The sequence below is a fragment of the Paenibacillus flagellatus genome (assembly GCF_003217775.1).
Taxonomy (GTDB): Bacteria; Bacillota; Bacilli; order Paenibacillales; family NBRC-103111; genus Paenibacillus_AB; species Paenibacillus_AB flagellatus.
The window spans coordinates 115,344-173,014 of sequence record NZ_QJVJ01000008.1 but is presented as its reverse complement, the minus strand read 5'-3'; the positions used below and the strand labels follow the sequence as shown (position 1 = coordinate 173,014).

General features: G+C 52.4%; 47 protein-coding genes and 5 tRNA genes (2 of these 52 cut by a window edge). 15 read left to right on the top strand and 37 right to left on the bottom strand.

Annotated elements, in window-relative coordinates; translation table 11 throughout:
• On the bottom strand, positions 1-704 hold the 5' portion of the coding sequence (gene purU, locus DLM86_RS18385; protein ID WP_110841517.1) for a formyltetrahydrofolate deformylase. It extends 196 nt beyond the left edge of the window; only the first 704 of its 900 coding nucleotides appear in the window; the start codon lies at positions 702-704; its stop codon lies beyond the left edge, outside the window.
• 98 nt (positions 705-802) lie between these two features.
• The gene (locus DLM86_RS18380; RefSeq protein WP_110841516.1) at positions 803-1,930 is read right to left on the bottom strand and encodes a deoxyribonuclease IV; all 1,128 of its coding nucleotides are present in this window, start codon (positions 1,928-1,930) and stop codon (positions 803-805) included.
• 113 nt (positions 1,931-2,043) lie between these two features.
• On the opposite strand from DLM86_RS18380, the gene DLM86_RS18375 reads away from it, so the two are divergent.
• The 3 genes from DLM86_RS18375 to DLM86_RS18365 all read left to right on the top strand — a co-directional run bounded on the left by DLM86_RS18375 (position 2,044) and on the right by DLM86_RS18365 (position 5,742).
• A complete protein-coding gene (locus tag DLM86_RS18375; protein WP_110841515.1) occupies positions 2,044-2,472 on the top strand; it encodes a DUF2621 domain-containing protein in 429 nt (142 codons plus the stop codon).
• A 108-nt stretch (positions 2,473-2,580) separates the two neighbouring features.
• Complete coding sequence (locus DLM86_RS18370; protein ID WP_110841514.1) at positions 2,581-3,243, top strand: YdcF family protein; 663 nt, start codon at positions 2,581-2,583, stop codon at positions 3,241-3,243.
• A 537-nt stretch (positions 3,244-3,780) separates the two neighbouring features.
• Positions 3,781-5,742, top strand: a complete 1,962-nt coding sequence (locus DLM86_RS18365; protein WP_110841513.1) for an FAD-dependent oxidoreductase — start codon at positions 3,781-3,783, stop codon at positions 5,740-5,742.
• A 63-nt stretch (positions 5,743-5,805) separates the two neighbouring features.
• Here DLM86_RS18365 and DLM86_RS18360 read toward each other — a convergent pair whose 3' ends face one another.
• Positions 5,806-8,076 (bottom strand): FAD-dependent oxidoreductase, encoded by a 2,271-nt coding sequence (locus DLM86_RS18360; protein WP_110841512.1) that lies wholly within the window; start codon positions 8,074-8,076, stop codon positions 5,806-5,808.
• 125 nt (positions 8,077-8,201) lie between these two features.
• On the opposite strand from DLM86_RS18360, the gene DLM86_RS18355 reads away from it, so the two are divergent.
• Positions 8,202-9,071 carry a helix-turn-helix domain-containing protein gene (locus tag DLM86_RS18355; RefSeq protein ID WP_158289547.1) on the top strand — a complete coding sequence of 290 codons (870 nt, stop codon included), beginning with the start codon at positions 8,202-8,204 and terminating at the stop codon, positions 9,069-9,071.
• Positions 9,072-9,232: 161 nt separating this feature from the next.
• Entirely contained in the window at positions 9,233-10,885 is a 1,653-nt protein-coding gene (locus DLM86_RS18350) for a right-handed parallel beta-helix repeat-containing protein (RefSeq protein ID WP_158289546.1), read from the top strand.
• A 100-nt stretch (positions 10,886-10,985) separates the two neighbouring features.
• Here the strand turns inward: DLM86_RS18350 and DLM86_RS33100 are convergent, their stop codons facing one another.
• From DLM86_RS33100 to DLM86_RS18325, 5 genes are all read right to left on the bottom strand, one after another.
• Entirely contained in the window at positions 10,986-11,753 is a 768-nt protein-coding gene (locus tag DLM86_RS33100) for a response regulator (protein WP_110841509.1), read from the bottom strand.
• Positions 11,754-11,790: 37 nt separating this feature from the next.
• Positions 11,791-14,826, bottom strand: coding sequence for an ATP-binding protein (locus DLM86_RS18340; RefSeq protein WP_110841508.1), 3,036 nt, complete (start codon positions 14,824-14,826; stop codon positions 11,791-11,793).
• Positions 14,823-16,133 (bottom strand): adenylate/guanylate cyclase domain-containing protein, encoded by a 1,311-nt coding sequence (locus DLM86_RS18335; protein WP_110841507.1) that lies wholly within the window; start codon positions 16,131-16,133, stop codon positions 14,823-14,825. The genes DLM86_RS18340 and DLM86_RS18335 overlap by 4 nt, the downstream gene beginning before the upstream one ends.
• Positions 16,134-16,137: 4 nt before the next feature.
• Positions 16,138-16,911, bottom strand: coding sequence for a response regulator (locus tag DLM86_RS33010; RefSeq protein ID WP_110841506.1), 774 nt, complete (start codon positions 16,909-16,911; stop codon positions 16,138-16,140).
• Positions 16,912-17,044: 133 nt separating this feature from the next.
• The gene (locus tag DLM86_RS18325) at positions 17,045-17,257 is read right to left on the bottom strand and encodes a hypothetical protein (RefSeq protein WP_146250245.1); all 213 of its coding nucleotides are present in this window, start codon (positions 17,255-17,257) and stop codon (positions 17,045-17,047) included.
• A gap of 274 nt (positions 17,258-17,531) precedes the next feature.
• Here DLM86_RS18325 and DLM86_RS18320 point away from each other — a divergent pair, with 274 nt between their 5' ends.
• From DLM86_RS18320 to DLM86_RS18310, 3 genes are all read left to right on the top strand, one after another.
• Complete coding sequence (locus DLM86_RS18320) at positions 17,532-18,479, top strand: helix-turn-helix transcriptional regulator (protein WP_110841504.1); 948 nt, start codon at positions 17,532-17,534, stop codon at positions 18,477-18,479.
• A gap of 130 nt (positions 18,480-18,609) precedes the next feature.
• Positions 18,610-19,149 (top strand): DinB family protein, encoded by a 540-nt coding sequence (locus DLM86_RS18315; RefSeq protein WP_110841503.1) that lies wholly within the window; start codon positions 18,610-18,612, stop codon positions 19,147-19,149.
• 113 nt (positions 19,150-19,262) lie between these two features.
• Positions 19,263-20,183, top strand: coding sequence for a hypothetical protein (locus DLM86_RS18310; RefSeq protein WP_110841502.1), 921 nt, complete (start codon positions 19,263-19,265; stop codon positions 20,181-20,183).
• Between the two features lie 3 nt (positions 20,184-20,186).
• Here DLM86_RS18310 and DLM86_RS18305 read toward each other — a convergent pair whose 3' ends face one another.
• The 6 genes from DLM86_RS18305 to DLM86_RS18275 form a co-directional block, all read right to left on the bottom strand.
• Positions 20,187-20,807: a thiol-disulfide oxidoreductase DCC family protein gene (locus DLM86_RS18305; RefSeq protein ID WP_245954701.1), complete on the bottom strand. Its 621-nt coding sequence runs from the start codon at positions 20,805-20,807 to the stop codon at positions 20,187-20,189.
• 177 nt (positions 20,808-20,984) lie between these two features.
• Positions 20,985-21,752, bottom strand: coding sequence for a hydroxypyruvate isomerase family protein (locus DLM86_RS18295; RefSeq protein ID WP_110841501.1), 768 nt, complete (start codon positions 21,750-21,752; stop codon positions 20,985-20,987).
• Between the two features lie 196 nt (positions 21,753-21,948).
• Positions 21,949-23,034 carry a lactonase family protein gene (locus DLM86_RS18290; protein ID WP_110841727.1) on the bottom strand — a complete coding sequence of 362 codons (1,086 nt, stop codon included), beginning with the start codon at positions 23,032-23,034 and terminating at the stop codon, positions 21,949-21,951.
• A gap of 123 nt (positions 23,035-23,157) precedes the next feature.
• Positions 23,158-23,239: transfer RNA gene (locus tag DLM86_RS18285), tRNA-Leu, on the bottom strand.
• A gap of 16 nt (positions 23,240-23,255) precedes the next feature.
• Positions 23,256-23,331, bottom strand: a tRNA-Lys gene (locus DLM86_RS18280).
• Between the two features lie 40 nt (positions 23,332-23,371).
• A tRNA-Glu gene (locus tag DLM86_RS18275) sits at positions 23,372-23,443 on the bottom strand.
• Positions 23,444-23,908: 465 nt separating this feature from the next.
• Here DLM86_RS18275 and corA point away from each other — a divergent pair.
• Complete coding sequence (gene corA, locus DLM86_RS18270; RefSeq protein WP_110841500.1) at positions 23,909-24,838, top strand: magnesium/cobalt transporter CorA; 930 nt, start codon at positions 23,909-23,911, stop codon at positions 24,836-24,838.
• A 369-nt stretch (positions 24,839-25,207) separates the two neighbouring features.
• Here corA and DLM86_RS18265 read toward each other — a convergent pair.
• From DLM86_RS18265 to DLM86_RS18255, 3 genes are all read right to left on the bottom strand, one after another.
• Positions 25,208-25,293 (bottom strand) — tRNA-Ser (locus DLM86_RS18265).
• 50 nt (positions 25,294-25,343) lie between these two features.
• Positions 25,344-25,416, bottom strand: a tRNA-Asn gene (locus tag DLM86_RS18260).
• 16 nt (positions 25,417-25,432) lie between these two features.
• Entirely contained in the window at positions 25,433-25,906 is a 474-nt protein-coding gene (locus DLM86_RS18255; protein ID WP_110841499.1) for a SprT family protein, read from the bottom strand.
• A gap of 146 nt (positions 25,907-26,052) precedes the next feature.
• Between DLM86_RS18255 and DLM86_RS18250 the strand changes: the two genes are divergently transcribed.
• Complete coding sequence (locus tag DLM86_RS18250) at positions 26,053-26,406, top strand: hydrolase/acyltransferase (RefSeq protein WP_110841498.1); 354 nt, start codon at positions 26,053-26,055, stop codon at positions 26,404-26,406.
• Between the two features lie 117 nt (positions 26,407-26,523).
• Positions 26,524-26,667 carry a cortex morphogenetic protein CmpA gene (cmpA, locus tag DLM86_RS18245; RefSeq protein WP_110841497.1) on the top strand — a complete coding sequence of 48 codons (144 nt, stop codon included), beginning with the start codon at positions 26,524-26,526 and terminating at the stop codon, positions 26,665-26,667.
• Between the two features lie 78 nt (positions 26,668-26,745).
• Here cmpA and DLM86_RS18240 read toward each other — a convergent pair whose 3' ends face one another.
• The 18 genes from DLM86_RS18240 to DLM86_RS18155 all read right to left on the bottom strand — a co-directional run bounded on the left by DLM86_RS18240 (position 26,746) and on the right by DLM86_RS18155 (position 47,712).
• Positions 26,746-28,992 (bottom strand): Tex family protein, encoded by a 2,247-nt coding sequence (locus tag DLM86_RS18240; RefSeq protein ID WP_110841496.1) that lies wholly within the window; start codon positions 28,990-28,992, stop codon positions 26,746-26,748.
• 393 nt (positions 28,993-29,385) lie between these two features.
• Complete coding sequence (locus tag DLM86_RS18235) at positions 29,386-29,736, bottom strand: type II toxin-antitoxin system PemK/MazF family toxin (protein WP_110841495.1); 351 nt, start codon at positions 29,734-29,736, stop codon at positions 29,386-29,388.
• 3 nt (positions 29,737-29,739) lie between these two features.
• Positions 29,740-30,021, bottom strand: coding sequence for a CopG family ribbon-helix-helix protein (locus tag DLM86_RS18230; RefSeq protein WP_110841494.1), 282 nt, complete (start codon positions 30,019-30,021; stop codon positions 29,740-29,742).
• Positions 30,022-30,457: 436 nt separating this feature from the next.
• Positions 30,458-31,621 carry an alanine racemase gene (alr, locus tag DLM86_RS18225; protein WP_110841493.1) on the bottom strand — a complete coding sequence of 388 codons (1,164 nt, stop codon included), beginning with the start codon at positions 31,619-31,621 and terminating at the stop codon, positions 30,458-30,460.
• A gap of 193 nt (positions 31,622-31,814) precedes the next feature.
• Positions 31,815-32,936: a DUF4367 domain-containing protein gene (locus DLM86_RS18220; protein WP_110841492.1), complete on the bottom strand. Its 1,122-nt coding sequence runs from the start codon at positions 32,934-32,936 to the stop codon at positions 31,815-31,817.
• 120 nt (positions 32,937-33,056) lie between these two features.
• Positions 33,057-33,932 (bottom strand): class I SAM-dependent methyltransferase, encoded by an 876-nt coding sequence (locus DLM86_RS18215; RefSeq protein ID WP_110841491.1) that lies wholly within the window; start codon positions 33,930-33,932, stop codon positions 33,057-33,059.
• A 20-nt stretch (positions 33,933-33,952) separates the two neighbouring features.
• On the bottom strand, positions 33,953-35,446 hold the full coding sequence (locus DLM86_RS18210) for a lipopolysaccharide biosynthesis protein (protein ID WP_110841490.1): 1,494 nt from the start codon (positions 35,444-35,446) through the stop codon (positions 33,953-33,955).
• Positions 35,443-36,696, bottom strand: a complete 1,254-nt coding sequence (locus DLM86_RS18205; RefSeq protein ID WP_110841489.1) for a glycosyltransferase — start codon at positions 36,694-36,696, stop codon at positions 35,443-35,445. Before DLM86_RS18205 ends, DLM86_RS18210 begins: the two co-directional genes overlap by 4 nt.
• Positions 36,697-36,726: 30 nt before the next feature.
• Positions 36,727-37,857, bottom strand: a complete 1,131-nt coding sequence (locus DLM86_RS18200; protein WP_110841488.1) for an EpsG family protein — start codon at positions 37,855-37,857, stop codon at positions 36,727-36,729.
• Positions 37,858-37,869: 12 nt separating this feature from the next.
• Positions 37,870-38,949, bottom strand: a complete 1,080-nt coding sequence (locus tag DLM86_RS18195) for a glycosyltransferase (protein WP_110841487.1) — start codon at positions 38,947-38,949, stop codon at positions 37,870-37,872.
• A gap of 2 nt (positions 38,950-38,951) precedes the next feature.
• Positions 38,952-40,079: a non-hydrolyzing UDP-N-acetylglucosamine 2-epimerase gene (gene wecB, locus DLM86_RS18190; protein WP_110841486.1), complete on the bottom strand. Its 1,128-nt coding sequence runs from the start codon at positions 40,077-40,079 to the stop codon at positions 38,952-38,954.
• An 18-nt stretch (positions 40,080-40,097) separates the two neighbouring features.
• A complete protein-coding gene (locus DLM86_RS18185; protein ID WP_110841485.1) occupies positions 40,098-40,952 on the bottom strand; it encodes an SDR family oxidoreductase in 855 nt (284 codons plus the stop codon).
• A gap of 1 nt (position 40,953) precedes the next feature.
• Positions 40,954-41,973, bottom strand: a complete 1,020-nt coding sequence (locus DLM86_RS18180; protein WP_110841484.1) for a nucleoside-diphosphate sugar epimerase/dehydratase — start codon at positions 41,971-41,973, stop codon at positions 40,954-40,956.
• A 2-nt stretch (positions 41,974-41,975) separates the two neighbouring features.
• Complete coding sequence (locus DLM86_RS18175; RefSeq protein ID WP_110841483.1) at positions 41,976-43,175, bottom strand: glycosyltransferase family 4 protein; 1,200 nt, start codon at positions 43,173-43,175, stop codon at positions 41,976-41,978.
• Positions 43,172-44,080: an NAD-dependent epimerase/dehydratase family protein gene (locus DLM86_RS18170; protein WP_146250244.1), complete on the bottom strand. Its 909-nt coding sequence runs from the start codon at positions 44,078-44,080 to the stop codon at positions 43,172-43,174. Before DLM86_RS18170 ends, DLM86_RS18175 begins: the two co-directional genes overlap by 4 nt.
• 25 nt (positions 44,081-44,105) lie before the next feature.
• Positions 44,106-44,720, bottom strand: coding sequence for a sugar transferase (locus tag DLM86_RS18165; RefSeq protein WP_110841481.1), 615 nt, complete (start codon positions 44,718-44,720; stop codon positions 44,106-44,108).
• A gap of 22 nt (positions 44,721-44,742) precedes the next feature.
• Entirely contained in the window at positions 44,743-46,665 is a 1,923-nt protein-coding gene (locus DLM86_RS18160; protein WP_110841480.1) for a polysaccharide biosynthesis protein, read from the bottom strand.
• Positions 46,666-46,680: 15 nt separating this feature from the next.
• On the bottom strand, positions 46,681-47,712 hold the full coding sequence (locus DLM86_RS18155) for a Wzz/FepE/Etk N-terminal domain-containing protein (RefSeq protein ID WP_110841479.1): 1,032 nt from the start codon (positions 47,710-47,712) through the stop codon (positions 46,681-46,683).
• Positions 47,713-47,924: 212 nt separating this feature from the next.
• Between DLM86_RS18155 and DLM86_RS18150 the strand changes: the two genes are divergently transcribed.
• The 4 genes from DLM86_RS18150 (at position 47,925) to DLM86_RS18135 (ending at position 55,709) form a co-directional block, all read left to right on the top strand.
• Positions 47,925-50,399, top strand: a complete 2,475-nt coding sequence (locus tag DLM86_RS18150; RefSeq protein ID WP_158289545.1) for an O-antigen ligase family protein — start codon at positions 47,925-47,927, stop codon at positions 50,397-50,399.
• 161 nt (positions 50,400-50,560) lie between these two features.
• Positions 50,561-51,868 (top strand): S-layer homology domain-containing protein, encoded by a 1,308-nt coding sequence (locus DLM86_RS18145; RefSeq protein ID WP_245954724.1) that lies wholly within the window; start codon positions 50,561-50,563, stop codon positions 51,866-51,868.
• Between the two features lie 330 nt (positions 51,869-52,198).
• Positions 52,199-53,812 (top strand): S-layer homology domain-containing protein, encoded by a 1,614-nt coding sequence (locus tag DLM86_RS18140; RefSeq protein WP_158289543.1) that lies wholly within the window; start codon positions 52,199-52,201, stop codon positions 53,810-53,812.
• 379 nt (positions 53,813-54,191) lie between these two features.
• Positions 54,192-55,709 carry an S-layer homology domain-containing protein gene (locus tag DLM86_RS18135; RefSeq protein WP_158289542.1) on the top strand — a complete coding sequence of 506 codons (1,518 nt, stop codon included), beginning with the start codon at positions 54,192-54,194 and terminating at the stop codon, positions 55,707-55,709.
• Between the two features lie 79 nt (positions 55,710-55,788).
• Here DLM86_RS18135 and groL read toward each other — a convergent pair whose 3' ends face one another.
• Both groL and groES read right to left on the bottom strand, forming a co-directional pair.
• The gene (gene groL / locus DLM86_RS18130) at positions 55,789-57,420 is read right to left on the bottom strand and encodes a chaperonin GroEL (RefSeq protein WP_110841474.1); all 1,632 of its coding nucleotides are present in this window, start codon (positions 57,418-57,420) and stop codon (positions 55,789-55,791) included.
• A gap of 109 nt (positions 57,421-57,529) precedes the next feature.
• A protein-coding gene (gene groES / locus DLM86_RS18125) for a co-chaperone GroES (protein WP_110841473.1) crosses the window boundary here: on the bottom strand, positions 57,530-57,671 show its 3' portion. The gene runs 140 nt beyond the window's last position; 142 of the gene's 282 nt are visible here — the last part of the coding sequence; its start codon lies beyond the right edge, outside the window; its stop codon occupies positions 57,530-57,532.

Below are 57,671 nucleotides of genomic sequence, written 5' to 3'. Positions count from 1 at the left end.
GCCGTCGCCCCGATAATTTTCACGCCGCGGTCGTACGCTTGCGCGTAAGGCTTGCCGCCGACGAAGGCCGGCAGGAACGAATGGTGGATGTTGATGATCCGGTTCGGAAACTGCGCGATGAACGTCGGCGAAATGATCTGCATGTATCTCGCCAGAACGACCGTATCGACGTCGCGGACCAGCTCCAGCTGCTTCGCCTCCGCTTCCTTCTTCGTCTCCGGCGTAACCGGCACATGGTGATACGGAATGCCGAACGACTCGACCGTATCGCGCATATCCGGATGGTTGCTGACGACCATCGCGATGTCGGCGTACAAGTCGCCGGACTTCCACTGCCACAGCAGCTCGAGCAGGCAGTGGTCCTCCTTGGAGACGAAGACGGCCAGCCGCTGCTTGCGGCTCGCTTGCGTCACCCGCCACTCCATGGCGAATTCGCGCGCCGTCGTCTCGGCGAAATCCCGCTTCAGCGAGGCGAGCTGTTGCTCCAGCTCCGGCAGGTCGAATTCGAGCCGGATGAAGAACAGCCCGCCCTCGGGATCCATCGTGTACTGATCCGACTGGACGATGTTCGCGCCGTGCTTGGACAAAAACTGCGATACCGCCGCCACGATGCCCGGACGGTCGGGACAAGAGATCAGCATCCGCGCCCGGTTCTGATGCCGGTCGGAACGCTGGACATTCGAAGGGGTGACCAAAGGACTCATCTGTATGTTCTCGTTCCTCTCATATCCGCTGATGATACCGGCGTCGAGCCGGATTGCGTTGTCGTCTGTTTGCGTCCAGCCTTCTCCCGCCTTGCGGGTTAGACGGCGGCCAATACTTCCTTGCCCGCCAGCCAGACGGTGATGCGATGGTTGATCTGCTCCTCGGTCAAGTCCGGGAACAGCCGGCTTTCCAACACCATGTCGTACAGCTGCTCCATCGGCTCGCGCGGGTCGGCCTTCTTCGCCTTGGCGTCGGACTTGAGCGTGTCCCACGTCCGGACGACGAATTCGCGGTGGTCGATCTCCTGCTTGCCGAAGTAATGGTGCAGCCGGTCGAGATGGTCGAGGAATTCGTCGCCGAACCGTCCCGCCAAGTCGCCGCGCAGCATCGCGATTTCGGCTTCGTACATCGGGCGCACCGTCTTCTCGTCCTTGCCGATCCACGGCGTCTCGAGAATCATCGGCAAATGCTGCAGGCTCTCGTGGTGCACGATGTAATTCATCGCCTTGTAGCCGATCAAGCCGGCGCCGACGGGGGCATGGCGGTCTTTGCCCGCTCCGCGGACGTTTTTGCTGTCGTTCAGGTGAATGACGGCGAGCCGGTCCAGACCGACGATCTTGTCGAACCGCTCCAATACTCCGTCGAAGTCGTCGACGATGTCGTACCCCGCGTCGTGCACGTGGCACGTGTCCATGCAGACGGTCAGCCGTTCGTTGTCGTCGACCTTGTCGATGATCTGCGCGAGCTCCTCGAACGATCGGCCGATCTCCGAGCCTTTGCCCGCCATCGTCTCGAGCGCGATGTTGACGTTCGTATCCTTCGTGCCGCTCAGCACCTCGTTCAGCCCTTCGGCGATGCGGGCGATCCCGTATTCGGCGTCCTTGTCCGTGTACGCGCCCGGATGAAGCACGATGTTGCGCACGCCCAAGTAGTCGGTGCGGCGGATTTCGTCCTGCAGGAATCGGACCGCCAGCTCGAACGTATCCTCCTTGTACGAGCCCAGGTTGATGATGTACGGCGCATGGACGACGATTTCGCCGATGCCGTTCTTCTCCATGAGCGCCTTGCCTTCTTCGATATATTGCTCCTCGATCGGTTTGCGTCTAGTATTTTGCGGAGCCCCGGTATAAATCATGAACGTGCTGGAGCCGTACGATTCGGCTTCCTTCGCCGCATTGAGCAGCCCTTTGTCGGAAAATGAAACGTGCGATCCGATCTTTAACATCGTTTTCGACTCCTTTGCATATACTTCTCCTATTGTACTAATAAACTTCAAATAAATCTAGGAATGCGGTATAATTCTAGTGACTCTGACATGCCCGAGAAGGAGAATGAACGATGCCTTCGCAAAATTTCATGCTGTTCCTCATGTTCTGGGGATTCGTGCTGCTGTTCTTCATGTCGGTCGGCGGGTATTTCATGTTCCGCAAGTTCATGAAGGTGCTCCCGAAAGCCGACGGCAAATCGAAGCTCGACTGGCAAAACCATTACGTCGAATCGTCCCGCCATCTGTGGACCGACGCTTCCAAATCGTTTCTCGAAAAGCTCGTGTCCCCCGTACCGGGACCGTTCCGCGATATCGCCCGCCACTCCATCGCCGCCAAAATCGGACAAGTCGCTTTGGAGAAAGGGGCCACCGAAGTGACGGAGGCGCACTGCATCGAAGGGTACATCCTCGCCACGCCGAAGCGCGATTACAAAAGCCTGATCTCCTTCCTGGAGAAAAACGGCATCGATTACAGCCCGTACCGGCATTTGCTGCAATGACGCCGCGGGCGCCAGCTTGAGCGGTTGAACGGAAACCGATCCGCGCCATGAACCGGCACGGGGCGGCGAAGGTTCGCCGCTTTTTTCATTGGTGAAGGAGGAATTCCGATGAACGGCCGGCTTACGATTCCGAAACAACCGGATCCGCCCGACTTGACACTCGAACAGATGGAAAGGATGACGGAAATCGTCTTCCATCCGGCGTGCGAGCCGGCGCCCTGCGACGCCATCTTCGTACTCGGCGGCACCCATCCGGGTCATTGGGAAAAGACGATTCAAGCGTACCGGCTCGGGCTCGCCGACACCGTCCTCGTCACCGGAGGCGTCAGCCCGACCGCCGTGCGCCATCCCGATTGGCCGGACGCCGGCAAGCCCGAGTCCCGCCTGATCGCGGAGAAGCTGATCGAAGCCGGCGTTCCGGAACGCGCGATCGCGATCGAGGACCGCTCCCGCCATTCGCTCGAGAACGCCCTGTACGCCCGCGACACGTTCGACTTTGGCCGGATCGCTTCCCTGCTCGTCGTCTGCAAAAGCCATGCGGCCGGACGCCAAATCCGTACGCTGATGCGGCATTTGCCGCCCGGCATCCGTTATGTGCCGTACGGCTTCGACGCCGTGTACGGGGATGCGCGGGTCGGCCGGGACAATTGGATGAATACCGATACGGGGCGCGCGCGAGTGTACGGGGAATACTTGCGCATATGCCGCTACGGAGACCGGGGCCATTTGGAACGGCTGGAGGCGAAGATCGACGGCTTGCCCGAGGGATAGGTGCGGCCAAAAGCCGGGACGGAAGCGAAAAAAGCCGTCGACGGGGAGCGCAGCGCTCCGCCAACGGCTTTTGGATGAACGTTTATTCCTCCATGCTGCGCCGTCCGCAGCGACATCCTGTAGATGCCCGCAAACCGTGCGCCGATGACGGCGATACGCGGGAAGCTGAGCAAGCGAAAAAACCACCGGAAATAGGTTGAAAGCCTCCCGGCGGTTTCTCGCTTGCTGAGTGATCGACAAGCGCGCCCCAGGTGTCCGCGGCTTCGTTTGCCTGACGGACCGCGAAGTGTTCCCGCACTTCGCGGTCCGTTCGTTAGTATATATGCGTTGCGCCTTCTCCCTCTAGTCTTGTTGCAGCCGCTCCGTTGACAACAGCAAACGTATCTATTGACTTTTGCACACGTTCTCACCATAGCGAGATGAAACCTCCTCTCCCGTTTTCTCGTCCATACTAGTGACAGAAAGGCAACGCACCCGGCCCTGCCCCTGCGGCAGAAGCCCCCCATCTTTCGTTCGGCAAGGAGGCACTCCGTTTTCATGAGCAAACGTTTTGAACCATCCCGGCTTGACGGCCGTTCCGTCTTGCGCAAGCGGCGTTTTCGCAAAGGAACCGTCTCCGCCGTCGCCATACTCGTGCTGCTGCTCGCCGTCGCGTGGGCGCTCTGGCTGCGCGAGCCGGGCGGTACGCGAGCGCCCGCGCCGCTGGCCGACGTCCCGTCCGTCGGCCAGCCGAAGGACCGGTACGACGTCATCGTCGCCGGCACCGACCCCGAAGGCGTAGCCGCCGCCGTATCGGCCGCGCGCAACGGCCTCCGCACGCTGCTCGTCGACGGCGGCAGCCGGGAGATCCTCGGCGGCTTGATGACGCTCGGCTGGCTGAACAGCCTCGATCCGAGCTATTCGCCGGACAAGCCGCTCATTCCCGGAAAACATCGCTTTTTGAACAAGGGGATTTTCCAAGAATGGTACGATAAGGTGGAAGGAACGTCGTTCGACGTGACGACCGCGGCCAACGCGTTTCGCGATCTGGTGGCGGCCGAGCCGAACATCGACGTGCTGTGGAAGGCCGCCAAGCTGGAGCCGATCGTCTCCGCCGGACCGGCCGGCGGCCGGACGGTTCAGGGCTTGAACGTGACGCTCGCGGACGGCTCCACGCACGCCGTCAAGGCGAATGCGGTCATCGACGCGACGCAAAATGCGGACATCGCCGCCGCCGCGGGGGTGCCGTTTACGTACGGGCGGGAAGATTTGGGCGACAAAAACTCGAAGATGGCCGTCACGATCGTCTTCCGCCTGTCCGGCGTCACCCCCGACGTGTGGAAGAAGATGATCGCCCGCGAAGGGGTCGGCCACGACGGCTACAGCGCTTGGGGCTATACCGATATGTGGGACTACCCGACGACGGACAAGGAGAAAGTCCGCATGCGCGGGCTCAATATCGGCCGGCAAAACGACGGTTCGATTCTGATCAACGCGCTGCAGCTGTTCGGCGTCGATCCGTTCGACCCGAAATCGGTCGAGCAGGCGTACGAAACGGCGCGCAAGGAGCTTCCGCTCGTCGTCGACTACATGAGGAACCGGTACGAGGAGCTTCGCGACGTGAAGCTGGCCGGTCTCGCGCCGGAGCCGTACGTCCGCGAGACGCGCCACATGATCGGGGAATACCGGCTGCGCATGACGGACCTGCTCGACAACCGGGACCACTGGGACCGGATCGCCTTCGGCTCGTACAACGTCGACATCCAGAGCACCTCGTACGCGTTCCGCGGCACGATTCTGATGAAGCCGAAGCAGTATGCCGTCCCGTTCCGCAGCATCCTGCCGAAAGAAATCGACGGCTTGCTCGTCGTCGGCCGTTCCGCCAGCTTCGATACGCTTCCGCACGGCAGCGCGCGGACGATCCCGGTCGGGATGGCGGCGGGGCAGGCGGCCGGCGCGGCGGCCAAGCTCGCCGCCGACCACGGCGTGACGTTCCGCGAGCTGTCGCGGTCGGAGGAGAAGATCGGACAGCTGCAGCGGATGCTGAACGAGCAAGGGATGGAGCTGAAGCCGTTCCGGATCGACCCGCCCGCCTACGCGAAGCACCCCGCCTACCCGGGGCTGAAGGCCGCCGCCAGCATGGGCATCGCCTCCGGCGGCGATCATAACGAATTCGGGCTGGACGACCCGTCCAATCCGCAGCGGCTCGTCAACAATATGCTCGCCGTGCAGAAGGTGCACGCCGGCGCGTTCCGGGGCAATCCGACGGCCGCCCTGAAGGGGCTCGCGTCCCCCGACAAGGCGCCGCTGTCGCTCCGCATCGCCGCCCAAGCGATCGCGTACGCGGCCGGCCTGCCCGCCGACGAGCCGGACAAAGCCGCTTCGCTCCTCGAGTCGAACGGGCTGCTGGCGAAAGAAACGGTTGCGGCGATTCGCGACCCGGAGAAGCTGACCAACGGGGACGCCTACCTGATGATCCGCGACGCGGTCAAAGGGTTGACCGGCACGGTTTACGAGTGAAAACGAAAGAACGGTTCGTCGAGCGTTCGCAAGCTCGACGAACCGTTCTTTTTATCGCTGGCCTTACGCCCCCGCGCCGTCGGGACCGTACGCGCGCACCTCGACGATCTCCGCGTAGCGGCTCCCGTTCGTTTCCTCCACGACCACCTTCAGCCGATCGGCCTCCACCGGCTCCGCCAGCCGATGCACCCGCTTCCGCTTCCGGTTGCCGGTTTCGCGCAGCAGCGTTCTCCACTCCCCGCCGACGCGCGCCTCCACCCGGTAATTCCTCACGAGCTCCGGCACGATTTCGAACGGCGTCCGGTGATGGTGCAGGTTGATCAAATCTTCGTTGACGTCGTCGTTGAACGTCAAATGAAGCTCCGCCAGCTTCGACGGCCGGTCCCATTCCAGCTGCAGCCATTCCTCCGCCCCGTCGCGCATGGGCGCGGACATCCATTGCTGCGGGCCTCCGTACGGCCTATGATACCCGTTCACCGCTTTGTCCGGCGCATAGGCGGACGTCGACGGATCGGCGCGGAAGCAGAACGGCTGGCGCGCCTTGCGGTTCATCCGCCACAGCACGATCGGCTGATCCGGCTTCTTCTCCTCCAAGTTGACGGGTACTTGCGGCTCCTCCCCCTTGAAGAAGATAAGGACGCCCGACAGCGGCTCGGCGGCGTGGTGCAGCTGGACGGCGGCATTCGCCTTCACGACGACGAAGGCGTTCTGCGGCTCGCCCGGCTCCCACGTCAGCCCGAATCGCACCCACTGCTTCTCGCCCGGCCGGACGGAGGCGCTCGCCTTCGCCCGCAGCGTATGCGGCACGTAGTTTTCCTTGCGACCGGTATCCCACAACTCGACGTTCACCGTCGTCGCCGCGTCCGCGTCGATCAGCAGCTCGATGCCGTCAAGCCGCGGCTCGACGGGGAACAGCAGCGCGGCGTCGCGCGCGAGCCGGTGGCGCTCTCCGCCGGCGCGCTCCACGCCGAGCGCGGCGAGCGAGCTGGAGGCGGTCGCTCGCGCGCCCAGCGCGAGATCGCGGCCGTCCGCGTTGCGGAGGCCGACGATCGACGCGTCCTGGCGCAGCAGCGTCTGCCGCAGCTCGCCGAGGTGCTCGGCGTACAGCTGCCGGGGCGCGACGCCCTTGGCCGCGCACAGCGCCGCCGCGGTGCCGGCGGCTTCGCCGATGACGGCGCACGTCGCCATGACGCGCGTCGTGCCGAAGGCGACGTGCGACGCGCTGATGTCGCGGCCGGCCATCAGCATGTTGCGCACGTTCACGGAGTAGAGCGAGCGGAACGGGACGTGGTAGACGCCGTCCGCGTACAGATGCTTCGAGCCGCTCTCCGCGGCGTACATCCCTTGCGGCGGATGCAGGTCGATCGACCAGCCGCCGATGGCGACCCCGTCGTCGAATTCGCGCTGGGCGAGTATGTCGTTCTGGTTCAGCACGTAATCGCCGACGAACCGGCGGTATTCGCGTTTGCCGGGGATCGATCCGACCCATTCGAGCGTCATGTTCGCGGCGTCGAATTTGCCGGAATTTTTGATATAGTCCCAAATGCCGTAAATGACCGACCACAGCTCGTCGCGGATCCGCTCGTTGTCGTGCACCGTATCGAGCTCCCCGCCCCATTCGATCCACCAGTAGTGACAGCCGGAGTCGCCGCTGCGGATGACGCGCCGCATCGGGATCGAGGTTTGCTCGATGTTTTTGGTGAACGACGGCGGCACGTACTTCACCGGTTGGCCGGCATCTTTCGTATAGAACAGAAGCGTGCTGCCGAGCGTGATATCGTCGGCGACCTCGGGCGCCCATTCCTCGTCGTATTCGTGCTTCGCCTCGCGGCCGATCCGGTATTTCGCCCCGGCGAGGAACCCGACGAGCCCGTCGCCGGTGCAGTCGAGGAACAGGTCGCTCTCGAAGCGGATTCGCCGTTCCGAGCCCATCATCCACCCCGTCACCGAGCGGATCGTGCGATCGTGCTCGTCGCCGTCCGCCTCCACCTCGTGAACGTCGGTATTGAGGAACAGCCGGATATTCGGCTCCGCCCGGACCGCTTCCAGCACGACCGTATCCCATATATACGGATTGCCGTCCGGGTTGCGGTATTGGTTCTCGACGAACAGCTCGCCCATGATGCCGGTTTCCCGCGCATACCGGTTCGTCCCGTGCGCCGTCGCCCCGCAAACCCAGACGCGCACCTCGCTGCTGGAATTGCCGCCGAGCACCGGCCGGTTGTTCACAAGCGAGACGGTCCGCCCGAGCCGGGCCGCCGCAATGGCCGCCGATACGCCGGCCAAGCCGCCGCCGACGACGGTTATATCCGCTCTCACCGTTTCTTCGCGCATAGCCAAACCACCTTATACTGGAGTATGATGTATATAATTTCATCATACCACCGTCGTTTTTGGCGAAAATGGACGAAACGATCGACTTTTGTGTCTTTTATTTCACATGGAGGGAGACGGCTGCCATGAAGGATGCGGATAAGGGGGCTGCGGCTTCGCCGCAGGCGGGGAGAGAACCGATCGTCGAAGCGGCGCCCGGCTGGGAGGAGCTGCGCTGGACGATGACCGGCTATACGTATTGGGACGCCAAGCGCGAATTTTTGCTCGAGACGGACAAGTACGACGCGTGGTGTCTGTTCGCCGTCGAAAGCGGCGCTTTCGCGTACGGCATCGGCGAGTCGTCCGGCACGGCCGGCAGCGGTGACCTCGTGCTGTGCCCGCCCTCCGTCCCGTTCCGCCGGACGCTCGTGTCGGAGGCGCTGACGTTTCACTTCGCGCTTCTGCGGATCGACCTCGTGCCGGCTCCGAACGCCGGACCGCCCCTCCCGGTACGATTCACGCCCAGCGATCGCGGGCGGCTGTTCGATTCGTTCGCCAAGTGGAGGCGGATCGGCTCGCTCGGGCTCCCTTCCTCCTACCCGCTGCTGAGCCATTATTGGAACGACATCTGGACATCGTGGTGTCTCGAACGGCTCACCGATTCGTCGTCCGGCCGTTCGTCCCGCTCCGCTCCCGACGACCTGATGGCGCAGGCGGCCCGCAAGCTCGAGGAACGATATGCCGAGCCTTACGGCGTCAAGCAGCTTTCGGCCGAGCTCGGGCTCAGCCCGGTACAGCTGATTCGCCGGTTCCGCGCTGCCTACCGGATGACGCCCGGCGATTACTTGACGTCCGTCCGGATCGAGCGGGCTTGCCGCCTGCTCCGGGAGACGCGCCTGACGGTGGACCGTATCGCCGCGGCCTGCGGCTATGCGTCGGGCTATTACTTGAGCCGGCTGTTCGCGGCACGGGTCGGATTGGCGCCGAGCGAATACCGCAAGCGCCATCGGCTGTAGCCCGTCGAACCGTAAGCGAAGATGGCCGAACGTCCGAATAAATGGGTCCCTGTCCCCTATCAAAGGCCCGGTCGGCAAAAGCCCGATTGAATAAGGTAGTAGCAATAAGAGACTGCCAGCTCATTCGACGCAAGCATGCTGCGAAAAGGAGGTATGCCGACATGGCCAACGAATGGACCGTACCCGGGGATTTCGCCACGATCAACGGGGCGATCGCCAGCCCGCTCGTCCAACCCTACGATACGATTCGCGTCGCGCCGGGCTTCTATACGAACGCCAGCGAAGGCGGGCCGATCGTCGTCACCAAGACGATTCAACTGCTGGGCGCCCAGGCGGGTGTCGACGCCCGGACCCGTTCCGCGGGTCCCGCCGCGGAATCGATTATCGAGATTACCGACGTTACCGGAAGCGTCCAGCTGAATGCGGCGAACGTCGTCTTCGACGGCTTCACGGTTCGGAATAACGCGACGGGGTTCGGGATTTTTACGTCCCCGGCCTTTTCCGGGTACTGGATTTTTAATAATGTGATCCAAAACAACGAGGGCGGATTGTCGATCGATACCGTCACGGGCGCCGGCAATACGTTTTCGCAAGTTCGCCGGAACGCCTTGATCGCCAATAATCAGCCCGGCGGCGCCGGCGGAAACGGCATCTACACCCAAAACGGCTCCGTCAACGTCCTGATCGACTCCAACCGGTTTACCGGCCACACCCCCGCCGCCTCCATCAACTTCGCCGCCGGATCGTTCGGCTCCCCCCTGCTCCCTCAAGCGAACATCGTCATCTCCAACAACGACATGATCGACGACAATTCGATTGCGCTCACGAATACGACGAACGTGAAAATACGGGACAACCGGATGCGCAATACGCAGGGCAGCGCCATCTTTTTGGGGGGCGGCAATACGTTGACGGAGATCGAAGGCAACGTGCTGCACGACGGCATCAGCAACGCCATCTATGTCAACACGATCTTTTTGGCGACGCCCAACACGAATATCCGCGCCATAGCCAACAGCATTCAAGGAAACGCGAACGCCGGCCTGCTGATCGATCCGAACGCGTACGACGACACGCTTCCGAACAGGAGACTGGAAGCCACCAACAACTGGTGGGGAAGCGCGACGGGACCGGCCAACCCGGCCAATCCGGGCGGGACGGGGGATGCCGTCATCGACAACAACGCCCCGGCCGTCTCGGAATTCATCCCCTTCCTGGACGCCGACCCGATCGGTCCGACCGTCGAGGAGCAGCTCGCCGCCGCACTGGCCGCCCTCGCGGCGTCGCAGGCGCAAAACGCCGCGCTGCAGGCTTCGCTGGCCGCGGCGCAAGCCGAGCTCGCGGCCTTGCAGGCCGAGCTCGCGTCGACGCAGGCCCGGCTGGCCGCCGCCGAGTCGGTATTGGCGTCCGCCCGGGCCGAGCTGACGGCGGCGCAAGGCGCGTTGGACCTCGCACGTACCGATCTTGCCGGGACGTTGTCCGCCCTGGGCGCGTCGCAGGCCGAGCTCGCCGCCGTTCGTGCCGCTCTCGCCGCGTCCGATGCGGCGCTTGCCGCGGCGCAGGCCGCCTTGGCCGAGGCCGGAGCCGCCGCCGCCGCAGCCCGCTCCGAGCCGTACGCCGCACAAGCCGCCTTGGCCGACAGCGAGGCGAAGCCGGCCGCTTGTCCCGGCCGGCCCGCCGTACGCCGCGTTCGACTCGTCAAACGCCGCGTTCGGCGCCTCCGGCGCAGGCGCCGTCATGCGCGCCGCATCCGGCTGAAGCGGAAGCGCCTCGTCCGCTGCAAGGCGCGAAAGGCACGCCGCGTTCGCCGTTAAGACGATGCCGTGCAGAAGCACGAGCCCCCGTCCGCCGCCGATCGGGCAAGAAAAGGAGCCGTCCCCCGCCGGGAACGGCTCCTTCTCGCTTAGCCTGCGCCTACAATATAATTTGTGTCATATCGGTATAGATCGTATGGAACAATTGATCGTCCTTCACCTTTAGCACCGGAATGAGCGTCATGCTGCGGGCGACGATTTTGACGATACCGCCGGCCCCCTGAATGTTCCGGATATATTCGATCAGCGTTTGCAGGTACGCCTCCTCCAGCGACTCGACCTGCCCGAAATTGACGACGACCTTGAGCGGCTTGATGAACAAAAATCCTTGCACCGCGATGCCGATCGCGTCCAGGCTCGCCTGATCGAGATGGGAGCGGACCGTCACGATGAAAATCCCGTTTTTGTTGTCGATCGAGAACGGCGGCGCGTTGTGGTCCACGATGCTCGCCTTCGCCTCCAGCTCGCTCAGCGGATGGTCGTCGTCGAAGCGCGAGCTCTCCTTGGGCAGCTTGAGCACCTCTTCCACCGTATGCAATATTTTCTCGATCGTAATCGGCTTCAGGATGTAATGCTTCGCTCCGTTCTGGATCGCCTCGAACACCATGCTTTTTTGGTCGAGAGCGCTGATCATGATGATGTTCGCCTGCGGATACGTGGCGATTATTTTTTTGACCGCGTCCAGACCGCTCATGACGGGCATCGTAATGTCCATCGTCACGAGATCGGGCTGCGTCCTCACGTATTCCTTGTAGGCTTCGAAGCCGTTGGACGCCTCGGCTACCACTTCATGCCCCGCTTCCGTCAGCAGCATGCGCAGATTGCGCCGCATCAGGATCGAATCGTCCACGATTAGAATGCTGGCCATTGTCGGATCTCTCCCCTTTGGTTAGGCAACAAACGCGTCATGCGCTCGTCTTCTTCATATTCACGAAGCTGATCGCGAGCTCGCCGGCGGCGGACTTCATCCGGCACGTCCATATTTCGGAGTCCGCGTACTTGACCGAAGCTCCTTCGGTATTGAACGTAATCGGCGGCTCCATCAGCATAAAGTCGGCCAGCGACTGGAACATGCGGAACGAATTGCCCAATATCGTATTCGCCGTCTCCGCCAGGCAGTCCTCCAAGAGCGCTTCTTCCTCCGCCGGCTCGAGCGGATCGAGCACGATCCCGCGAACGAGCGTCCGGGCGAGCCCCTCGTCCATCGTCATGACGAACATCCCTTCCAGCGCTCCCTTCACCGTCACGAAGGCGGTCACGCGCTGAAGCGCCAGCTTGTCCGTCGCATACATCCGGAACCCGTCCTCCGCTTCGATCCGGGTGTCGACGCACTCGTTGAAGTACGACTTCGTATGGTCGATCAGCGGTCGGATCATGACCGGAAACTCGATGTCCGGCAGGCCGGTCAGCTCCTCGTACGGGAGCTCGAACGTGAACGTCGATCCGACGCCGACCGTCGATTCGACTTTGGCGGACCCGCCGAGCCGCTCCGCCTCCGCACGCACCGACGACAGGCCGATGCCCCGGCCCGACAGGTCGGACACTTGATCCCGCGTCGAAAATTCGTCGCCGAAGACGAGCTGGATGACGTCGCGGTCGCTCATCCCGTCCAGCTCCTCCGCCGAAGCCATCCTCCGCTCCAGCGCTTTTTCGCGAATGAGCGCCGGGTCGATCCCTTTGCCGTCGTCGCGGATCGTGACGACCAGGCTTCGGCCCTCGAGCCGAATGTCGCAGTCGATCCGTCCGTATTCGTCTTTGCCGGCCGCCACCCGTTCGTCAGCCGGCTCGATCGCATGATCGACGATGTTGCGGAACACGTGAATGAGCGACCGGGAGAAGTCGTAATACGTCTCCGAATCGGCGACGACCTCCTCTCCGCGCACCTCGAACGGAGCGACGAGCTTCTCCATCCGCTCCGCCAAGCCGGCCACGTAATCCGGATACGATTTGAGCAGCTCCTTGAACGGCCGGTACCGCAGCTTGCGCAAATCGGGCAGCAGCAGCTTGCATTCGCCCGGCGACAAGATGGCGAGCATCTTTTTCTCGATCTCGATTATTTTCGACTTGTCGATCAGAAGCACGTCCTGCTGGACGAGGAACGATTCGCCGAGCACCGACTCGAGCACCTCCACGTCCCGCTGCAGCCAGCCGCGGAAATCCCAGCGCCGGGCAGCCCCCGATACTTCCGCGAGCGTCAGCCCGTCCGAGCTTCGCAGCAGCTCGCTCAGCTCGTTTTCGAGCGCATGCAGCCGTTCCACGACGTGCGTCAAGCCGAACTGGGCGAAATTGCCTTTGAACGTATGGACGTCCCGATACACGTGAAGCAGCTTCGTCCGCATCGGCTCCGGCCCGTTCAGCAGCTCGGCGAGCTCGATGTCGTGGAAGTTTTTGAAGTCGCGCACGCATTCGGTGTAATCCCCGTAATCGACGATCACCTTCACGACCATTTTCAAAATGTTCCGTTCCGCCTCCATCTGGCTTTGCATCTCCCGCTTCTCCGTAATGTCGGTCAAAATCGCCATGAACGACTCCGACGTCTCGTCGTTGGCGTTCGGGATCAGCTTGTAGCCGATATGGATATGGCGGCCGTTCACCTCGATTTCGTCGGTCAAGAGCGGCATATAGACGGATCGCTTGTACGGGTCGGTTTCGTGGAACATTTTCGCGAGCAGGCTTTCGAGGAAACGCTGCTGCTCCGGGTCCCCGAGCGCGATCAGCTCCGGGAACGTGAAATATTCGAGCGATTTGTTGAACAGCTTCGTGCATTCCAGGCTGTAATCCGGATCGATGCGGAAATCGGGACCGAACGTCAAAAACCCTTGGCCCGCGTTGTCGAGCACGTTGCGGATCGCCCGCTCGCTGCGGACGACGCTGCGCTGCGCCTCCTGCAGCAGCTGCTTCGAGCGGAACAGCTCGTCGTTTTGCGCCTCCAGCTCCTCGTTCTGATCCTCCAGCGTCTGCTTCTGCTCCTCCAAAATTTGCGTCTGCTCCTCGAGCGTCGCCTTCTGGTGCCGCAGCAGCTCGTTGTACCCTTTCATCTTCTGCATGATCCGGTTCGTGCCGGCGGCGAGCTCCTCGATTTCCCGGAACGGGCGGTTCAGCACGATTTGGCTGTTCATCGTCGACTCGTAGTCCTCGTCGGCCATCGCGCGAATTTTGGCGTTCAGCTGCTCGAGCGGCGTCAGCACCGGAATCGACAGCAGGCGGCTGATCAGCTTCGTAATCCACATCGCGACGATGACGAGCACGATGAACAGCAGGGCGGCGGCGAGCAGCAGAACCACCGTCACCTGCGGAGCGACGACGGCCGTCACGCTGCCGACCTGCTTGCCGCTAGCGTCGAGCAGCGGGTGGGACGCTTCGACGTTGTAGAAGTGCGACAGCTTGTCAAACCAGAAACCGTTCAGCATGACGAGCCGTTCTTTGTTCGTGAAGACGACTTTATCCGCAATTTCCACCTTGATGTCGATGACGTCCATCTCGGCGTCCCAGTTGACGGTGAACGCCGGATGGGTCCGCTCCTGGTGCTGCTTGTCCAGCTCCTGCTCGATCGCTTCCTTCGCTTCCAGCGGCAGGTAGGTCTGGATTTTGCCCGCCTGCTCCATCCGGGTGCGCCATTCGGCCGCCTGCGGAACTTCCGGATCGAACTGCTCCAGCGAAGCGATGCCTTGCTCCTGCAGAAACGACTCCCCGTTCATCGAGTCGGCCACGGTATGGCTGACCATGTTCGCGGTAAACGCCGACATCGGCTTGAACAAAAAGCTCAGGACGACGATCATGATCAAGCTGAATAACACGATATTGATCAAGGAGGCCAGATTGATCGTCCGGCGTATTCGCTTTTTCAGCGTCCGGCGATTGCCGCCGGAATAAGCGCCGACTACGGCCGGAGCCGTTTTGGGGGACAGGCCCGGTTGCGGGCTTGGGTTAGGTTGGCTCACGACGGATCCTCTTCTTTCGTCAGGCCGCGAAGGCCGATTGTAGGGGCGCGGCACCGGTCGGCGTACAGCCGGGCGGCCCGGTCGTGCGGGTTTTGTCCGGCAATGGCTTCGAACAGCGTCCCGGCCTCCGCCGTCCTTCCTTCATGAAAGGCGGCCACCGCCCGCTCGAACGATTCCCGTGTCGCCAGCTTCGCGCTACGGCTTTCGTCCGGGTCGGCGTCGAATACCTCGTAGATGCCGATCGGCTCGGTTTTGCCTTTTACGGTGACACGGTCCAGCTTGCGGATCCGAAAATCGCCGGGACGGCGCAGCCGGTTCGCCGTATGCTCGGATACCAGCACCGACGTGCCGTATATTTTGTTCAGCTCCTCCATCCGCGAGGCGAGATTGACGGCATCGCCGATGACGGTGCCTTCCATCCGGTTCTCCCCGCCGACGATGCCGAGCATCAGCGCGCCCGTATTGAGCCCGATGCCGATGCGCAGCGGCTCGTAACCGGAGGCGGACCGCCCGGCGTTGATCCGGCCGAGCTCCTCCATCATGGCGACCGCCGCCCGGACCGCCTCGTCGGCGCCTGGATGGAACAGCGCCATGATCGCGTCTCCTATGTATTTGTCGATAAAGCCGCCGTGCCGCTTCACGACCGGCTCCATCGCCATCAAGTATTCGTTCAGGAAGCGGAAGTTTTGCTCGGGCGTAATTTTCTCCGAGAGGGTCGTGAAGGAGCGCATATCCGAGAACAGGACGGTCATATCGAGAAGGACGTGATCGCCGAGCTTGACTTGCGTAATGCTGTCCTTCCGAAGGAAGCTTAACAATTCGTGCGGCACGAACCGCTCGTAAGCGTTCGTCAGCTCGACCTGCTTCAGCTTCGCGAGCCGCTCCTCCTCGTACCCTTTTTCCAAGTTGTCCACGTTTTTGACCATCATATGATGAATCGCGACCACTTGCCGGAACGCGCGGGCGATGCCCTCCTCCGCGTCGCGGAACGCCGCTTCGGGCATTTCGTCGGGAAGAAACCCTTCCGAAATGTCCTCGAGCGTTTCATGGAATTGACGAAGCGGCCGTTCGATGCGCCGGTTGACGAGCTGGCGCGAATAAGCCGCGTACCCCGCGGTACCGAGCGCCAGAACGACGGCGACCGCAGCGGCTTCCCCGCCCGGCGAGACGATGCCGGACGCGGAATCGAAGGGAGGAAGCGCCGCTCCGATCCACCCGATGACGAGTGCGGCGGGCACGACGACGAAACCGCCGAGAGCGGCCAGCAGCTCGAAGTACAGCCGGGAGGGCGGCGACTTTCGGCTCATCCGGTCACCGCGCCGCCACGGAAGCCGGAATATCGGTTCTGCTTCGCCGAAGCTGGCGGACGACCTCTTCGTCGTCGGCGATAAATTCGGCCGTCCCTCCCGCGTGAAGGACCGAATCGATCGTCTCCGCGAAACGGACGAGCACCGTCTCGCTCACCGAGGCCGCGCCCCGGAAATAAAACGCGACCGCCAACGGCTTGACGAACAGCAGCCCCTGCATCGCCGTCCGGACGGATGCGGCGGCTTCCTCCAGCCGGTGGGGATTCAGCGAGACGACGAATTTGCCGTCCCGGTTTTCGATCGCGAACGGATCGGCCCCCGGCTGCGGAGCGTCCCCGGCCGGACTCGCCCCGTAGCGGCTGTCCGTTCCGCTCGGGCGCTCCATCCGCGGCTCCGCTCCCGCGCGGACCTCCGCTTCCGGGCCGAGCAGCTTGTCCACGACGGTCAACAGCTTCTCCGACGTAATCGGCTTGATCATATAATGGCTTGCGCCGTTCTCCATCGCCTCGAACAGCATGCTGCGCTGATCGAAGGCGCTGATGACGACGATTTTCGCTTGCGCGTCCGAGGCGACGATTCGCTTCACCGCCTCGATGCCGTTCATGACGGGCATCGTCACGTCCATCGTGACGAGATCGGGCTTATGCTCCGCGTACGCGCGCACCGCTTCTTCCCCGTTCGTCGCTTCGGCCGCGATCTCGTAGCCGGCCCGGCCCAGTATCGATTTCAAATTTTTGCGCATGACGGCCGAATCGTCCACGATCAATATCCGCTTCATCTCTGTTCTCCTCGCCGGTTGGTAAAAAAAGAAAAATCCCCTTGAACGGGGTCGAGCCTATCTTCTCTCATTCTATTACTTTTCTCCCATTTCGACAATCGACCCCATGTAAAATCTTGTTGGTTCCCGGGACTTACAACCTTTCCCCGACGCCGAATTTGTCGATTTTGCGACGCATCCGCTCGATCTGCATGCGCATGTCCTGCAGCTCCTCCTCGTCGATCATCCGCGCGGCGAACGTCCCGGTTTCCTCCTCCCCCCATTCGCGCAGCCGGCGCCAGAGCCGCCCTGCTCGATCGGCCCACGATCCGAGCGCCCGGCCCACCCCGATCGAGCCGTTCCTCATTCGATTATGCCCTCTATCGCCACGGTTCCCCGTCGTCCACGTCGATTCCATTCCGATCAACCCGCCCTGTTCCGTATAATGATGATTCCAGCTTACCGGAACGCCGCGGCCGGCAAAACGGCCCGGGGACCGTTTCGCTCCCCGACCTTGGTCGAGGAGCCGGCGGGACGGAAGGCGATCCCGATGGATTCGGAAGCGGAAATGAAGTAGGATGGAGGAAAAACGAGAGGGACGGGGGCCATTCCCCCCTCTTTCGGGAAAGGATCGGTGCGCCATGAACAAAACGGACCGGATGCTGGCCGTCGTCCTCGAGCTGCAGCGCAAAGGGACGCTTCGCGCCGTCGATTTGGCCGAAACGTTCGAGACGAGCGTCAGGACGATTTACCGCGACGTCCAGGCGTTGTGCGAAGCCGGCGTGCCGATCGTCGGATCGCCCGGCCAAGGCTATTCGCTTGTGGAAGGCTATTTCCTGCCGCCGATCAGCTTCACGGCGGACGAAGCGGTCACGCTGCTGCTCGGCCTCGACTTCGTCGAGCAGCGCTACGACGAAGCGTATCGCGCCAAAGCCGCCGCGTCCCGGGGCAAAATCGAAGCGATCTTGCCCGACCCGGTGCGCCGGGAAGCGGCGCGAACGCGCGAAGGGTGGCGGCTGATCGCCGCCGGCGCTCCGGCCGACGCCCGGGACCGGGATCTGCTCGAGCCGCTGCGCCGCGCCGTGGCGGAGGAGCGCGTCGTCCGGTTCCGCTACACGAAGCCGCGTCCCGGCGCCGACGGCGAAAGCCGGGAAAGCGAGCGCGAGGCGGAGCCGTACGGGCTCGTCCATGCCGGCGGCCACTGGATGCTCGTCGCGCGCTGCCGGATGCGCGGAGGCATTCGCCATTTCCGGCTGAGCCGGATCGACGGGCTGGCGCTGACGGAGGAGCGGTTCCGGCGGCCGGCCGATTTCAACCTGCACGACTACAAGCCGGACGACGACCGCCGCATCGAAGTGAAAGTGGCGTTTCCGGCGGATATGGCGCCTCGGCTCCGGGAAACGGGATCTTTTTATATGGAATCGATGGAGACGTCTTCGGGCGGCGTGCTCGTGACGCTTCGGGTGCGGCAGCCCGAGGACGTCCTGCATTGGGTGCTCGGCTGGGGAGCGAAGGCGGTCGTGCTGGAGCCGGAGGCGCTGCGGGAAGCCGTTCGCGAACAAATTGAATCGATGCGGAAAAGCTACTGACACGCTGTTGTCAGTAGCGGTCGGGTATAGTGTAGCTATACAACGGTCGACCGCCTCACGCAGGACGGGTAAGCCGAAAAAGCTTCGCTTCGCCAAGGAGCGAGCCACATCCGAAGGGAGCCCGATCAAGATGAACACGAAGCAATCGCTGGAACGATTTGAACGAATCGCGCACGAATACGTCCGACAATTGGACCGCTACGACATGGACCAACTGACCCGCATCCCCGCCGAAGGCGAATGGTCGCTCGGCCAAGTGTACGTCCATCTGATCAACGCGGCGAACCGGATGCAGCTCGGCAACGTCGAGCTGTGCCGCACGAAAGATCCGGACCCGGCGGCGAACGCCGGCAAATCCGAGCGCGGTGAAGCCGCCTTTGCCGCCGGTCGCTTTCCGCCCATCCGCGTCCGCGTCGAGCCGTCTCCGCATTATACGCCGCTTCAGCCGGAAAGCAAGGAGCAGCTGGCGGCGGCGCTTCACGAGCTTGCCGGGCGGATGCGCGACGTCGAACCGACGCTGGCGGACATTCCCGAAACGGCCACCGTTCCGCACCCCGCTTTCGGCGGCTTGAACGCGAAGGAATGGTTCGAGCTCGTCGAGATGCATTTCCGCCACCATCTGCTGCAAAAGGAACGGCTGGACGCGTTTTTGCTGCAGCCTCAATCGTGACGCCGCCGAAATCGGGCGGTCGGGACCGGCGACGCTGGTTCCGACCGCCCGTTCGCGTATATAATGGGACGTAAAGGTGTCGCAGGGAATCGAAGCCAAGGGGCGATGGAACGTTGCTGGAGCTGGAGGGGACGAAATGGATCGTTTGGGTCGGCGCGGGCGCACTTGCCGTCTCGCTGCTCGCGCTGGTCGGGTTGTACCGCTGCAGGCGGGAGGACGAACCGCTGCTCGGGCCGAAGCTGCTCGGTTGTTTGGCATTGGGCGCATTCTCGATCGCTGCCGGCGACTTTCGGTTTCCGCTCGGCTTCGCCGCGTTCGCCCTGCTCTTCTTCCGGCTGAAGCGGATCCGCCGGGCGAAGCTCGGGGCGGCCGTTCTCGGCCTATGCCTGCTGATGCTCTACGGCATATCGCCCTCTATCGAGAACCGGCTGTTCGAGCGCGACCGGAGCATCGCCATGACGGATACGCGTATGGGACGATTCGATTTCGAGAGCCACTGGGGGGACGTGACGGCGGCGTTCGCCGTTTCGGGGGATGCCCGGTTGGAGAAGTTCGAAATGAGCTACGAGGCAAACGGAAAGCTGCTGACGCTCGCGCACGAATGGCTCGACCGCCGGCCGGAAGGGGGCTTCGTCTACTACCGGGCAAGGCTTGACCCCGACGATGCGGAGGTCGTCGTCAGCCGGAGCCGACTGGACGGTCCTTGGATGCAGTATGACCGCTCCGTCCCGATGTCGCGTTTCGCCCGGATGCTTCATGAGGCGGATTGGAGCAGGCTGAGACCGGCCGGGGGGCCGGCGCCGTATTATTATTACAGCCTGAAAGCCGACGGCTCGTCCGTCAACTATGCGATCAAGGACGCCTCCAAGTTCGCGGTATCGGGCGACAAGCTCCAGCCGATCGACAACGCGTCGCTTCCGGTGCAGGGCTACTGGATCCTGGCGTGCGGAGCGTTGACCGCACAAGGCCCTTCTTCCGTCGGGTGCGACGCATGGGCGGACTTTTTGTTCGATTCTTCCTTCGGCAATCCGTAGCCGTTACCGGATAAAACGATCGGCCGTGTCCGGCGTCGGCATCAAGCACGAGTCGCTTCGGCCGAACCAGCGATACCGGTTCCGCGCGACGAAATCGTACACCCGATCCCGCAACGGGGCCGGCACCGCGACGAAGGCGTACAGCAGCGGCCATAGGCCGTTCAGCCGACGTAGCACCTCAAGCCCCGCCCGGGAACGGATATAGGCTCGACCGTCGACGACGAGCATGAACGTGCCCGGCGTCGAGCCGTCGCTTTCGCTCGCGAAGCGTCCGACGGCTTCCGCCGGGTCTCGCTCGCGGGCTGCGGCCTCGCCACGTTTTGGGCTGGCTTCTTGGCCAGTCCCTTCGCCCCGCTCATCTCCGCGACCTTCGCTCTTGCTTTCACCGTTCCTTCCCTCTCCTCCGCTTCGTTCCAGCTCGCGAAGCTTGCGCTTCATCCAGTTTCCGCACCGCGAGGCCGCATCCTCCCAGATCGCCTGTCCCGCCTCCGAATCGAGAGCGGCGAACCGGAACCGCTTGTACGGATCCCTCTCGATGACGAACCGGACGATAGCGCTGCACATGATGCAGGAACCGTCATACAAAATGATCGCGTTTTGCCGCTCCTTCACCCTGTTCGCCATCGTCTCTCCGCCTCTCTTGGCCTATTCGTTCCGCTTCGGATCCGGTAGTGCAAGGTCGACTGCAATTCCGCCATCCATTACGGCGAAGCTTGCATCCGTTCCGCGGTCCTCGCATGCGGTTAGCCCGAGTCCGCTGCGTTACCCACCAAATTTCCGCTCCCTAGTTTCGACGGATGACTAGCCTCGTACCTGCTCCCAAATCGTCCGTTTGAACGTATCCAACGCTTCGTCCGTATCCACCGTATACCCGCACTCCAAGCCGATGAAGCCGTCGAAGCCCGTCTCCCGGATCGCCCGCAAAATGTTGACATAGTTCAGCTCCCCGGTTCCCGGCTGCTTCCGCCCCGGATTGTCGGCGATGTGGTAGTGGGAAATCCGGTCGACATAACCCGTCGCATTGCGAATGACGTTCCCTTCCGTCACCTGTTGATGGTAAACGTCGAATACGAGCTTCACGCACGGGCTGCCGACACGGTCGATCACCTCGACGGCTTCGTCCGATCGTTGAAGGAAATGGCCCGGATGGTTGACCAATCCGTTCAACGGCTCGATCTCCAACGTCACGCCGGCTTGCTCGAGCAACGGAGCGCATCGCTTCAGCGTCTCCGTCATCGTCTCCTTCTGCGTCTCCCGGGATACGGCCGCCAGCTCGTTGCCCGTCTGGGTGATGATCGATCGCGCGCCCAGCCGGCGGCAAGCTTCGATCGTCTCCTTCAGCCCGTCGACGAACGCCTCTCGAAGCGCCGGATCGACGAGGTTGAAGCTTTTCGTACAGACGGCGCTGATGCCGACGCCGAGCCGCTCCTGCTCGCGGGCGACGGCGTTCAGATCGAGGTCCCACCATTTGTAATATTCCAGCCCCTGCAAGCCGTGCTCCTTCACCTTTTCCAAATGGTACGCCGCGTCCCGTCCCGGATACGCTCCGATACAAATCGATAATTTCACGGTGGCCGGCCTCCTCTCTTAGCCCGATCATACCTTGAGATATTCGGAGGATCAAGCCCCGTCTTCGGTTTGCTTTTCGGGCCCGGAGCAGCCGCCCCTCTTTCTCCGCTTTCCGAGTCTGCGCGCCTGTCTCGGTGCGCCTTCCCGTGCAACAGCAAAAAGCGGCCCCCCCAAGCGAGGTTCGCCGCTTCATGATTTATACCGGGAAATAAGCGATCTTCACGCAAACCGGCTTCGAAACCTCCGCCGTATGCCCGGTATACGACAGCTTCCCGGTTGCCGGGTCGACGCGGAATACGACGAGGTTGTTCGAATCGCGGTTGGCCGCGATCAAGACGTCCCCTTCCGGCGACAGCGAGAAATGCCGCGGATGCCCGCCGCGCGTCGACACGTGCTCGACCCGTGTCAGCTTGCCCGTATCCGGATTGACGGCGTAGACGACGATCGAATCGTGGCCGCGGTTGGAGCCGTATACGAACCGTCCGTCCGGCGACACCTGGATTTCCGCGCACGCATTGTCGCCGTCAAAGCCTTCCGGCAGCGTCGAGACGACCTCCAGCGTATGCAGTTCGCCCGCCGCGGCATCGTATCGGAACGACGTGACGGTAGAATCGAGTTCATTGATGACATAGACGAATGTCCCGCTCGTGTGAAAGGCAAGATGCCGCGGCCCCGCCCCGGGCTGCACCGGGGTATCGCCATGATGGACAAGCTGCCCCCGCTCCTCGTCGATGCGATAGGCGCGAATCCGGTCCATACCGAGATCGGGTACGAAGACGAACCGGTTATCCGGGCTGAAAAACGCCGAATGCGGATGCGGCCGGTCTTGCCGCTCCGGGTTCACGCTGTGCCCTTCGTGCTGCTTCATATCGAGCAGCTCGCCGATCGTGCCGTCCTCGCCGACGGCCGACAGGCCGACCTTGCCCCCGCCATAGCTCGCCGTCACGACCCACCGGTCGGTCGCATCGCGTTGAATGTGGCACGTCGTCGTATCGGTCGTACCGACTCGTCTCAGCTCCCGGAGCTTCCCGGAAGCCGGCTCGATTTCGAAGGTCACCGCCGCTCCCATGCGCTGTCCGTCCTCCAGCCGCTCCGCAATCGCGTACAACCGTTTTCGTTCGACGTCCAAACTCAAGAAGGTCGGGTTTTGCAAGCCTCCCACCCGATCAAGCGGCGACAGCGCTCCCGTCGCTTCATCCATCCGGTAGACATAGACCCCGTCATTCGAAGCTTCCGCGTACGATCCGATAAATACAAGCCGCTTCCGTTCGTTGCTCGTCATCATATCCTTACCTCCGCTACTTGTTTTCTCCCTCCTAGAGTACACCCTTGTCCGGAAAAAAAGCAAACGGATCGGCACAAAAAAGAAAAGAGCCCTTGACTTCGTCAAGAACCCTTTCCGATATGCGGTCGGAGAGACTCGAACTCTCACGTCCTAGGGACACTACCCCCTCAAGATAGCGTGTCTGCCATTCCACCACGACCGCAAGCTTGAACGAACAATGGTGAGCCATGTAGGACTCGAACCTACGACACCCTGATTAAAAGTCAGGTGCTCTACCAACTGAGCTAATGGCTCGAACGACTTTCATCCCTCGACTGTCCCAATGAGGGTAATATGACCCGTAGGGGATTCGAACCCCTGTTACCTCCGTGAAAGGGAGGTGTCTTAACCCCTTGACCAACGGGCCACATCTTCTTTGTATCGTCGCCCTTCGAAGCGACAAGAGTTATTATACTCGATATTATGGGCGATGACAAGCTTTTTTTCTGCATATTTTTTCAGCTGTTTGCGGCACCGAATTTGCGTCCGCATCGCGACTTGAACTTCCGGAGCCGGCTTGCGATTCCGTCGCTATTTTCACGTCGGGTGACTGCACCCTTTTCGTCGCCGAAGCGCTGCCCTGAAAGGTGAAGCGCCGCATCCGGCGCTCCGACTCCGCAGCCGATGCGAATCCGCAGCCGCCTCCGGCCCTCAAGCGGCCGTTACTTTTTCCACGTCAGGCTTCCGAATCTTCGACCGTAACGCCCTACTCTCCCATTTTCGCCGGGTATTTCCCCTTTTCCGCTTCGCCAAAGCCCGTCCGCCGCGCGTTTCGCAATCCGGGACGTTTATGATATGCTTTTTTCATTCATGGATGAGGGGATTGAACCGGATGCTGGTATACAATAAAACGACGCGTTCCGTTACGAAAGAAGCCGTCCGCGTCCCGGGACCGGACGAAGTGGCTTGGATTCGGCTGCGCTCTCCCCAGCCGGAAGAGCTGGAGCATGTGCTTCACGATATGTTCCGCTGTCACCCGCTGCTCGTCGAAGATTGTATCAAGATGAACCAGCGGCCGAAGATGGACCGGTATCAGGACCGCATTTTCATTTCGTTCTACGCGTTGAACGAGGATTTGTCCGTCTCCGAGATCGCTACCGTTATCGGAGAAAATTTCGTCATCACCATTTATCGCCACGAGATCCGGTTCTTCGATGAGCTCTATGCCGAGTTCGAGCAGGTGGAAGGCAAAATGGAACACGCCGGGCAAGTGCTTTATCATATTTTGGACCGAACCGTCGACGAATATGTGGATCCGATCAACCGGTACGACGACCGGATCGAGAAGATGGAGCACGCCATTTACCGCAACCCGCACGTCCGGATCGCCCAAAACATATTCAAGATGAAACGGACGATCCACATGCTCCGCCGCAATTTCGTCGAGGAGCGGACGATCCTCGGGGCGATCAGCCACCAAAGCTTCCCGTATACGCGCCCGGAAGCCGACGTGTACTTCGTCGATATTTACGACCACCTGTCGCGCATCGTCGATTCCTTGGACATTTACCGCGATTCGCTTAACGGATTGCTCGAGCTGCAGATGAACATGAAGTCCGACCGGATGAACGAAATCATGAAGACGCTCACGATCGCCAGCACCTTTTTCATGCCGCTTACGTTCATTGTGGGCATATACGGCATGAACTTCAAGCGGATGCCCGAGCTCGATTGGGACTATGGCTATGTGGCGGTATGGATCGTCATGATCGCCGTTTCCGTCGCCCTGTGGATCTTTTACAAGAGGAAAAAGTGGATGTGACCCGTTTTCCGAGCCGCTTAGCTTCTTTCGACGTGCTTTAACAGGAGACGCTCCATGACCTCGGAAAACGGCTTTTGCCGATTGTAGCTTGTAACGGGAATAGAGATTCGACACGCACCCTCGTCCGAAGCGCAACGGCACTCATGACGCGCTGCCTCGGCGCCCCTCATCACGGGCTCGCCGTTCATGGAAACGCCAAAAGCCGCTCCTCAGCGGCTTTTTTGCATTCTCTATGAGAGTGCGGCACTGCACCCTTCGAGCCTCAAGAAACGGCGAAGCAGCTGGCCTCGCCCCACCGCCACCGCCCCTCATGTCCGGCTCCCCTGCCCCGAAAAGAAAAAAGCCGCCATCCGGCGACCTTTGCTTCTACGGAGAGAGAGGGATTCGAACCCTCGCGGCTGTTACACCCTAACGCTTTAGCAAAGCGCCCCCTTCGGCCTCTTGGGTACCTCTCCATATTCGACCCGCTTCCGCGGGAATCGTATCATAAAGGGAATAAGAAAAGCTCCCCGAACAGGACTCGAACCTGTGACAACTCGGTTAACAGCCGAGTGCTCTACCGACTGAGCTATCAGGGAACGTACCATAAAATTATCATTTTTCCGCCGGCAAGTCAAGCGGGATCAATTTCAATCTCCCCCTGCATTTCCCGCATGCGTACTTGCGCGGATCCATGCGGCGCTTGCGCATATACGAGGTGCCGCACGAAACGCATTCCAGCTTGTATTTGTAGGCTTGCGCCCGTTTTCTCGGACCGAGCGACTGGCAATACCGCGAGCCCCCCACTTCCGCAAGCAGCTTTTTGAAATCGGCGTCCTGATGCCTGTACCCTTTCCGCTGCAAATGGAGATGGTAATGGCACAGCTCGTGCTTGATGATTTTCTCGACTTCCTCGGCCCCGAACGCTTCATAATGGTGCCAGCTGATATCGATATCGTGCGATTTCATGAAATACCGTCCCCCGGTCGAACGCAGCCGCCGATTGAACGTCGCCCGATGCAAAAACGGACGTTTGAAATCTTGAAGCGAAATCCGTTCCACCCACTGCTGCAGCAATGCGTCGTCCATCCCGCACTCCTTTCGGCCAGACTTGTATGCCGCCTCAATCCTTACTTGAATTTGTACTCGATCATACGCTACACTGTCAAGTAGAATGACGGGCCAGTCCGCGCCCGTAACGCTGCGCCATCCGGAGAGGAGATAAGATCGTCCCCATGCCGAAAATGAGATATGCCGTCCTGAAGCTCGGCGACGTCCTGGAGTTCGTCGAAATGCCGGCCGACCACGTTTACCAACTGACCGCCCTGAACCGCCGCCTGCACAAAGAACTGGACAAGCTGACCGCATCCGGCGTTCCGAGCCTGCCTCACGTCATTGCCGAGTGCGACGCGCTGGAAGTCGTCGACAATGCCGCCCCCGTTCTTCACGGGCTCGAGTATATGAACCAGCTCGAGCGCGCCTTTGCCAGCCTCGACGAAAAATCGTACCCGCTTATTTCGCTGCTCACCGAGATTCGCGCTTTGCAAGCCCAGCTCGAGCAATGGTACGAGGAAGAGGCCGACGCCTGAATCGAATCGCGGCATCGGATTCGAAAAAGGACCTGCACCGCTTCCGCCTTTCCCCCATATCCTATAGGTAAGTGCACATGGCAACACGACACGCCGAAGGGAAAGGGGATGGAAGGTATGCCGCAGTGGCTTTGCCATCAGCTGGAGAAAGCGTTTCGCAAGAAGGACAAACGGCAAATTCGTCTGCTGAACGACTGCTGGTTTTTTTACCGGACCAAAATAATCGACTCGAAGGAGTCCGTTCCTATATCCCGGCAATAACGCCCCGGAGACGTCGCTTAAAACGTCCCCAGGGCGTTTTTTTGCCGCGTCGGAAAGTAACCCCCCCGACGACCCCGATCACTTGCCGCCGTTCGGATTCCGCATCGTCAAGCCGACGCGCCCTTTTTTCACGTCGACGTTCAGCACCCACACCGTAACCGTATCCCCGACCGAAACGACGTCCATCGGATGCTTGACAAACGTATCGCTCATTTGCGAAATGTGGACGAGCCCGTCGTTTTTGATCCCGATATCGACGAACGCGCCGAAGTCGATGACGTTGCGAACCGTCCCTTGCAGCTGCATCCCCGGCGTCAAGTCTTCGATCTGCAGCACGTCCGTCCGGAAAATCGGCGGCGGCAGCTCCTCGCGCGGATCGCGTCCCGGCTTCTGCAGGCTGTCCAAAATGTCGCGCAGCGTCGGCACGCCGACGTTCAGTTTCGTCGCCAGCGTCTCCGCATCCGCGTGCTGCAGCTTGTCCTTCAGCTCCTTCGAGCCAAGCTGGCTGAGCTCGAGCCGCAGCTCGCGGAACAAACGGTCGACGACCTCGTACGACTCCGGATGGATCGGCGTATTGTCGAGCGGATTGCCCCCTTCGCTAATGCGCAGGAAGCCGACGCACTGCTCGAACGTTTTCGCTCCGAGGCGCGGCACTTTTTGAAGCTGCATCCGGTTTTGAAACTTGCCGTGCTCTTCGCGGAACTTGACGATGTTTTTGGCGATCGTCGCGTTAATGCCGGACACGTACGAGAGCAGCGAGGGGGACGCCGTATTCAGGTCGACGCCGACGTGGTTGACCGCCGACTCCACGACAGCCTTCAAGCTTTCGTCGAGATGCTTCTGCGCCACGTCGTGCTGGTACTGTCCGACCCCGATCGCCTTCGGCTCGATTTTGACCAGCTCCGCCAAAGGATCCTGCAGACGGCGCGCGATCGAGATGGCGCTCCGCTCCGCCACGTCCAGCTGCGGGAACTCCTCCTGCGCCAGCTTCGAAGCCGAGTACACGCTCGCTCCCGCTTCGTTGACGATCAAATATTGCAGCCCGCGTCCCTTCATCTTGCCGATCAGCTCCGCGATGAATTGCTCCGTCTCGCGCGATGCGGTCCCGTTGCCGATGACGATCAGCTGTACGCCGTATTTCTCGATAGCCGCCTTGACCTTGGCCTCCGCCTCGGCGACTTTATTGTTCGGCGGCGTCGGATAGACGACGTCGATGTGCAGCGTTTTGCCGGTTTCGTCCACGACCGCGAGCTTGCAGCCCGTCCGGTAGGCCGGATCGACGCCGAGCACAACCTTACCTTTGACCGGCGCCTGCAGCAGCAAGTTCCGCAAATTTTCGGCGAAAATGTTGATGGCGTGCTCCTCCGCCTTTTCCGTCAGCTCTCCGCGCACCTCGCGCTCGATGGACGGCGCGATCAGACGCTTGTAGGCGTCCTCGATGACCAGCTGCAGTGTGCTTTTGACGACGGAGTCGCCCTTCACGATCTGCTTCGCGATGTAATCGTGGATGCGTTCCGGCGCCACCTCCAGCCGGACCTTCAACACCTCTTCGCGCTCCCCGCGATTGATGGCCAGCGTCCGATGGGGCGGCAGCTTGCGAACCGGCTCCTGATACGCGTAGTACATCTCGTAGACCGATTCCTGCTGCGGATCCTTCGCCTCGGTCGCCACGATGCCGTTGTCGTGCGTATATTTGCGCACCCATGCCCGGATTTTCGCGTCGTCCGCTATGTTCTCGGCGATAATATCCATGGCGCCCTGAATCGCTTCTTCGGCCGTGTGAACCTGTTTGTCCGCGTCGATATACTGCGACGCCTCCTGCTCCAACGAGCCCTGCCGCGGCTGCGCCATGATCCATACGGCGAGCGGCTCGAGCCCCCGCTCCTTCGCGACGCTGGCGCGTGTCTTGCGCTTCTGGCGGTAGGGACGGTACAAATCTTCGACTTCCTGGAGCTTGACCGCCTGCTCGATCGAAGCGCGCAGCTCCGCGGTCAGCTTGCCCTGCTCGTCGATGAGCCGGATGACCTCCAGCTTGCGGGATTCCAGGTTGCGCAAATATTGCAGCCGCTCCTCGATATCGCGCAGCTGCGTCTCGTCGAGCTCGCCGGTCATTTCCTTCCGGTACCGGGCGATGAACGGGATCGTGTTGCCTTCGTCCAGCAGCCCGACCGACGCTTTCACCTTCGAATGCGGGAGCTGCAGTTCCTTCGCGATTTGCTTTAAAATCCGTTCCTGCTGCTGCGCCTTTTGCTCGGCGGTAAGCTCGGTTGCCGCGCCTTCCGTCTCCCGGACGGCCGTTGCCTTCGTTTCGCGCTCGTTTGCCATACTTGGTTCGGTTCCCCCTTAAACTTGTATGCGCCCTTGTAAAAAGCGCTTGTCCAATCCCGTTCTCTACGTTGGTTTCGAGGTCGCTCGTCTGCGCTTGTTACCTGCTTGAATCTTGCGATCGTATCGCGTATGCGCTCGTCTGCTCGGTGCTAGTGCTCACGTCACACGCATCTACCCGGTGCTTGCACTCGTTTCGCGCCGCGCTCGTCTACACGGCATGTTCGGCTTCCGCAAACGTTTCTTCCCTTCCATTCCGAGCGGAACGGTCCCTTATCGGGGTTTATTATACCATATTCCGTTCGGACGGTACGACATTCGCCCGCCCTCGCGATCTCCCAATAAACAGAAAAAAACGAGGGCTCTCCCTCGTCCGTTCTCCGTAATGTTCGATTAAAACTCGATCAGGCCCACACTGATCTGAAGCGCTTCATCGACCTTCCGCATGGACTCGTCGTCCAAATGCGTAATTTTATCGGTAAGCCGCTGCTTATCGATCGTCCGAATTTGCTCCAGCAAAATAACCGAATCCCGGTCGAACCCGTGCGTTTCCGCGTCGATTTCCACGTGTGTCGGCAGCTTCGCTTTTTGAATTTGCGCGGTGATCGCCGCAACGATGACGGTTGGGCTGAATCGGTTCCCGATGTCATTCTGAATGATGAGCACAGGCCGTACGCCGCCCTGTTCGGACCCCACTACCGGTGACAGGTCCGCGAAAAAAACATCGCCACGTTTCACAATCAAGCTCTACACCCCGCTAACTAAGCGATCGAGGGTACCGTCCGCGTCTTCCTCCGCTTGAAAAGCTTCCGCCGCCATATGCAGGTTGATTTTCGCCATTTCCATATACCCGCGCTGCATCGATTCCCGCAAATGACGCTTCTTGCGTTCCATGAGGTACAGCTTCATGGCCTGACGAATGAATTCGCTGCGATTGGAGTTTTCCTTCTCCACGATGCCGTCCACTTCCTGCAGCAAGTAATCCGGCAGACTGATCATGATCCTTTTCGTGTTATGCACATTGGCCACCGATCTCGCACCCCCAAAACATTCCCAAACCAATACTACCATTATGTCGTGCATGAAGTCATTTTATACAAGACCAAGTATATGCTCGGAATATATCACGTATGTATATCCGTCGCAAAAGGTTTTGTCCGCAGCGGCAACCCGGTTGCTTGCGTATCACCGTAGCGTAGACGTTCGGTCTTGCGAAGCGCTCGATTCGTCAAACGTTACCGTCAAGCCCAAGTCCCTTCCCGTTCGGGGAAGATCCGCCTAAAATTGCCCTTTATACGTATTCGCCGCCGACCCTCGAAATCCTCCGCCGTCTCGCGAAAACGGCGCTGGAAAATGTTGCGCCTGTAGCCGGTCTGGCACCGAGTCTCCTCAAAACCGTCTTATCCCGTATATCGGTACAACCCTTCGGCAAATGAATAGATAAATAAAAATTCCAGCAAAAACCTTAGCGCAACAGCGGATTCGCCACGTCGATACGCTGTCCGTTCCTTATATAGATACGCGGCACGCGATGCGAAATCATGCACGTCACTTCGTAATTGACCGTCCCGAGCAGCGACGCCAGCTCCTCTGCGGTAACGACCTCCGAGCCTTGCGCTCCCAGGAGGACGACCTCCTCCTCTTTCGTCGGATTGTCGATGGTGCTGACGTTCGCCATGCACTGGTCCATGCAAATCCGGCCGACGATCGGCACTCGCTTCCCTCTCACGAGCGCGTGCACCTTCTCCGACAAGATGCGGCTGTAGCCGTCCGCGTAGCCGATCGGCAGCGTCGCGATCGTTTCCTCCCCTTTCGTCCGATAAATGACGCCGTAGCTAATTCCCGCGCCCGGAGGCAGCGTCTTGATGTGCGCCATCTTCGTCTTGAGGCTCATGACCGGCCGGAGCTCGACGCGCTCCTTGTTCACTTGTTCGGACGGATACATTCCGTACATGGATATGCCGAGGCGGACCATATTATACGACAAGTTCGGGCAGTCGATGCCGGTCGCGCTGTTCCCGGTATGCAGATAGCGAAAGCTCACCCCGCGCTCCCGAAAAGAGCCGACCACCCGCTCGAACTTCTCATGCTGCTCGAGCGTATAGGATTTATCCGCCTCGTCCGCGCAAGCGAAATGCGTATATACCCCTTCCACGTCCAGCAGCGGGTGACGGAGCGCCCGCTCCAAGAACGCGATCGCTTCCTCGTTCGCCTGAAGCCCGAGCCGCCCCATCCCCGTATCGATCTTGACGTGAACCTTCAGCTTGCTGGGGTCCGTCTGCCGCTCGAGCGCCGCCCACAATTCATCTTGAAACACCGTCAGTGTAATGTCTTCCTTTATCGCAATCGGAAGCCCTTCCGGCGGCGTATACCCCAGCACCAGAATCGGTGCACGTACGCCCGCCCGCCGAAGCTCCAACCCCTCATCCAAAAACGCGACCCCGATATACGCCGCGCCGCAATCAATCGCTTCCCGTGCCACTTTTACCGCGCCATGCCCGTAGGCGTCCGCCTTCACGACGGCCATCAACCCCATGCCCGCCGGCAGCGCCTGCCGAAACGCCCCGATGTTGTGCCGCAGCGCATCCATCGAAACCTCCACCCACGTCGGCCGATAAAACGTCTCCAAGCCGTTCACCTTCTTCTCGTCGCTAGGCCAAGCCCTGACAGCCCGCCTGAAAAACATATAGTCTATGGTAATCCCATCCCCCGGCACTGTCAATGAACAAAGCGGCTCATACGGGAGTTGACGGGGGGACAAAAAAAGGAAATCCTCCACTCGGGAGGATCTCTTGGGTTCATGCCTCAAGCGAAAACTTCGATTACTTACCAACCTGACCAACGACCGATTGTGCAATCCGGATCATTTCCGTCTGCGGCAAATCCGACGTTGACAGCTTGAACTCCACTCCGTCATACGTCCAATGCAGCGTCCGCATTCCTTTTTCTTCGCCGGTTACGACGCCAAGCGTGTAGCCCAGGTCGAGAATATCTCCCGGCAGCGACGTCACCGTCTTGGCCTGCGGCATCGATTCCACCAACGTGTAGTTGTACGTACCGGAGTAACGGAACAAAATCGCCTTGTCTTCGCCAAGCTTCACTTCTTTCAAATCTTGTTTCTTCACGCCCTGCGGTACGTAAATCGGCTCCAAAATGCCGAAGCTTTGTGCAGATGCCCCCGCGGTCTTGTCCGTAGTGCCGGTCTTCTGAACGCCTGTTGCAGTCGGGTCCTGCTTCGTTCCACCGGCGGCAGTTGCCCCTTGCTTGGTGGCATCGGATGCCGTCGCCGACGTCGGCATCGATTGAATATTCCAGCTCGTCATGTTCCGCTGCATGTCGAACGAATCTTTCTCGAACTTCTTACCAAATTCGAATTGCGTAAAGTTCACCGCAACCAGCACATTATTGTTATCGTCCGTTACATGAACTTGCTTCGGCGCGTAATCCTTCTTGTTCAACCATATTTTCTGACGGGACAACAGCCCGTTCTGATAATTGGCCACAACATCGAACACGTAGGCATCCTTTTCTTCCGTAAACTGACGATCGTTGTCCATCACAATGCTCTGCACCAGCGACTGGAACAAATACACTTGTCCGGAATTTTCCGGCCAATCGCTCTGGAAACGGAACATTTTATTCAAATGCGGCGTCAGCACGAACACGCCCTCATCGTTGCGGAGCACGATTTGCGTAATATCCTTCGCTTCGTTCGTCAGCGCGATCCGATAATAATGCGGATTCTGATACCAGACCTCCACATTATACTGCTGCGCTTGCTGCCCCGTCTGAAGCGTCATCGTCCCCGCACCTTGATAGCTGTCGAGCTTCCCGATCACATGATCCAAATCTTTGACAACCTGCTCCGCATTCTTCGTCCCACATCCGGCTGCAATTAGTACAACGCACATCACGACGGCCAGTACCCATGTGACCCGACGCATTCCATCAACCCCTCACACGAAATAGTGATTACTTGTACCATTTGTATGAGGGGGGGTGGACAAATATGACGATAAGGTTTACTGAATAGGAGCCTTCTTACTAGGTTCCGATTTGACCTCTCATCTCCTCGCTTCAACATATATGGAAAGATACGGACATGTATAATCAAAATAACTGGTATTCCTTAAAACGGGTGACATACTTTGTCCATAACCAGATAAATATATATCTTTAAAACCTGCAATCTTTAACATATTAAATAATTTGTCCTTATTCCACCAATTAATATGATCACCGGGATATCGCTTATGAATGTCAAGCGAGCATTTATCAATCGCATAGTCTAAAGCCTGTTCATAAGGCATTTCAGAAAAAATCTTGTCAAACTCTTTGTCACTAATTTTATAAGTACCGGTTATATTCTGGAGTTCCGACGTTTGGCTTGCGAAATTGAATAGAAATATTTGCTTTAAAGTTACATCTTTCATAGGTTTGCTTACATTAACCTTCGCCATGATTTCAGGAGTGCTATAATCCACCTCCATTCTTCTCCAAAAGTTTCTATCGTTATTCAATACCGTCCTATAACATAAATCAATATTCGGAGTCGTTAATCTGATAATTCCATTCTTTTTTAATATCCGATATGCTTCATTAAACATATTTTGAGCTGCTTCATTGGTAATATGTTCGATTGTATGACTGGAATAGACAACGTTCGCCACTTGGTCCTCTATCGGGAGCGGCTTAAGCTCAAGTAGATCGTAATTTATGCCGATTTGGTTGTCCTTATACCAATCATTTTGAAAATCAATGTTTGTCCAAGCACGGTGCACAAATGAGCCTGCGCCAATGTTATAAAAACGTTTCTTTTTTACGTCTTCTTCGCTGAATATTGAAAAATACAACTCCATATCCGGCTTTTCCCTTTTTCGCACCTCATAACCTAGAGCGGAAAAGCCAGTTGAAACTGTTTTTTTTAGAATTTCAAGCATGTCGCACCTCTCCTTATACTTCACTTGCCAATCAAAGAAAGTAGCATCCTTTTTTCCTTTTTCGTAAACGCAACGAACCACATGATTACAATATAGAGAATAGAAATTATCGCTGTTTGTAAGATGAGAGATAGCCAGGTCGTGTCACCAAATCTAGTAATAATCCATGATATACTGCAAATCAATATCATACCTAACGATGTACCCTTGTAAATCCCCTTATATAGGGTAATTAAATTAAGGCCTAATTTTTTATGAATGTATAGTCCTTCCCCAATAGTATAGCCGAATAAAAAGGCAAAGGCAGTTCCAATTGCCGCTCCTATCATTTCAAGCCTTTGGACCAATATTATAGTAATAAGAAGATTAATAGTAGCTACGGCTATTGAAATAAGTGCTTTTACTTTTTGCCTTTCTTTTGCCCACAAGACAATCGACACCACATATTGAACTCTGAAAAAAAATTGGGGAATCAATACGATTATGGCTACGTAATAGGCTGAAATAAATTCACTTCCCGCCCATAAAGAAAAAAAGGGTTTTCCTAAAAAAACAAACCCTACAACGGGTAAACATAAAACGTATAGATTTATGCGCCCTATTTTAATAAGTTCGGACGTTAGCACTTCATTTGGCTCTTTATCGCTTACGATCTGCATAATTCTGGGCATAACTACGTTATAAATTACAATTGCAAGTGATTCGAAAAAGGAGGTAATCATCGTTCCTATCGAATAAATTGCTATTATCGTCGAGGAAGTAAATATGCCTAAAATAATGTAATCCACTGACCATACCAATTGGTAAGCAACCATCTCAATAAAGACGAATCCCGAAAATGAAAAGATGCTTCCAATAAACCCCAAAGTGATTCCTCTTATTTTAGGAACAATTTTCAATATGAATACAATATAAAATGCTGCAATAACACAAAAAACGAGATTTATTATTAGATCGGCTATAACAATTGTATAAGCAGTACCCCCTATCTTTACCAAATAAAATATTGAAGTAAACCGAATTATATTTTTCAGTAAATTAATGCCATTTAGCAAAATATGTTTTTCATAGGACTTAAGCAATGAACCGATACAGTTATAAAACAAATTAATAACCACATTGATCATGCTTACAAAAAACAACAACTTTGCAAGCTCTATCTCTTTATCCGAAAACGTCGGAAATATCGCATGGAAAATATTAGGTGCGACTAAAGCGATAGTTATGATTACCAGAGAGATTGCGGTATAAAAAAATATAATAATCGCAATTAAATTTTGTGTCTTGTTCTTATAATTAGCTCCTCGATATTCCGAAAAATACTTTATAATCGCATATCCCGCGCCCATATCCAACAACATAAAATATGCTGTTATAGTAATAACCAATCTGTATACGCCGTAATCTTCAACTCCCCACATATAGATCATCAGCGGCGTTAAGATTAAAATTGTAACGTTCTGTACGAACATGCTTATATAACCTATTATTACACCGTACTTTCTTTCCATCATCCCCTACCTTCCTTTTTATTCCCAACTTCTAGTTGCTCGTTATAAGCGACTATTTTTCGAAATGATAGGCCGTTTACTTTTAAATGGTCGATAAGAGTGTCGGTTGCTTCAACAATATCGTTTACTTCTTCAAAACGAACCGATGATTTCCCGAACAATTTTAAGCGCACCTTATTAATAACTCTTGAGAAAAAATCCGCTACTGGACCACTTAAGACGGCTCGAATCAAGTTCAGTGTTCCAAGCATTGGATTTAGGCCCTTTAAACGCAACGCGCGATACATACCATTAAGAATTTCCGAATAAAACGCTGGATATTTTGTCAAGCAAAATGCCGCCAGTTTTTCTATATAAAAATATCGAAGTATATCTGGCCGTTTCAAATCATTTAAGGCTGCTACCACGGAATCTGCCCAAATTGTTTCCACACTGTAAAAACGTGGAACTTCTTCGGCCCATGTATAATGATCGTGCCCTCGGAAATGCGGTGCTTCTTCTAACTTACCCGTATGCTTTCCAGTGACTGAATCAATAGATCCGCTGCCCACACACGCGCCGGGTATTGTTAGTGGGTAGTCTATGGCAATCACTTTATCAACAATAGTGGCAAGTGCTACTACGATATAAATGTCAGGGGTTAAGCCTCCAACATACTTCCCTGTCAGTTCACGGATTCTTTCCATGCACTCTCTTTTTACTATACCATGGTATAGTTTGGGAAGATTATTTTTATAATATTTTTGACCGCCTTCCCTCAACAATTTTAATAATTCTTCATTAGCATCGTGTTCTTGGATTTTTCCACTGAAGTGAGCCAATGTCAACGTGCTGCCTCTTACTTTCGTAGCGATTGATGATATATTTGCACCTGGCCATAAATATTGCGCTTGAAGCCCTGGCTTTATTGCACTGATGTCATTATTTTTCGCCCACAACACAGCGTCTAGAATTTCTGGATTTATACCGTCATCATCGCCTATTAAACATAAATATTCACCGGTTGCTAGTAAAATCGCCTGATTAAAATTATCTACAAATGATAACGGTATGCTTTCATAATTATAAACTAAACGATCATCAAAGATATTTTCTCTTACATAATCTTTCAATTCACAAAAATCGCTATTGTCTTGAACAACTAGTTCGAGAGTGTCAGATTTTATAGAAAGTATTGTATTTATAGCACTTATTGCATAAGGTATTCTATTTCTTGTTGGAATTATGATCGATAATAACGGCTGCTTCTGCATAATTTTATTTTCCTCCAATATGGTTTGGAGCTATCTTCTATTTTTTAAAAGCTCATAATACATATTATCAAATTTATAGCTATCTTTATTGATAATGTTGGTGTAAGGAACAAAAGTTTTATTTGCATACTGAATTTTCGTTTGTTTATCCAGTGTACCCAATTCCTTGAAAAAGTACAGACTTGCAAGAATAATCAGGCAGAATGCGAAAATCACTTTGTTTATTTTTTCTCTATAGATATAAAAAATGTTCGGCAATATAATTATGTCCAACAGTTTGCCGTAGATTGAAAGTCTGGCAGCTGTTATCTCAGAGAAGCTGAATATGAAATATATCAACAAGCTTATAACATAAATATTCATTATTCTTCTACACATTTCATTTTGCTTAGCATACACGTCGTAATATATTAATGCGATTGCCAAAAAAGCTATTCTTCCCAAGCCCTGAAAATCCAAAATGTTGATTATGCCGCCAGAATCCATGTACGGAATGATTCTACTGATAAAAGGTAGCCAATTGAAGTTTGTTAATATATTTCCCAATGGCATAAACGAAAAAATCATAACACAGACTGAAAAGTAAAATAATCTTCTTTTTCCTATATTTATTTTGGTTACAAAATATAACGGAAATAAAAGAACAGCAGATGCATGAATCAGAGTCAAAAGTAAAGTAATAACAAGAAATTTAATTGTTTTTTTGTTCTCACTACATTCCAAAAAGTAATAAATTCCGATAGCTAGAGTCAATCCTTGTCTTAAACCGCTGAATGTCCATACAAAATAATAGAAGCAAAAATAAAGAAAAAGTGAAAAAATGGGATTTTTACTATATTTTTTACATATTTTAGATATGAAGTAAATATTGACCGATGCTATCACAATTAAATATATTTGAAAAGGGAGCCCTATACTTTTAAAGATCGAACCTATCAATCTGAAAAGTAATTCCTGATTGTCTAATCCGGCTACTAACTCTTGAATAACTGAAGGGTTCAATCGATTAAATAAGTATTCGTAAGCGAAATAATCTACACCAACACCATATCTAAAAAATGCGACAATCGCAATCAATATTGAGAAGACTTTAAAAGCTATATTTTTTTTATCATTAACAGCAGATAAAACTATCCCTGAGAAAAACGTTATAAAATACATAATATCTCCTCGTTATATCAATGCATCGATTAAATATTGATGTTCTTGCTGAAATTCAACGAACTCTTCTCGTTCTATTGTTTTATATTGAATTTTACCTAGTAAGACTTTTTTCATCACATCGGCAAGCCTTTCCGAATCAAATGGATCGAAAAAATAAGCATTTTTATAACTACCGACTACTTCACGAGAGAAAACACAATCAGACGCTAGTATTATGGTTTCATGGAATTTTGCCTCTAACAATGGAAGACCAAAAGTTTCAATATAAGAAGGAAATAATAAAATCGACTTACCGTACATGTCAAATACGTGCTCTCTGGAGAGAGCCCCGACAAATTGCACCGGAAGTCGCTTTTCTGTAACTTTTTTATATAATCCGGAAACGTAACTGTTTTCGTTACCTTTCAAAGTGAAAATAACCTTGAAATCATTTATTCCCTGTTCAATAATAAGCTGACAAGCATCAACAATTAATTGATGGTTTTTATATATAAACTCGCTTGCCGGGTAAAAAAAGGTTTTAAGTGTTTTTTTGTTTTTAACGTACTTTTGCTTGATAGCAATATTAATTTTGGGGAGTACTACGTCAATTTTGTTCTCATCGATCCCCGTTCTTTCAATACAAGCATTTTTCATCCACTCAGTTTGTACAATCACCTTGTTTGCTTCTATTACTGATTTCAAAATTTTTTTACCGATTATATTTTGATAAACCCAAAGAATTTTGTTCTCTCTAAAATTAAACTTATAGTCAATAAAAGGCAAGCAATTATGGACATATAAAATTTGTTCTACTTTCGTTCGCGGTATCGTAATATTTTGGAAAGATATGACCTTATCAATTTTATATTTTTTTATAAGTTTCGGCGCTATTATATTATCAAAATAATAACGATGGAACCAACTTCTCTTTATCCATGGAAAGCGTAAGATTCTAATATTCGCAGTTTCCTCCAACTTGGGCTTCCCTAGGACAAAGAACCAGGAATCCGTTTTGCTACTCCGTTCGTGTACTTCATCATAAAATTGGTTTAATATCGATAAAGCTCCAACACTCTCCGCCGGAACATTGAACACCATAATATTCATTATTAGAAGGTTCCCCAAATAACTTTATTAACAATTTTCGTGTAACTTTGAATGATTTTAATTACTTTTACCGATACATTAGTATCTTGGTAATCAGTAACTGGCATCACAAGCTCCTTATTCTCCCACATTGATCTACAAATTTCTACTGCTTGTAATATTTCTCGTTTTGTTATCCCCCCAAGGATAATTGCTCCTTTGTCCAGTGCCTCAGGACGTTCTGTTGAAGTTCTTAACGAAACTGCCGGAAAGCCTAATATAGAAGCTTCTTCTGGAACTGTCCCGCTATCCGACAAAACGCAATATGCATTCAATTGTAGTTTGTTATATTCAAAAAAGCCAAATGGTTTTAAGATTCTAACAAGCGGATGGAATTCGAATCCTCGTTTTTCAATAATTTTTTTACTTCTGGGGTGTGTAGAGTAAATGATAGGCATTTTGTACATTTCTGCGATTTCATTAATTGCACTCATAAGTGTCATAAAATTTTTCTCATTATCAATATTTTCTTCCCGGTGTGCAGAAACTAGTATATACTGATCCTGTTTCAAACCAAGTATTTCCAGTATATTGCTGGAATGGATGTTGGATTTGTGTTTATGCAAAACTTCGGCCATAGGGGATCCTGTTACATAGATATGCTCTTTCCTACAGCCTTCCATTATTAAGTATCTTCTGGCGTGTTCAGTATAAGGCAAATTGACGTCGGAAATATGATCCACAATTCTCCTATTTATTTCTTCTGGCAGATTTTCGTCAAAACATCTGTTTCCTGCCTCCATATGAAAAATTGGTACTTTAAGCCTCTTAGCTGAAATTGCCGAAAGAGCGGAGTTCGTATCACCTAATATAAGGAGCGCTGCTGGTTTAACCTTTTCGATCAGTTCATATGATTTATTGATAATATTGCCTATCGTTTCACCTAAATGATGACCTACACTTTCTAAATAATAATCAGGCTCACGGATTCCCAATTGTTCAAAGAAAATATGATTTAACGTATAATCCCAATTCTGTCCAGTATGGACCAATGTATGTTCAAAATACATATCCATTTTTTTGATGGTCTCGCTAAGTCTGATAATCTCTGGCCTTGTCCCTACAATAGTCATAACCTTTAATTTGTGCATTATCATTCACCTTTGTCTTTATTGAAAATAATGAGGATACAGCTTCTTATGGTTTTGTACCCATTCTGCCATTTCAATAATCATTTCTTCATAATCGGGGACTTGAAAATCAAAGTCGTCCCTGTTATTAATTAATGATTTATCAATGGCAATTTTATCATCGCTATTTATTACTATTTCATTATTTCTGAAATATTCATTGAAATATACAAGCAATTCATATTTTGAAATAGTTTTGTTATTTACTAAGTGGTATAAGCCCGTCAAATTTTGTTGAACCGCCTTTTCCATTGCTTTGGCCAATACGAGAGTCGTGACCCCAGTCCATATTGCTTTGGTATACCCATTGACTATTCGTTTTTGTTTCATAAACCAATTGAATAGACCTATTCCGTTTGGATTCATATCAGGACCTATGATGGAATTCCTGAAGGTTAAATCTTTATCATTTATTAATTCCCCTAAAGCTTTTGAACGATCGTAAAAGGTTTCACCATCTTTCGAGGAACTCTCGGAATAACTCCCATTTTTCCCGGAAAACACGCAGTCAGTACTCATTTGGATAATCTTTGTCTTTGTCCCTAGTGTAATATGGTTAAGAAAATGTGGCAAATAACTGTTAATTAACACTGCTTGATACTTATTAACTTCAGCAAAATGATTGAGTAATCCTGCGCAGTTAATGACAGCATTATATCCACCTTCTTTTATCTCTTTCTCAATGAGAGCCGTGTTCAAAATATCCCCCACTATATTCCTACAATATGGAAAAGGCCTTCGAGATATAGTGGTAACGTCATGACCTTGTTCTTGAAGAAAAATACAAATCATGTGCCCGGCCATTCCGGTTCCACCTAGAATCAAATACTTCACCTTATCTCACCCACTGTTCTAATTCGTTTTGTATAAAATCCAGTTCAAGCAATTTTTTTTTGATTTGATCCACATTCAAGCGCTCCGTATTGTGTGAATTATACTCCTGCTCACGAGATAGATTTTGATTTCCTTCTACAAAGTATTTATCGTAGTTAAGGTCCCGATTATCAACTGGAATCCTATAAAAGCCTTTCATGTCTTCCGCCACAATTCGTTCTTCCTTAGTTAGCAATGTTTCGTACAGTTTTTCGCCGTGGCGTGTGCCGATAATTTTAATTTCATTTTTAGCGTTAAAAATTTCTTTCACAGCCTGCGCAAGGTCCCCTACTGTGGAAGCTGGCGCCTTTTGCACCATAATATCTCCGGATTTTGCAAATTGAAAGGCAAAAATCACAAGTTCTACCGCCTCCTCTAGACTCATAAGAAATCTTGTCATGTTAGGATCAGTTACCGTCAAAGGCTGTTCATTTTTTATTTGTTCCACAAACAACGGAATAACCGATCCACGGGAAGCCATAACGTTTCCGTATCTTGTACCACAAATCAAAGTTTTGTCTGGGGAAACTGTTTTAGCTTTGGCTACAAAAACTTTCTCCATCATCGCTTTGGAAATCCCCATTGCATTAATTGGGTAGGCTGCTTTATCGGTTGAAAGACAAATCACTTTTTTAACACCATATTCGATAGCGGCTGTGAGTACGTTATCTGTACCTAAAACATTCGTTTTAACGGCTTCAAGGGGGAAAAATTCACAAGAGGGAACTTGTTTTAAAGCAGCTGCGTGGAAAATAAAATCAACTGAGTGCATTGCATTTTTTACACTTGCAAGGTCTCTAACATCTCCTAAATAAAATTTAAGCTTATCGTTTTTATAAAACTTACGCATATCATCCTGCTTCTTCTCATCCCTTGAGAATATTCGAATTTCTTTCACGTCTGTATTCAGGAATCTCTTCATTACTGCATTACCGAATGACCCTGTACCTCCAGTGATTAAAATGGTCTTATCATTAAACATGATTAAACCTCCCAATTACTCGAATTTTTTAGTAATTCCTTCAACCTTTGCATGAAAATCTGTTTGGAGAAATGATTATCGTAATACTTTCTTGCATTTTGCCCGTATATCGGTTGCATTTCTTTCTCTTCAACAAATTTCCTTATATTTGCCGCTAGTTCCTTGTAATCTTCCGCAGCACCACACAATCCGCATTTTGCCTCCTTAATCAGGCTCTGTGTCTCGCCGTTAATTGCACCAATGATAGGTTTGCCGGCCGCCATATAAGATTGCACTTTATTCGGCAACGTGTAAGAGATTACTTTATTTGCTTTCAATGTAATTAAAAAAGCATCCGCCATTGCGTAGAATCTAGGCATTTCATTCACCGGATGCTGCCCATAAAAAAAAACATTTTTAATTCCTAATCTTCCGCATAATTCTTCGCATTTATTAAGAGATGATCCGCCACCAACAATGTGAAATTTTATATAAGGCTCGTTCTTAAGTTCGTTTGCAGCGTACAATATCGTCTCCACATTTTGCATCTCGCCAATGTTACCCGCAAAAAGCAAATTGCATTCTTGAGCATCTTTTTTTTTCATTACAACACTCTCAAATAAAGATTCCGCATATACTGGGAGATGGGTAATTGGTTTCTGAATCTCTAAAACCTCGCGAAAATATTGTTCGAACATTTTTGAACTCGTAAAAATTTCATCTGATTGCATGTAAATCCATCTACTCAATTTATAAACTAAAGAATAAATTTTGCTATTTGATGAAATGCCCGCTGATGCGATACTTTCAGGCCATAAGTCGTGACAATACAAAACAAGCGGTTTTTTTATCATTTTTTTCAACATAATCCCGGGTAAAGCCATCGTAATTGGGGATAGTTGATAGATTAAAATGAGATCAAAATTTTTTTTAAAACTAAATGTTTTTATAATAGCTGACAATGCGAAGCTTATATAATTTAACGCCAAGCTAATTTTATTATTTCCTCTACCTATAAGCCACGAACGGAATACTTGGACTCCGTTAATCACTTCTTTTCTATTTCTAAATCCCCTATACTTTCTATCCACAACGCCCGAGGGGTAATTTGGAAGTCCCGTTAGTACTGTAAGTTCATACCCCGACTTGGCCAACTCGAAACATATGTCGTTCACTCTAAATTGTTCTGGGTGAAAATATTGACAAATAACGAGTATTTTCATGATTTTAAACCTCGCCTAGAGTTTCTTCGGCTTTCCACATACTCTTTCACTTCACTTATAATTCCTTCCTCAAAAGATAAGGGTCTAAAATTGAAATCCTTATATGCTTCTTCATAGCTGAAACTCTTATCCTCTTGCATTCTCAGAACTTGCTCGACAGAAATGATTGCTTTCTTTGTAATCTTATTATATATTTTTGCGGCTAGTATCGAGAACCAGAGTGGGAATTTTACAATAATTGTATTTTTGCCCAAATTTTTCGATACACATTTGATTAAATCGATATATCTTATTGGAGCCTTACCCGCCAAGTTATATTCTTTATTATAGGTGATATGTTTATTAATAAGCACGTCGTAATACGCATTTCCCAAATCTTTCGCATGAATAGGCTGCATTAGATTTTCCCCCTCACCAAACATAGGGAAAAACCTATGTCTAGCTAAAAAATCAACCAACTTGTACATGTTCCTATCACGAGAGGTTCCATAGATCATAGTTGGTCTTAAAATCGTTATTCCTATCTGATTTCGCATCCCAATTATACTTTCTTCAATTTTAATATATTCTTCCGATGCACTTTTATATTTAGAAAACCTTCCCGTTGTATGAACCAGAATGGCCCATTTGACGCGATTCTTAATGGCTGCCTCCACTACTTGATTCGACAATAATATAGTTGAAATATGCAAAACTGTTTCGGCTCCAACCATTGAGCTTTCCAAAACCTGTTTATCTTCTATACTTCCTCGGACAATTTCGAGATTTAGTCCCGTATTTTCAAGCATATGAGTATCGGTCTTCTCTCGGACTAGGCATCTTATTTTCCCTGAAAATCCTTCTTGCTTCAATCTATTCAAAAAAAACATACCGGTATGACCCGTTATCCCCGTAACATATAGCACAATGAACCTCCCTGAATCCACAAAGTTATGGGAATTCCTTAGTACCCTGCCGAGTTGTACCCTCTCTTACGCCTTCTCTTTTTATTACATTTACAATCGTTTTTACCATCACAACCATATCAAAAAATAAACTCATTCTTTGAACGTATTCGCCGTCATATTGCGCCTTAACTTCTATTGGCAATTCATCCCTACCGTTAATCTGTGCCCACCCTGTTAATCCGGGACTTATTTGGTTCGCGCCATAATGATCCCTTTCCTTAATCAAATCATATTGATTCCACAAAGCTGGTCTCGGACCAACAATACTCATCTCGCCCTTTAATATATTTATAATCTGCGGCAATTCATCCAAACTAGTTTTTCTCAACACTTTGCCAATGCGAGTAATGAATTTATTCGGACTTTCTAATAAGTGAGTAGGAGTATCCTTTGGTGTATCTATCCTCATCGTTCGAAATTTAAGAATGTAAAAATAAGTTTTATTTTTACCAATACGTTTTTGTTTGAACAATACCGGCCCTTTCGAATCAAACTTTATTAGCATGGCGATAATCAGAAAAAGGGGTAGAAGAATTATTATTCCCAGCAGGGATAAAGTAAAATCAAAGAAACGTTTGGCTACTGGATAAATTTTCATGTATACACCTTTCAAAACCTAGCTATTTATTGTTAATAGCAGCAACTATCTCTAAAGAAGCTCTCAATGCTTCTTCTATCGCATTTTTAGATAACCCATCTTGATCAGGAATTTGAAATGAAGGTACCAATTCTTTAATCTGCTTCCGAATTTCAACAGATCCCGGCTTTTCATTTCCAAAAGCCATACTTTCTAAAATACTTATCTTTCGGCTTAACTCTTCAGAACTAACGCGTACCGGTCTACCTACATATATTCGATTATGTTTTGTAGCAGATGCCCCTTCTTCAGCTGTTAACAATTCTTCAAACAACTTTTCGCCCGGACGCAAACCGGTGTACACTATCTTGATGTCCTTATCAGGCTCCATTCCTGACAATCGAATTAAATCTCGCGCCAGATCTGCAATTTTGACGGGCTTTCCCATATCTAAAATAAATATTTCTCCTCCAGTAGCAAGTGCCCCTGTTTGTATAACTAGTTGAACTGCCTCTGGTATAGTCATGAAATAACGAATCATTTCTGGATGAGTAACGGTGATAGGGCCACCTTCCTCAATTTGACGTTTAAAAACTGGAATCACACTGCCACGACTACCCAAGACATTCCCAAAACGTACGGCCGAGAAACATGTTTCGCTTATTTCATTGAGATTTTGAACGATCATTTCGGCAATTTTTTTAGAAGCACCCATAATACTTGTTGGGTTTACGGCTTTATCCGTAGAGATCATAACAAATCGTAACGTCCCGTATTCATGAGCACATTCAGCCAAATTTCTTGTTCCCAAAATGTTATTTTTAATTGCTTCAATTGGGTTTTTTTCCATCAAAGGAACATGTTTATGTGCCGCCGCGTGAAAAACAACTTGTGGGCGATATTCTTCGAATATTTCAATCAAACGATGCTTATGCTGAATATCTGCAATAATTGGTTCAATCATAATATTCGGAAAATTCTTCCTCAATTCCATCTCAATTTCATAAATGCTATTTTCACCACGTCCTAATAGTAACAGTTGTTTCGGATTGAACCCTGCTATCTGTCGGCATAACTCAGATCCAATTGATCCACCTGCGCCAGTCACCAATACGACATGATTGAAAAGGTAATCGGTAATTCCTTTCAAGTCAACATTTATGGGATCTCTCCCCAACAGATCTTCTACACTTACATTCCGAATCATATTAATGGAGATCTTACCATTTATTAAATCATTAACCCGAGGAACAATTTTAATTTGGCAACGTGTTTTCTTGCATATTTCCAGGATCTCTGCAATTTCGGTTCGCGTGGCCGAAGGTAAGGCAATAATAATATAATCAATATTTTGCTTTTCAACCACCGTTAATAAATCCTTACTATTCCCCAGCACCGGAATACCTAAAACTTCTAAATTCCTTTTTTGAATATCATCATCAATAAAGGCAACTGGATAATATTCCGAGTTTGAGTGCTTAAGTTCTTTCGCAACCATAATACCAACATCTCCAGCCCCAACGATTAATGCTCGATGATGGTGTGGTTGAAGCTTTATATAATTGTCACGAAATATTCTCCATAAAAACCGCGATCCTCCGACAATTAAGAAGATGATCATTGCAGAAAGTATATAGATACTGCGAGGAACAATGATCTCCGAATAAAAATAATGTACAATCAATTGGTGAACAATAAAAAAAATCGCTGAGCTTCCCAATGATCCTTTGAGAATTGATATTAAATCTCCTATACTAGCATACTGCCACAGTCTTTTATAAATCTTATAGTAATAAAAACAAGTTAAGACCAACAAGGAATATACGGTCATAACGTACGGCAATGCCTTTTTGAATTCAGGTCGAATGTCATAATCGAATCGCAATAAGTAGGATATATATATGGAAAAACAAACAAGTATTAAATCTATTATTAATAAAGCTAGAATTCTAATATGCTTTCCCACATTTCCCCCTCCCAATCATTTACTTAAAGTTGAGATATTCGAACCCTTTGTTAAATCGCCTTTTCTCCAATATTCTTTAAAAAGCAAGAAAAGACAACACACTAGCCCCCCAACAACAGCGGCCACAGCAATATTGAACATTTTGTTCGGTCCAACAGCATTTTCCGGATACTGGGCAGGCGTTACTAAAACAGCGTTAAATTTTTCAGGCGTTAGGATATACCGATCAGAGGAAAGTTCCCCGGTATTTTTCATCATCTGAAGTTCATCAACCGTCTTCTGGTTAAACGTAATTCTTTCTTCCAAATTCACCTTTTCGGTTTGCAATTTTGAAAGCGTAATTGTCGATTCGGCTAATTTTTCTTTTAATGTTGTAAAGACTTTATTGATTTCTTCACTTTCTAGTTGGAGTGACCCTAAATTACGATTGCTAACTTGTTTAGAATCCCCTGCAACCGATTGCATATAAGGTTCATCAGCCAACACTTTTTTTGTAAACAATTTTTCGGGAGTAGCCTGTAACTGACGGTTTACTTCCTCAACTTCTTTTTGAGTGATTTTCAAATTATCTTCGATTTCACCCAAACGCTTTTTATACCCGATGATCTCGTCCAATCGATTCGTTACTTCAATTAATGATCCCGCTTCAAATGCAACAAAATTTGCCGTTTTCATAATAAAATCTGGATTGCTTCCACGAACTGTTATTCGAATCATTTTTGCTTCATCGTCACTCTGAAGAATGATGCCGTCAAGTATCGATTTAGCAGAATATTGTTTCTCATCCAAAGGCAAATTTTGAATAAACTTATTGATCATTAAATTGTTAATTACTTGTCTTATGAAAGTATCTAATTTCAGTTGATTTTGCTCATCAGTTTTTTGCCCTTTCACTATCAAGGATGTACTAACCTCATAAATAGGGGATAATAAAAAAATACTATAGATAGAACCTAAAAACATGCATACTATTGTCGTTAAAATTATAAAGACCTTGCCCTTCCAAAGTGTTTCAATAATCTCTCTTAGATTAATTTCGTCTTTCATAGCAATAATATCTTCTCCTTAATAATGTTGTCGAAACAAAGTTTATATTATCAAATATACAATAATATTACTACAATTATAAGACTCCTGTTAAATATGGCAGTATCGCTAATGAATAGCCCTTTACCCTTCTTTCTTGGATTTCCAATTGGCATGCAATATTTAATATGGTAAGATTTTGTCGTATTCTACAAGGTAAAAGGAGAATAAACATGCCCGATAGCCTTAAACGAAGTTACGCTGAAAGTTTGAAAAATCAACAAAAGAAAGGGCAAGATAAAGATTCATTATTATTTTGGCTTATGTTTTGTTTCACTACAATATTCTTGTTCTGGGCGCCCTTCCAAAAAGGATTGTTTAATGGATATTCTATTAGTTTCGCAACCCCCATTTACTATGGAGTTATATGGTCAGCGGCCCTTTTGGCATTATTATCCATTTATTTATTTTATCATTGGAAGGTTAATTCTACGGCTGATTTGATAAGCGTCCTAATTTGGCTTATTCCTTTAACTTTTTCACTTTCTTATTTCACTGCTGTTTCGCAATATTATGCATCGAACCAATTATTTATTCAACTGGTTTATATAACTTTCTTTTTAATTGCTCTTTATATTTCAAAAAGTTATACTGGAGCAATTTTGCTTCAAAATAGTATTATGGCGTCTTCATATTTTATTGTAATTTTTGGATTATTTAATTGGCTCGGAAATAACTCTTTTATTTTCTCGTTGGTCCGTTGGTTCACTTTAGGAATGGGCGATCTCCCTTTTTATCAAAATGCAGTTTTGGAAACTCGATTAACGTCTGTTTTTCAATATCCCAATAGTTATGCCGCCTTTTTGATCGCCATTCTACTATCGGCTTTATTTTTGGTTACATCATCTAAAAAAAGGATCACCATCGTCTTTCATTCTTTTATGGTAGTCCCAATTATTATTTCTTTTTTTCTTACCTTATCCCGCGGGGGGTTAGTGATATTACCAATTGTGGTTGTTGTTGTTCTTCCTTTGTTGAAACCATCTCGCCAAATTCTGTATGTCCTTTATTTGATCATTTCGTTTGTCTCATCTGTTTTGGTATTAGGTAAACTGTCAAATATCGGGTTAGAACTTGGTAAGGAATACCAAGCTAAATTAGCTTATACTGGTTGGAGCACATTATTGATTATTTCTTTTATAAATATGCTTCTTATACTTTCAATTCACAATTTTTTTAGTTCTTGGCTCGAACGTAAACTTGCCTCTTTCAGCAAAAAAAGATTCGCCAAACTGCTAATACCAGCATCCGCGATTATTTTGGGTATAACTAGCATCTATTTGCTATACAATGATACAATACTAACGAAATTATTGCCGGAGAACGTTCGAAGCCGAATTGAAAGCATTAACTTTCAACAGCATAGCGTCCTTGAACGTGGGGCTTATTATAAGGATGCAATTGAATTGTTTAAGGATTACCCTGTTCTTGGAGCCGGGGGCGGTGCTTGGGCAGCGTTGTATGAAAAATATCAAAACAGTCCCTACGTTAGCCGACAATCCCACAACTACTTTTTGCAAAACTTGGTTGAAACAGGGGCCATAGGCTTCATTATGTTTATCGCCTTGCTTGGATTTATCTTCTATTTATTTATAAAACATTTTTGGGGCAATGACGATTCAAACAAGGATTCTCATTTCATTTTTTACATTATTTCCGTTGCACTTCTCATTCATAGCATGATTGACTTTGACCTGAGCTTTGTCTATTTGGGAGTGTTGTTATTTTTATCTCTTGGGTCAATGGCAAGCGTGGCAAGCTACGAAAAGGGCCAAATAAATTTCGTCAAAAAACCGCCAAATTATACAACGAAAATATATCCTTCAATTGTATTGATAATTTCAGTGATTGTGTTTTACCATACGGTCCAGTATATTAATGCTTACAAGCTGTTTAATACAGCCATTAGTAATATGAATAACAACAAAAATTTTAATGAAATTATGAATCCTCTTAATCAGGCACTGAAATTGCAGCCAAATAATCCTGAATATCAGTTTTTCAAGATCGATCTTTTATTCCAGGCTTACTCTCAAACTAAAAACGAATCGTATTTTCAAGAGGCCCAAAGTTCGATTAAACAATTGGAGCTAACAGAAAGGCATAATCGGATTCTTCTCGAAAAAAAAATTCAGTTATTAACTTTTAAAGATCAAATCCAGGAAGCAATAAAATTGGTCGACAGTCAAATCGTTGATTTTCCATGGGATATTTCCTTGTATGAGAAAAGCATATCTATGAGGCTAGATCTCGGGGATCGGGCCCGCCTTCAAGCGGATGATAAATTGAAGGAACAATACTGGAATCAGGCATTTGACGTTTATAACCAAGTACAATCCAAAGCAAATGAACTGGCTAGCTTGCCGGAAGGGCAAAACCAGGGCCAAGCCTTCGGCTTAACGCCTGTTATTGCACTTTCCCTTGGGCAGATTGAATTTATTCGAGGTAATTACGAATCATCAGCCAATTTTTTAAAGGCTGGATTATCCAGTAGGCTGGATATTCCTTTTAATCGCCAAATCACTCGCTGGTACCTAGCGGCACTACGCAAACAAAATAAAGATGACCAGGAGCTTTTAGGCAAGTTATTGTCCCATGATATAAACGAACAGAATGAAATACAGTCTCTCCTTGATAGCAAATTCTAATATAATTCTGTTTTTCATCCCTTACACCTTGATTTTAGATCTCGGAAAGTCACAATAACTACTCACTGGTATAAGACTTCTAATATGTTATCTGGACGACAAGTGGATTTATACTCAGATCCAAAACGCTTACAGTTGGGGTAGGAGGTGAGTTGTACAAAGTGGATATCACAAAAACAGAAGTACATACCATTTATAAGGAAAGGGGGAGCCGCCACATGGTGAAGCCAACCCTATTGAAAAAACTGCCTAAGGTTATGATTATGGCAACGATGATCTCGTGTATGGTACCTTCAGTAGTATTTGCTTCAACTATTGATGGTTCCATCGACGTGACTTATGGCCAAGTGAGCGATTCCGCCCTGAAGATTGCATTCGAAAATAAGACCGAGGTCGTATTGAATCTCACCGGCGAAACGGTTACGTTCCCGGCATCCGGGCTTGTAGACGCGGCGAAGAAGGAAGATTCGACAGTAACGGTCAAAAGCGATAAGGGTACATACTCGCTGCCGCTCTCAGCCTTGGACTTTGCGGCTTGGGCTAAGGAGCTTGGCGCAACGGTTGGCGACCTGAAGGTCACGGTTGAGATTTCGAAGTTAAATAGCGACGAAGTGAAGCCGGTTCTGGATGCGATTGCTGCAGCAGGCGGTACGGCACTGTCCGGCGCGGTCGAGTTTAACGTGACGGTTGAAGGCAAAGATGGAAAGAAGCTTGCCATCGACGCCTTCGATGATTACGTGAAGCGAAAGCTGCCGTTGACGGCGAAGCCTTCCAAGACGGCTACGGTCGCTCTGTACCATTCGGATACGAAGTCGCTTTCGTTCGTACCGGGTTCGATTTCGGATTCCGTAGCGGAGTTCTGGCGCCCGGGCAATAGCGTGTATACGGTTGTGGAGTTTGGGAAATCGTTCACGGACGTTACCTCGCACTGGGCGAAAGCGGACATCGAGCTGCTGGCCAACAAGCTCATTGTGGACGGCGTCTCGGACGACGCTTTTGAAGCAAACCGGAGCATCACTCGTGCCGAGTTTGCTGCCTTGGCCGTTCGCTCACTCGGTCTGAATCCGGATGCATCGGCCGCCAAGTTCAGCGATGTGAACGGCAACGATTGGTTTGCCGGGGCGGTAGGTGCCGCCGCGAAGGCCGGGATTGTGAGCGGCTACGATGACGGCACCTTCCATCCGCGGACTCTCCTCACTCGCGAAGAGCTGGCCACGATGATTGTCCGCGCTTTCGAGTTTGCCGACGGCAGGTTTGCGATCGCCGACTCCAGCATCGACCAGACGTTAGCCAAATGGACGGACGGCGATAAGGTTAGCTGGGGGAAACGCGAGGTCGCTTTGGCACTGCTCACCGGCCTTATGAACGGAACGACGAGCTCTACCCTCGATTCCGACAAACTTGCGACTCGCGCGGAGGCCGTGACGATGCTGAAACGTTTCTTGACGGAAGCGGAGTTCATCGACTGAGCGGTATTGTCATAAAGGGTTATGAAGCGCAGGATCGGGATAAAGCAAGTCCGGTCTTGCAAGCTTAGATAGGGAAACCATCGGATCCGATTCGGTCCGATTTAACTCACCATCCCTCCTCTTCCACTAGGAAGTGCGAGGGATTTTTTTACGTTGCCGGTAAACTTTATTTTTTCCCAGTACCCCTCTATATTTTCCAATTGCTTCGAAACTGTATGCGTAGGGTCATGAAAAGTTGATGTTCTCGCGGAAGGAGGTGACAGTTACAAATCCATGAAAACATCTCCGAAACCCTGGCAAAGGAACTTGAACGAAAGGAGCGGGAGACGCTTGCTGAACCGAACGACGATGAAAAAAACGTCCGGCTTGTTGGTCACGCTGTTGCTCTTGTCCATGCTCGTTCCGGTGCTGGCTTCGGCCGGCGTGTATTTCAAAGGAACGTTCAACTCCAACGGAACGGTAACCGGCCAAGTTTATTTCGACGATACCGGCGACACGGTCGGACAGGCCGTCTATGGCTTGAACAAAGCCGACGTTACATTGGCCGTATACGCCAAGGACGGCGGCTTTATCCGAAACGTGACGGTCACGTACGATACTTACACCAACGGGGTCTCATACTATACCATTCCTAGCGGCACGGTTCTCGATTCGGTTTATAGTGCCGTGTACTTCAAATACGAAGATAACAACGTCAGCAGCGTGACGGACGTCGTCTATCGTCAGCCGCAGACGCCGCCGACCGGCTGTACTTACTGCGGCGGCTGGGGTGGCGGTGGAATTGTCTCCCCTGGCGACGGCAGCACGATTGACGCCTCTAACGGTACGGTCAACGCCGACCAGTTGAAAAACGCGCTGGAAAAGTTCACCGAAGTGACGATTAAAGTAACGGGCGATACGGTTTCGATCCCGGCCTCCGCGCTTCTGAAGGCGAAAGCGGGTTCGATTCTGACTATCGTAACCGCTCACGGCGCCTATATCCTCCCGCTGGATGCGTTCGACCTGGAGGCTTTGGCCAAGACGGTTGATTCCGAAGTGGCGGACCTGAAGCTTACCGTGAACATCCAAAAGCTGACCGGCGACGCCGCCAAGGCGGTTGCGGATGCGGTCTCCTCGCTCGGAGGCAAGATGCTTGCGGATGCGGTCGATTTCCGTCTCTCGGCGGAAGGCAAAACCGGAAAGAAAGCTTCGATCGACACGTTCGATCGGTACGTGAAGCGAAAGCTCCCGCTCAGCGAGAAGCCGTCGCAATCGGCATCCGTTGCTTGGTACGACGCCGACACCAAATCGCTCCGTTTCGTACCGGGTACCATCTCGGACACGGAAGCGACGTTCTGGCGGACGGGCAATAGCGTATATACCGTGATCGAGTTGAGCAAGTCGTTCAACGATATTGCGTCCCACTGGGGTCAAGACTACATTGAGCTGCTGGCCGGGAAGCTGATCGTGGACGGCGTAACGGACACGACGTTCGAGCCCGACCGGAATGTTACACGCGCCGAATTTGCCGCCCTTCTCGTCCGTTCGCTCGGCTTGAGCACGGTAACGGGTGCGACGTATTTCGATGACGTGGATGCGGACGACTGGTTCGCCGGTGTCGTTAACGCAGCCGCTAAGTCCGGTATCGTCGACGGCTACGAAGACGGAACGTTCCGTCCGAACGCACCCATTACACGCGAGGAGCTCGCCGCAATGGTCGTGAGGGCTTACAGGTTCGCAGGCGGCAAAGTAACCGTAGACGCTTCTACGCAAGCTCAGGTGCTGTCCCGCTGGGCTGACGCCGATCGTATCGTCTGGGGCCGTCTGGAGGTTGCTCAGGCGGTAGCGGCGGGTCTAATGAACGGCATGACCGATACGACGCTCGAAACGTATGGTCAAGCGACGCGCGCTCAGACGGCGGCGATGCTGAAACGGTATTTGTCCGAAGTCGGGTTTATCGACTGATTCCCATAACGGAATACCTTGCGTTCCCTTTAGCGGAGCGCAAGGTGTTTTGTTGTGAGGATGGAAATGATGTGCATTTCCATTTTTTTATCATTTTTCTTGAAAGGGTTTCATTGGGGCTGTTTCGAATAGGTATAACTTGGGTAAAGGGTATTGGACGGTTCTGCGAGAGGAGGTGACAATTGGACAACAGGACGCGCCGTCCCTACATAATGGTTAAACCCTATTCTATGAAAGGAGCGAGAAGCATTTGTCGAAACGATCCAAGCTAAAACAAACATCGGTTGCTCTACTTACGATCCTACTCTTCTCTTTGCTCGTTCCGACGCTGGCCTCGGCTGCCATGACCTTCCAGGGGAGCTTTTCTTCCGGCGGCTCTTTGTCCGGGCAGATCCGCTTCGACGGAACGGTCGGACAGGCCGTCTACGGTCAGCCATCCGTTACGCTCGGCGTCTATGGGGCGAGCGGGCAGCATATTCGCAATGTGACGGTTACGTATTCCTCCTACGGCGATGCAGCCTCGTTCTACTCGCTTCCGAGCGGTGTCGTCATCGACTCGGTATATAGCGCGGTCTACTTCCGATACGGGACCGACGATGTAACCGGACTGATCTACCGTGAGTCGGACAGCTCGGACTCCGGCGGAAGCGGCGATAGCGGAAGCGGCGGCGGCTCCGGTACGGGTAGCAATCCCGGCAATGGCGGCGGTAACGGAGGCAACGGGGGCGGCACGACCGATCCGGACGACGTTTCCGATGAAATCGAAGCCACCGACGGCAAAGTCGATGCCGGCAAGCTGAGAGCGGCTCTCGAGAAGTACAAGGAAGTGACGATCCGCGTCAAAGGCGATTCGGTCTCGATTCCGGCTTCGGCTCTGACGAACGCCAAATTCGGAGCGCTTCTCCATATCGTCATGGATAACGGCACGTATGAGCTGCCGCTTGGCGCGGTCGATTTGGAGGACCTGGCCGACAAAGCGAATACTGAAGTAGCCGATATGCAGCTCCTCGTGGGCATGAGGAAAATTTCGGACAGCGAGGCGCAGCCGGTTCAAGACGCGATCGCTTCGCTCGGAGCGAAGTCGCTTTCGCACGTGTTCGAGCTGGAATTTGCGGTGGCGGATAAAGACGGCAAGAAAACGGCCATCGACGTGTTCGAGCAGTACGTGAAGCGGAAAATTCCGCTGGTAACGAAGCCGAACGGGTCGGCGACGATCGCACTGTACGATCCGGCTATGAAACGCTTAAGCTTCGTACCGGGTTCGATTTCGGATACGGAAGCGGAGTTCTGGCGGACGGGCAACAGCTTGTACACGGTCATCGAGCTCGACAAATCGTTCGCCGATATCGCCTCGCATTGGGCCAAATCGGACATCGAGCTACTAGCGAGCAAGTTGATCGTAGAAGGCGCCACGAGCTCCGAATTCCAGCCTGACCGCAATTTGACCCGCGCAGAATTCGTTGCGCTTGCCGTACGCGCATTCGGGCTGGTCGAAATCAAGGGTGTCACGTACTTCAACGACGTGGAAACCGGCGATTGGCATTCGGGTATCGTAGCCGCTGCGGCTAAAGCCGGACTGATCGACGGCTATGAAGACGGCACGTTCCGTCCGAACGACTCGATTACCCGCGAAGAATTGGCGGCGATCGTCGTTCGAGCGTACACCTATGCAGGCGGAAGAATCGCCATGGACGATTCGTCCCAGTCGCAGCTACTCGCCAAATGGGCGGATGCGGACCGCATCGTATGGGGACAAAAGGATGTCGCCAAAGCGGTGTCGGCCGGCTTCATGGTCGGCATGACCGATTCGACGCTGGAAACGTACGGCTCGGCTACGCGCGCCCAAACGGTAGCGATGCTGAAGCGCGTACTGACAAAGCTGGAATTTATCGATTGATTGATCCAGATTGAAAAAAAAGAGGCGTCTCCCGATTCCGCAGAATCGGGGGACGCCTCTTGTATTGCTCGGGCAAGCCTTACATCATGCCGCCCATACCGCCCATGCCGCCCATATCCGGCATTGCAGGGCCTTTGTCTTTCTCCGGCTTGTCGGCGATGACCGCCTCGGTCGTGAGGAACATAGCCGCCACGGAAGCCGCGTTCTGCAAAGCGGAACGGGTAACCTTGGTCGGGTCGACGATACCGGCTTGGAACATGTTGACCCATTCGCCGGTAGCGGCGTTGTAGCCTACGCCTGCGGATTCTTTCTTGATGCGCTCTACGATAACGGAGCCTTCTTGGCCGGCGTTCGTAGCGATGATGCGGATCGGCTCTTCCAGCGCGCGCAGGACGATGTTCACGCCCGTTTGCTCGTCGCCTTCGGCTTTAACGGCCGCTACCGCGTTGTATACGTTCACGAGTGCCGTACCGCCACCGGAAACGATACCTTCTTCCACAGCGGCACGCGTGGAGTTCAGGGCGTCTTCGATGCGCAGCTTACGCTCTTTCAATTCGGTTTCGGTTGCGGCGCCGACTTTGATAACGGCTACGCCGCCGGACAGCTTCGCCAGACGCTCTTGCAGCTTCTCGCGGTCGAAGTCGGAAGTCGTCTCTTCGAGTTGGGCGCGGATTTGCGCAACGCGCGTACCGATGTCTTTCTTGTCGCCCGCACCGTCGACGATGATCGTGTTTTCTTTGGATACGCGAACTTGGCGAGCGGAGCCGAGCGAATCGATCGTCGTCGATTTCAGGTCGAGGCCGAGCTCTTCCGTGATCACTTGGCCGCCCGTCAGAGCCGCGATATCGCCGAGCATCGCTTTGCGGCGGTCGCCGAAGCCAGGAGCTTTAACCGCTACGCAAGTGAACGTGCCGCGCAGTTTGTTGACGACGAGGGTCGCCAAAGCTTCGCCGTCGACGTCTTCCGCGATGATGAGCAATTGACGTCCGGATTGAACGACTTTCTCGAGCACCGGCAGGATCTCTTGGATGCTGGAGATTTTCTTGTCGGTGATCAGGATGTACGGGTTGTCGAGAACGGCTTCCATCTTGTCCGTATCGTTCACCATGTAAGCGGACAGATAACCGCGGTCGAACTGCATGCCTTCCACGACTTCCAGCTCGGTTACGAAGCCTTTGGATTCTTCGACGGTAACGACGCCGTCGTTGCCGACTTTCTCCATCGCTTCCGCGATCAGCTGGCCGAGCTCTTCGTCGGCTGCGGAGATCGCCGCGACTTGCGCGATCGATTGCTTGCCTTCGATCGGCTTCGCAATTTTTTGCAGCTCTTCTACAGCCGTTTTAACGGCCTTCTCGATGCCTTTGCGGATGACCATCGGGTTCGCGCCGGCGGTTACGTTTTTCAAGCCTTCGCGGATCATCGCTTGCGCGAGAACGGTTGCCGTCGTCGTACCGTCACCGGCTACGTCGTTCGTTTTCGTCGCAACTTCTTTTACGAGCTGAGCGCCCATGTTCTCGAACGCGTCTTCGAGTTCGATTTCTTTCGCGATCGTCACGCCGTCGTTCGTGATGAGCGGGCTGCCGAATTTCTTCTCGAGCACGACGTTGCGGCCTTTCGGACCGAGCGTCACTTTAACCGCGTTAGCCAAAGCGTCGACACCACGGAGCATCGCTCTGCGAGCGTCTTCACTGAATTTGATTTCCTTCGCCATGTTATCGGATACCTCCCGGATTGTGTAATGGGCAGAACGTTTACCGCTGCCGGATCATGCTTAAGTATAGTTTAACGATTGTGCGGAGATGGTAAGAACACGGACGTTCTTACGCCAGCACAGCCAGGATGTCGCTTTCGCGCAAGATGAGCAGTTCCTTGCCCTCGAACTTCACTTCGGTGCCGGCGTATTTGGAGAACAACACGCGGTCGCCTTCTTTGACTTCGAGTGCAATGCGTTGTCCGTCTTTA

What these genes read in the sequence shown, in the direction of transcription:
- DLM86_RS18360 (WP_110841512.1), bottom strand. Translation starts at nt 8,076, where the DNA reads ATGCGCGAAGAAACGGTGAGAGCGGATATAACCGTCGTCGGCGGCGGC.
- DLM86_RS18180 (WP_110841484.1), bottom strand. Translation starts at nt 41,973, where the DNA reads ATGTTTAATGATAAGACCATTTTAATCACTGGAGGTACAGGGTCATTC.
- DLM86_RS18215 (WP_110841491.1), bottom strand. Translation starts at nt 33,932, where the DNA reads ATGCTTGAAATTCTAAAAAAAACAGTTTCAACTGGCTTTTCCGCTCTA.
- wecB (WP_110841486.1), bottom strand. Translation starts at nt 40,079, where the DNA reads ATGCACAAATTAAAGGTTATGACTATTGTAGGGACAAGGCCAGAGATT.
- corA (WP_110841500.1), top strand. Translation starts at nt 23,909, where the DNA reads ATGCTGGTATACAATAAAACGACGCGTTCCGTTACGAAAGAAGCCGTC.
- DLM86_RS18305 (WP_245954701.1), bottom strand. Translation starts at nt 20,807, where the DNA reads ATGGCGAACAGGGTGAAGGAGCGGCAAAACGCGATCATTTTGTATGAC.
- DLM86_RS18175 (WP_110841483.1), bottom strand. Translation starts at nt 43,175, where the DNA reads ATGAAAATACTCGTTATTTGTCAATATTTTCACCCAGAACAATTTAGA.
- DLM86_RS18325 (WP_146250245.1), bottom strand. Translation starts at nt 17,257, where the DNA reads ATGAGGAACGGCTCGATCGGGGTGGGCCGGGCGCTCGGATCGTGGGCC.
- DLM86_RS18375 (WP_110841515.1), top strand. Translation starts at nt 2,044, where the DNA reads ATGCCTTCGCAAAATTTCATGCTGTTCCTCATGTTCTGGGGATTCGTG.
- DLM86_RS33100 (WP_110841509.1), bottom strand. Translation starts at nt 11,753, where the DNA reads ATGGCCAGCATTCTAATCGTGGACGATTCGATCCTGATGCGGCGCAAT.
- DLM86_RS18290 (WP_110841727.1), bottom strand. Translation starts at nt 23,034, where the DNA reads ATGACGAGCAACGAACGGAAGCGGCTTGTATTTATCGGATCGTACGCG.
- DLM86_RS18335 (WP_110841507.1), bottom strand. Translation starts at nt 16,133, where the DNA reads ATGAGCCGAAAGTCGCCGCCCTCCCGGCTGTACTTCGAGCTGCTGGCC.
- DLM86_RS18315 (WP_110841503.1), top strand. Translation starts at nt 18,610, where the DNA reads ATGAACACGAAGCAATCGCTGGAACGATTTGAACGAATCGCGCACGAA.
- DLM86_RS18355 (WP_158289547.1), top strand. Translation starts at nt 8,202, where the DNA reads ATGAAGGATGCGGATAAGGGGGCTGCGGCTTCGCCGCAGGCGGGGAGA.
- DLM86_RS18350 (WP_158289546.1), top strand. Translation starts at nt 9,233, where the DNA reads ATGGCCAACGAATGGACCGTACCCGGGGATTTCGCCACGATCAACGGG.
- DLM86_RS18240 (WP_110841496.1), bottom strand. Translation starts at nt 28,992, where the DNA reads ATGGCAAACGAGCGCGAAACGAAGGCAACGGCCGTCCGGGAGACGGAA.
- DLM86_RS18200 (WP_110841488.1), bottom strand. Translation starts at nt 37,857, where the DNA reads ATGTATTTTATAACGTTTTTCTCAGGGATAGTTTTATCTGCTGTTAAT.
- DLM86_RS18370 (WP_110841514.1), top strand. Translation starts at nt 2,581, where the DNA reads ATGAACGGCCGGCTTACGATTCCGAAACAACCGGATCCGCCCGACTTG.
- DLM86_RS18320 (WP_110841504.1), top strand. Translation starts at nt 17,532, where the DNA reads ATGAACAAAACGGACCGGATGCTGGCCGTCGTCCTCGAGCTGCAGCGC.
- DLM86_RS18205 (WP_110841489.1), bottom strand. Translation starts at nt 36,696, where the DNA reads ATGCAGAAGCAGCCGTTATTATCGATCATAATTCCAACAAGAAATAGA.
- DLM86_RS18195 (WP_110841487.1), bottom strand. Translation starts at nt 38,949, where the DNA reads ATGAATATTATGGTGTTCAATGTTCCGGCGGAGAGTGTTGGAGCTTTA.
- DLM86_RS18255 (WP_110841499.1), bottom strand. Translation starts at nt 25,906, where the DNA reads ATGGACGACGCATTGCTGCAGCAGTGGGTGGAACGGATTTCGCTTCAA.
- DLM86_RS18250 (WP_110841498.1), top strand. Translation starts at nt 26,053, where the DNA reads ATGCCGAAAATGAGATATGCCGTCCTGAAGCTCGGCGACGTCCTGGAG.
- DLM86_RS18365 (WP_110841513.1), top strand. Translation starts at nt 3,781, where the DNA reads ATGAGCAAACGTTTTGAACCATCCCGGCTTGACGGCCGTTCCGTCTTG.
- DLM86_RS18210 (WP_110841490.1), bottom strand. Translation starts at nt 35,446, where the DNA reads ATGATGGAAAGAAAGTACGGTGTAATAATAGGTTATATAAGCATGTTC.
- DLM86_RS18155 (WP_110841479.1), bottom strand. Translation starts at nt 47,712, where the DNA reads ATGAAAGACGAAATTAATCTAAGAGAGATTATTGAAACACTTTGGAAG.
- DLM86_RS18165 (WP_110841481.1), bottom strand. Translation starts at nt 44,720, where the DNA reads ATGAAAATTTATCCAGTAGCCAAACGTTTCTTTGATTTTACTTTATCC.
- DLM86_RS18380 (WP_110841516.1), bottom strand. Translation starts at nt 1,930, where the DNA reads ATGTTAAAGATCGGATCGCACGTTTCATTTTCCGACAAAGGGCTGCTC.
- DLM86_RS18150 (WP_158289545.1), top strand. Translation starts at nt 47,925, where the DNA reads ATGCCCGATAGCCTTAAACGAAGTTACGCTGAAAGTTTGAAAAATCAA.
- groL (WP_110841474.1), bottom strand. Translation starts at nt 57,420, where the DNA reads ATGGCGAAGGAAATCAAATTCAGTGAAGACGCTCGCAGAGCGATGCTC.
- DLM86_RS33010 (WP_110841506.1), bottom strand. Translation starts at nt 16,911, where the DNA reads ATGAAGCGGATATTGATCGTGGACGATTCGGCCGTCATGCGCAAAAAT.
- cmpA (WP_110841497.1), top strand. Translation starts at nt 26,524, where the DNA reads ATGCCGCAGTGGCTTTGCCATCAGCTGGAGAAAGCGTTTCGCAAGAAG.
- DLM86_RS18220 (WP_110841492.1), bottom strand. Translation starts at nt 32,936, where the DNA reads ATGCGTCGGGTCACATGGGTACTGGCCGTCGTGATGTGCGTTGTACTA.